Below are 57671 nucleotides of genomic sequence, written 5' to 3' on the forward strand. Positions count from 1 at the left end.
TTAAAATTTTACCTGACAGTTTGAAACAAGAGTATTATTTTCTTACTGCACGTACTTATTACGATCTGGCAGATTATGATAAGGATAATTATTATGCGCCAATTTATAATAAAAGGGCTGGCATTTACATCGATTCTGCTATAGCGCTCTCCAGTCCACAGTCTTACAGCTATACTTATAATTTAGGATTAAAATACCTAAAACTTGGCAAACGGGATCAGGCAGCTGTGTTATTAAAAAAGCTAATGAAAGACTATCCGCTTACCGATCATGAGTTGGCGGTTACCGCATCAACATTAAGTGATATATATATTCAGAACGGCGAGAATGACGAGGCCATCAAATTATTGGAGATGGCCGCCATAGCCGATATTAAATCTTCCACAAAGGAAGCTGCCGCAATGCTCAATCTGGCCCAGCTACTGCATAAAAAGGGCGATATAAAAAATGCATATGTCTATATAAACGAGGCTATGAACGACGCTAGTTATTATGGTGCAAGGCAGCGCAAAATGCAGGTTAGTCAGATTTTAATGGTTATTGCCGGAAAAAAGATCAACTCCGTAGAAGAACAGCGACGTATTTTATTTATTTATGCTTCACTACTGACCTTACTTGCCGCGATTGTGATTTTATTTGCCTTTATCATCTCCAGGCAATTGAAGAAACTGCGAAAAGCGGACAAAATTATTGTAAATACCAACATTTCTCTGCAACAAACCATCGATAAACTGAATGAAGCAGATAAGATTAAAGAAGAATATATCGGCTACTATTTTAACCTCATTTCAGAATACATTACCAAGCTTGATCGGTTTAAGCGATCTGTAAACAATAAACTAGTCACCAAAAAGTTTGAAGATATACAGCAATTGGTTAACAACATCAATTTGAAAAAGGAAAAGGAGGAGTTGTTTGTGAATTTCGATAAAGCCTTTCTTACCCTGTTTCCCAACTTTGTAGAAGCCTTTAATTCACTCTTTGCAGCGGAACATCAGGTGAAGCTAAATGCCGGACAATTGTTAAATACAGACCTCAGGATATTTGCACTCATTAGGCTGGGTATAAGTGATACCGAGAAGATTGCGAGTATTTTAGAATACTCTATGAATACCATTTACAATTATAAAGCAAGGATCAAGAGTAAATCTCTAATACCTAATGATGATTTTGAAGATACCATCCTGTCTATTAATACAATATAAGTGATTTGTAGCTTATATTTCGTTTATATTTTTTAATGTCGTCCTATTTGTAACTTACTGTTGTTTAGATTGTTGTGTGTTTTCGTGGTCTGTATCGTTTATATTCGATTTTTGAAAATTGATACTGTCCATTTTTTAGATTCACTTTGATATGTATTTGTGACGACCCATTGGCAGCACGGATAAAAACTAACCAAAATATAAATCTAATGAAAAGACAATTACTAAAATCGCTGGGATTTTGTTGTGTACTTTCACTCGCCTCATTGTTCTCCTTTGCACAAAGGGTAACTGTAAGTGGTAGAGTAACAGATACACACGGAACTCCTTTTCCGGGAGTTAACATCCAATTAAAAGGTTCTACTATTGGTCAGGCTACAAAAGCAGACGGTACTTATAGTATTGTGGTCAACAATGCGGCCGGAGATTGGCTCGTGTTTTCCATGATTGGCTATGCCACCCAGGAGGTTGCTGTAGTCGGAAAAACCGCAATCAGTGTGCAACTACAGGAAGACAACAGACAGTTAAATGAAATTGTTGTCGTAGGTTATGGCACCCAGAGAAGGAAAGATCTTACGGGGTCCATATCATCCGTAAAGGGCGATGATTTTAAAAATCAACCCATAACCAATGCGGTAGAAGCATTGCAGGGCAGAGTTGCAGGTGTTAACATTGTAAAAAACTCTGGTGCACCTGATGCTTCCCCAACCATAATCATCAGGGGGGTATCTTCACTGAATCAGCCTAACCCACTGTACATCGTAGATGGAGTGAGGGTTGATAATGTCAGTAGTATAAACGTGCAGGACATCGAAAGCATGGACGTCCTTAAAGATGCAGCTGCAGCTTCTATATATGGCGCCGCAGCTGCAGGCGGAGTAGTGCTGATTACTACCAAAAAAGGGACATCGCCAATCCCGAAATTTAATTACAATTATCGCTATGGTGTATCTACACCCAAAGTTGGCGAACTGCTGGATAAAGACAATTACATTAAGTTACAGAATATCATTAACCCGGGCAGGTTTACCAATGCCCCACGTTTGGATACTTTAGCCAATACCGACTGGATTGATGAGACCTTCAACAATGGCAGCGAGCAGAATCACAACTTTTCATTTAGTGGTGCGGCTCCAGTGGTAGATTACCTGGTGTCTGGCTTTTATAATAAGCAGGAGGGCGTAGCTAGAAAAAACTTTTCTAACATTGGCGGCGGCAGGATCAATACTAACTTTAAGATAGGTAACTGGCTAAAATTCGGAGAACAGTTATCTGTATCGCGCCGCAGTACTTCTAATCCGCAAAACGTAGGTATAGAGGCTCAATTGCACAATGCACCTTTCCGTACCTTGCCCATCATTCCGGTGTATAATAAGGACGGTTCTTATGGTACATTACCTACAGGGTATCCCTTACTGGCATTCTCAGGGACACATCCGGTAGGCGCTATTGATAATGCAAGCGTAGAGAATTATAAGAATAATTTTCAGGGAAATGTTTATGCAGAAATTAAGTTGCCGTTTGATCTTACTTTCAGGACCAATGTTGGCTACACTTTTTATAATGAAACACAAAACTACTACCAGAATACCTTTTCTATAGGCGGCGTTGGGGCGGGGAAAAACTCCTTAAATAAGGTGGCTATAGAAAGCCAGTCGCTACTAACCAATTATATTCTTACCTATAACAAAACACTGGATAAACACAATATTAACGCCATAGCTGGTTTCGAACAGATCACCGGAAGGTATAACGACGCTAATGTCACCTCAACCGATATATCTGCGGAGGCTGGCAGGGACTATTCACTGGTACCTACAGCAGGCACCACTTACTTTGTTACCGGCAGGAGAGATAACAACGCGCTTGTAAAATCTTTATTTGCCCGCTTAAATTACAATTATAATAGTAAGTATTATTTATCAGCCTCTATCAGGGAAGATGCAAACTTTACCGTTTTTGGTCCCAATAAACAAAGAGGTGTATTTCCATCGGTTTCTGCCGCATGGAACATTTCTGAGGAACCCTTCTTTAAAGCAGCATTGCCTGTAGTGGATAACCTGAAACTACGTGCAAGTTATGGGGAGCTGGGAAACAGTAATATTGGTACCTATGCATTCCTTTCCCTTTACCAGCCATTTAATAGTTTAGGCAACGGAAGTGCCGGAGGGGCCAACTTTGCACCTAATGGAACCATTATACCGGGCGTAACCTATAGCGGTATACCGAATCCAAATCTGCATTGGGAAACCGTAAAAGAAACCAATATAGGTTTGGATGCGGCACTGTTAAGCAACAAACTATACTTCACACTTGAATATTATAACAAAGAGACGAGTGATATGCTGTATGCGCTGCCACTAGCACCAAGTGCCGGTATTGCAGGAAATTACCTTACCAATATTGGTAATGTGAGTAACAAGGGCTTAGAAATTATGCTAGGTTACAGATCCAAAATCAGTGATTTAGGGTTCGATATTAGTGTGACTGGGGGATGGAACAAAAATGAGGTGACCAAACTTACCTCCGAAACCACCTCAGAATTTCTAGACGGATATAATTTTTATAACAATGGGGATATAGCCTTTCAGATCATGCCCAATCAAACCATTACCACCACCAGAAAAGGTCTCCCTTTCGGATCTTTTTATGGATACAAAGTACTGGGCATATTTCAAAATGATGTAGAGGCAGCCAAACAAAAAGTACTGGGAATACCTGCAAGGGCTGGGGATCTGCAATTTCAGGACCTTACCGGCGATGGAGATATTAACGATAGGGATCGCCAGGTGATCGGAAATCCTAACCCTAAGCTGGTATATGGTGCCAATATTCGTTTAAATTTTAAAGGCTTTGATGCGGCATTTTTGTTTACTGGCGTAGCAGGGGTTGATTTATTTAATGGTGTAAAGGCTTATGAAATGCGTCCTTTTTCGGATGGCAATACCTCACCTAGAGTATGGGGAGCATCGTTCTTGAATGGGAATGGGGTAACTAATCAACCACGATTAGGTGTCGTTCAACCAAATGGCAATTTTACCATGGATCCAAATGGGAATTACTCATCCGTAAACAGCTATTTTGTAGAAAGTGGAAATTATCTGAAGCTGAAAAATTTACAGATAGGTTATACCTTCTCTGGGGATATGTTAAAGAAGATTAAAGTGAAAAGCGCAAGAATATTTGCTATGGGAACCAATCTTTTTACCATCACTAATTACAGCGGTCTTGATCCGGAACTAGGCGCTTCATTTTCTCCTTCGGGATATGCCGGTGTAACCTCAAGAGGTATAGATGTGGTTAGCCAGTATCCGCAAACCAAAATCTACTCCTTCGGAATTGATGTCAATTTTTAACCCTATAATCTAAAAAGAGATGAACAAAATATATATCATCATTCTGGCCGTCATAGTTATGTCCGGGTGTAAAAAGGACCCTGTTGTAGTTGGGCCCTCTGATAAAGTTTCAACAGGGTCGTTTCCTAAAAGCTTAAATGACCTCAATACCATTTTGAACCCTGCCTACGGTAATTTAAAAAGCATAGGGCTGTATGGTTTCGAACTGATGCCTAAAGCACTCGAAAACTCTGTGCACGCAGGTGATGCCCAATATAATGGCGATGCAGCCTGGAATGAAATGACTGCAAATAACCTGAGTGTAAACAACGGTAAATCGCAAAATGCATGGGCGGCATTATACGCCGGTGCTGGAGCCTGTAATATCACCCTGGAAGCAGCAGATTTTTATGAGAAAAATTACGCTCCGGCTGGTCAGAAGGCAGATATCGATGCAGTAAGGGGACAGGCAAAATTTATGCGTGCCTTTTATTACTTTCAACTCGAAACTTTGTTTGGCGAAGCTTACATTAAAGCAGGAGGAGTTAATGAAGGTAAAATGGGTGTACCCATTTATACCGAAGTACCTAAAAATGTAGAGTCGACCCAACAAGGTAGGGCCAGCACAAAACAGGTATGGGATTTTATAAAACAGGACCTGAAAGATGCCGCGGTTTTACTGGATAATAAAGTATGGGGCGCTTCCGAAATTGGCAGAGCCACCGAATGGTCTGCAAAAGCATTATTGGGTAAAGCTTATGTGTTTACGGAAGACTGGGCCAATGCTAAAACGACCTTGCTGGATGTGATCAACAACAGCGGAAAGACATTAATGCCTTATGCAAAATATAAAGATGCCTTTAACGGCAATACTGTTAACGAATTTAATGAAGAATCTTTGTTTGAAATGAACATAGATGGCGACAATAAGGGAAATTACGGGCCATGGGGGAACAATCCCAATGCGACTACACTGAATGGGGTAATCTGGTCGCCCTATATCTTAAGTCTTACAGGCACAGAAACAGGTTCCAGACCTTTGGGCTATGGTGGTAATCTAGGTGTCCACGACAAAAATGTAACCCGTTTTGGCTATCCTTTAGGCTATTACACGCTGGTAAATAATCCTGCATTTGATAGCAGCAAACCGCCAACTCCGGCTAATCCTGCAATGATTATGGATCCCACTTATAGGACGGCGGCAACAGCTGTAAGAACCAATAAAACTGCCGATCCGCGTTTATATGTTAACCTGGTGCAACCTTGGCTGGATGTGCTGAACATCAACTGGGAGAATGGTGCTTTTCAGAATATTCCGGTTTCCAAGCCCGATTACCTTGCTGGTGCACCAAACACTTATGGTTGGGGTTTTAGAAAATATGCCGCTATAGATTACCATCTTAACATGGTTAACTATGATAAATGGAATTGGTATTTTCTGCGTATGGCTGATGTTTACCTTCTTTATGCCGAAGCTAGTATTGGCTCTGGCGATGGAGGAACTGGTTTGGAGTACATCAACAAGGTAAGACGCAGGGCATATAGTCTGCCTATCAATTCGGCTTCGGCCAGAGATTATACTTCTCTAACCGCAGCTACTCCTGCTATAAATGATCCTGTATTGGGTACAAATCCACTTCGTTACGAGCGTTGGGCAGAGTTATTCCATGAAGGTCACTGGTGGTTTGATGTTTGCCGCTGGCGCTTAGGTCCGCAGGAAGCAGCATTTTATGGAACCGCAAGAAATTTATCAACTCCGTTAACTTTTAACGAAGCAAAAAGTTACTCCTGGCCAATACCATTAACAGAGTTTAATGCCAATGCTAAAATAGCAGGTCAGCAAAATCCTAATTACTAAATCATCACTCTTTATTATGGTGCTGGATATGTTCCCTGGCACCATAATAATTTACTCTTCTTATGATGAAATTGTGCCTTACATTCTTGTTTTGTTTGCTGGTCAACTGCAGCCTGCTGTTTGGGCAAGGTTCGTTAAAGAATCTGCCAGAGTACAGCCTGCCGCTTACGAATAAAAAGCTAGTCATTGCCCATTGTATGACTAATATTATTCGTTTTAAAGGGCATCCGTTTGAGGATAGTTGCAATCCTGATTATTACTCCGCAAAAGGAAATGTTTCGGCCCCTTTAGGTGGGTTGACACAGGTGAAAGTGATGGCCGATAGCCTAATGGCGAATGCTTCGCTGGATGAGGCTGTGGAGTTTGAGATGCGTGCAGCAATCCGGTCTGGTATTGATGGTTTTCAATTTTATTATACTCTTGGTAGTCCCGATTGGGACAAGATTATTCTTGCTTATTTCAGGGTGGCAGAAAAGGAGCATATCAATTTCAAATTTACCTTCTGTATATCCCATCCTGGTGGCAGTACAGAATCATTAAAGATCGAACAGTTCGCAAAGCGGATCAACTACATTCTGAAAGTCACCGGTAAAGATAATCCACATTGGCTCCGTACACCCGATGGTAGACTGGTCATTTACCTTTGGGATGGGGAGCCTCTGGCGGATATTCCTGCAGATAAGAAGGGCTTGCCCGACCAATTTTACATTGCCCGTGCTTATAAACGACTTGCAGAGGCAGTTAACGAAAGGTTTGCTTGCATATTTACGATCAATAAAGAGATCAGCAAAACGGAATTGAATCACTTTTTGGATTATTTTCCGGCAGCCTGGATGTGGACACTTCCTTATGACAGTAAAAACTATACAGGGCAAATGGTTGCTGCCGAATGTAAACGCAGACAACGTAATTTTACAGCTTCGGTGTTTAATGATTTCTACACTTCAAAATTGCTTAAAAAAGGTACATGGGATATGTACCATAGGGTAGAAGATGCGGTTAAGGCCGGAATTGGAAAGGTAGAGCGGAAATACATTACCACAGGCCTTTCTTATAACTTTAGAAAGTTGCTCGAGTTTGGTATACAGCAGGACGCTTCCTTAATCAATGTCATAACCTGGAATGACTATCCTGAGGGGCATCACCTTGCTCCAGAAATAAACCATAACGAAGGTTTTTCTATTCTACTGAACTATTACAAAAGCATTTGGAAGGGCCAAAGTTCGCCTTATGCCGGTAGAGATGTAGCCATTGTTTTTTTTAAAAAATATTCGCGACAGCTGCAACCATTTCCTTTTAATATTCCTGTGGTTCCGTTTCAAAAAGAAACATTGCCAATAGCTTCAGAAGAGGCAATTGAAGTGGTAACCCTACTCGGTTCGCCCGCCAGCTTAAGGGTAAACGGTAGCATAAAGTCTGTTAAACAAGGCCTCTCTGTTTTAAAATTTCCAATGAAAGCGGGTTCTGTAAATGTTAGTATAGTCAGAAATAATAAAACTACAATTGAATTTACCACACCAGAGGGCATCACCACAAAACCCTACCGGGCGGATAGGATCACTTATAGCTTTAGCAGTGAATTCGAAAATTTTTACAAAAATCTGTATCCAGGATTTAAGCCTGGTTACTCGATTGAATATAATCCTCAATTTAAAAAATTATAAACACAGCATTGATGAAGAAATTAATAATTTGCTTTTTGAGTTTTGCCATTTGCGGACAAATACTGGCCCAGGAAACTAAAACATTTGAAGCAGGACAAGATAAGGTTAAGCTTAAATTTATGCTTAATGCAGATGGAAGACCAATCTATTCGCTGTACTTCGCTGGTAAAACCATAATTGAACCGTCGTCGCTGGGTATGGAGTTGGTAAATGACAGCTCTTTTAACCGACAATTTGAAATTATAGGTACAGAGAAAAAACTGGTTGATGAGCAATGGAACCCTATTTGGGGCGAAGTACGTTCCATAAAGAATAAATACGAACAGTTAACCGTTCAGCTGAAACAAAAAAATGCACCAAACAGATTGATGAATCTCGTTTTTAGGGTGTTCGAAGAGGGCTTAGGCTTTAGGTATGAGTTTCCGAAACAACCGGGATTAAAGTATTTTATTGTGGGAAATGAACTGACCCAATTTAACCTTACAGGTGATCATAAAGCCTTTTGGATTCCAGGGGATTACGATACCAATGAATACTCCTATACCACTTCGGCCCTAAGTAGAGTTGATGCCTGGGAAGTGCAGAAAAAAGCGACTGATATTGCAGTAAGGGTAGTGCCGGATCAGTACGCCGTACAGACTCCATTAATGCTGAAAACAGCCAATGGATTGTACATTAATCTACATGAGGCGGCGCAGATCAATTATCCAGCAATGCAATTGCATGTCAACAGACAGAATTTTAGCCTTTCTGCTCATCTCGTTCCTGATGCATTGGGTAATAAAGCATATTTACATGCACCTTTTAATACGCCATGGCGTACCATATTAGTCGCAGATAATGCAAAAAGTATCCTTGAATCCAAGATGATTCTAAATTTGAATGAACCTTCAGTAATTACAAATACGGATTGGATTAAGCCCATGAAATACGTGGGAGTATGGTGGGAAATGCAAACTGGAAAGGCCAGCTGGAGTTATGCAGATGATCCGGATCAGCTGAGTGCCGATGGGAACCTAATTCCAAGCGGGAAACATGGGGCCAATACGCAAAACGTAAAAAGATACATAGATTTTGCAGCTAAGAATGGAATAGATGGCGTATTGGTTGAAGGCTGGAATACAGGTTGGGAGGACTGGTTTGGGAACTGGAAAGAGGAGGTGTTTGATTTTGTGACGCCTTATCCCGATTTTGATTTACAGGGGATTAGCGATTATGCAAAATCAAAAGGGGTCAAAATGATTATGCATAATGAGACTTCCGGCTCTGCGACAAATTACGAACGACAGCTGGATACGGCATTTAAGTTGATGAACACCTATGGTTATCCGGCAGTGAAAACGGGGTATGTAGGCAAGATCATTCCCCGCGGCGAGCATCATGACGGACAGTGGATGGTTAATCACTATGAAAGAGTGGCACAAAAAGCTGCTGCACATAAAATCATGGTGGATGTCCATGAGCCCAACAGGCCAACCGGTTTACATCGTACTTATCCCAATTGGATGGCTTCGGAAGCTGCAAGGGGAAATGAGTATAATGCATTTAGCGATGGTAATCATCCTGACCATGAAACTATATTGCCCTTTACACGATTAATGGGTGGCCCGATGGATTATACACCAGGTATATTTAAGTTAAAAGGATATGCAAGCTATGCGCCAAACCGACAAGTACACACTACATTAGCGAAGCAATTGGCTCTGTATGTTACCCTTTACAGTCCGCTACAAATGGCTGCAGACCTGCCCGAAAATTATGAAGCGAAAATGGATGCCTTTCAGTTTATAAAGGACGTTGCCGTAGATTGGGACGATACAAAAATTATTGAAGCAGAACCCGGAGATTACCTGACGATTGCCCGTAAGGCAAAAGGAACTGAAAACTGGTTTATCGGTGCAATTACAGATGAGCAGGCGAGGGTAAGCACCATTGCGCTCAATTTTCTGAAAAAAGGGACAAAATATATGGCCAAGGTATACAGGGATGCCAATGATGCGAGTTGGAAAAACAATCCTGAGGCTTATAAAATTGAGCAATATCCAGTTACATCAGCTTCTGTATTAAAACTAAAACTTGCAGAAGGGGGAGGAGCGGCGATAAGCATCATAGCAGTACAATAAGTGTTTTTATTTATTTTTTTTAAATTCTTAACATAGATCAATGGCCTGGGTTATACTTTGATCATATCTTTGTGTCAAATTAATAACCAAGAAAATGAAATTAAAAATCAACACTATTTTATTGTTAGTAGCTGTAGTTGGACTATCAGCTTTTACAAACCCTACTAAACCAGTTGCTTATACTGTAGATGCAGCAAAATCAACGATTACCTGGTTAGGTAAAAAAGTAACAGGATCTCATAACGGAACCATTACTTTAAAATCAGGCTCGTTAAACGTGAACGGTAAAAATGTAACAGGTGGTACATTTGTGATTGATATGACTTCAATTAAAGATGCTGATGGTAGCGATAAGTTAGAAGGTCACTTGAAAGCTGATGATTTCTTTGGTTCAGCTAAATTCCCAACTTCAACTTTCGTAATCACTAAAGTTACTGGTTCAGGAGCTAATCTAACTGTTACAGGCAATTTAACAATCAAAGGTATCACTAAGCCTTTAAGCTTCCCTGCAACTGTAACACCTAATGCTGATGGTACTGTTTCTGCGCTAGCTGGTAAAATCACTGTAGATAGAACTAAATATGATATCAGATATGGTTCAAAATCATTCTTCGATAGCATTGGCGACAAAGCAATTGATGATAACTTTGAAATCGGAGTAAAATTAGTAGCTAAAAAATAATTTCCCAATTAAGGAAAAGGAAGGCTTGCTCAATTTTTGAGCAAGCCTTTTTATTTAATCGGCTAATTATCGTCAAATGATGCGCCGTAGATCACTTCTTTTTTCAAATTCATGATCCTGAAATTGTCGATGGCCCCAACGCCTTTGAATTTAATTTTAATCCCTTTAACATTACCTATAGGTTCATGGTAGCTGTTTTTGTAGATAGATATCCCATTGATAAAGACGTTAACCTGTTTTTTAATCACTTCAATACGTACTTTTTGCCACTGGGATAGATTTATACCAAAAGGTTTAAGATCATGAAAATTTCCGTTGTAATGAACTTCGCCAAAATCGAAGGAGGCAAACTGTGCACAGCCTGGTTTAACAAATTTAACTCGTCCGGTTTTAGATTCGGCTAGATATTCTATGCTGCTATCAAAACAGTCAATGCCACCACTTTTAAGATCGTTCTTTATATCCACTTCGATAATCAGATTGTCCCCATCTATATTGAAATCTTTAATGTTTCTATAGTCCGTCCAGTAGTCTTCCGACGGATCCAAACCAATACTTCGTATTTTATCCGGACGAAGAGAAAGCACCTGATTACTATTGAAAAGGCTAGTATCACCAACCAAAACCTCTTTTAGGCCTTGTTGTACCACACATTTCCATCCGTTTGATACCACCTGGATATTCTGAGCCGCTAAAACTACGCCGTCTGCCAGCAGTTTTAAACGATAATTATCTGGTAGCTTAAATACATAGGTGAATTCTCCTTTGGGCGTCAAGAGGGGACGGAAAAGTCCATAATCAAGGTCAACGGTCGCATTATTGTATTTTATTGCTTTTAAATCGTATCTGAAAGCAAAATTGTTACCAGCTACTTTTTTTATGGTCAGCTCTGCCGATGTTCGCTGTGTTTTCCACACCAGGTAGACAGCGACACACAAAAGGATGATGATTATAGGCAAGATCCAGTTCCGATAATTTACTTTCTTTTTGAAATTTACTGCAGGAGCAGGCGCAATTGTTTCTGATTTTTGATCTGGTTCTATAACATTACTTTGTTTGAAATCAGCCCAGCTGCGGAAGCCAAGATAAATAGCGAGTGCATTTTTTGTTGCCATTTGCGGCTCATAATAACCTTCAGCATCCGGAACTTGTCGTACAATTCTCTTTAATGTTCTTACGCTGATGGATACTTTTGTACTTTCGAAGATCTGGTCACTAAGGTTTTTGAAGTCATAATCTACCCAGTCATGGGTTTTTCCCCAGTCTACTTTTTGCTCGATCAGTGCAATGCACCTTAAAATGTAAGATCTGTTATCCAATTTATTGATAGTTAATTAGCTCGTACAGAGGTGGTTTTTATTGTGCATGTCTATGCCTCATTTTGTCCGCCATAAACAATACCCCTGCCACGTAAATTTAAAAATTCAAAATGAAAAACAGCATCAAACTATTTCGTTAAAATTAGTTTGATGCTGTTAATCGAAAACCAAATTATAAATCTTAATGTATAAACAAGAATTTTTTAAGTTTAGGTATGGCATAAAAGCTGCTTTTTTATGTTTGTCCGTGTTCGCTTTCCATGTACAATTTTTGAAAGCACAGGAATTTACAAAGTATGTAAATCCATTTATAGGTACGGGTGGCCATGGACATACCTTTCCCGGCGCTACCCGTCCATTTGGTATGGTACAGTTAAGTCCGGATACCTTTAATGAGGGTTGGGACTGGGTTTCGGGATACCACGCATCCGATCGCTCCATTATGGGCTTTAGCCATACACACCTAAGCGGTACCGGAAGGGGTGATTTACTCGATATTATGGTGATGCCCGGAACAGGGCCAATCCAGTTATTTCCCGGTGATAAACAAAAAACAAAGGGCGGATACCGTTCCGGTTTTGATAAAAAAACGGAGAAGGCAAGTCCTGGCTATTATGCTGTTTTTTTAGAAGATTATAAGATTCTTGCAGAACTGACTACTTCAAAACGGGTCGGTTTCCATCGATATACTTTCCCTAAATCTGATCAGTCTCATGTATTATTCGATTTATTTCATGGATTTAAAAATGATTCTGTATTACTTACGGGAATTCAACTCAAAAATAATTCACTGATTACCGGTTTCAGAAAGTCCAAAGGCTGGGCCGAAGGAAAAGAAAAGGATTTTGCAAATGAGCATATCTTCTTCGCAGCACGTTTCTCCAAGCCTTTTAATAGTTCTGTAATTGCAAAAAATGGGCTTCGTATGGCAGGTAATGACGCCGTTACTGGCAAAGACCTTAAGGTGGTATTGAATTTTAATACTAAAGCGCAAGAAGCCATTTTGATTAAAGTGGGCATTTCTTATGTCAGCGAGCAGGCGGCATTGGCTAACCTTGATGCTGAAATCCATGATTGGGATTTTGATCGCGTAAAACGCGAAGCAGAAAAGGAATGGGATGATGCTTTAAAGGTAATTGAGGTGAAGGACCAGGGTGAAAGCAATAAAACAGTTTTTTATACCGCCTTGTACCATACCATGATTGCACCTTATTTGTATAGTGATGCAGATGGAAAGTACAGGGGCTTTGATGATAAAATTCATACGGCTAAAGACTTTGATCAGTACACCGTTTTTTCCCTTTGGGATACCTTCAGGGCGGCTCATCCGCTTTTTACCATCACACGACCGGAAAAAGTCAATCATTTTATTAAATCGATGCTGAGCCAGTATCAGGAGAGTGGACTGCTTCCTGTATGGCCTTTAGTAGGTAGTGAAACCAATTGTATGATTGGTTATCACGCCATTCCGGTGATTACCGATGCGTATTTTAAGGGCTTTCGTAGTTACGATGTAAACCTGGCTTATAAAGCGATCAAGGCCAGTGCTATGCAAGACCAGTTTGGGATACAATATTTGAAAAAGTTTAATTACGTACCAACAGATCTGGAAAATAAATCAGTTTCGAAAACGCTGGAATACGCTTATGATGATTGGTGTATTGCACAGCTGGCAAAAGCCTTAGGGAAAACCAGCGATTATGCCTACTTCAGTAAGCGTGCGAAGGCTTACGCTAATGTTTTTGATCCAAAAACAGGATTTATGAGGGGAAAGAAAGCTGACGGAACTTTTAATCCAGGATTTGATCCATCTTTTGCCTCATACGGCTATTCAGATTTTATTGAAGGGAACAGTTGGCAGTACTCCTGGTTTGTTCCGCATGATGTTCAAGGCTTGATCCACTTAATGGGAGGGAAGGATAAGTTTACGCAAAAGCTAGACGAACTCTTTGTTCAGAAGAGCAATTCAAATCATGATAAACCTATAGACATTACCGGTCTGATTGGGGAGTATGCCCATGGTAATGAGCCCAGTCATCATGTCGCTTACCTTTATAATGAGGTAGGGCAGCCATGGAAAACGCAGGAAAAAGTACAGGAGATCTGTAACCGGTTTTATACCAATCAGCCTGACGGATTAAGCGGTAATGAAGATTGCGGGCAAATGTCTGCATGGTATGTTTTTAGTGCCATGGGTTTTTACCCGGTTAATCCTGCTGACGGGAAGTACAGTCTGGGTGTTCCATTGTTTAAAGCACTGAATGTGAAGCTGGGGAATAAAACTTTTAAAATCAAAGCTCCAGCCCTTTCCCCTGTCAATAGATATGTGCAGGCTGTGCGCTTGAATGGAAAACTAATCGACAGGTCATGGATTAATCACCAGGAAATCAAAGATGGAGCTGAGCTGGAATTTGTGATGGGACCAGGTATAAACGCTAAATCTTCAAGATAATGACAAGAAACATATTCAGCCTTTTACTGCTCTTGTCCCTTGGTCAGCGCAGTATGGCACAAAAAAAGGAAACCGCATGGTCAGACTATGTAAATCCATTAATAGGTACGGCCATTAGTACCACAGAAAGCGCGCTGCGGCATAGTCAGGATGGATCTGAATTGAGAGGACAGACTTTTCCGGCGGTGGGTGTTCCTAATGGAATGACGAGCTGGACACCTCAAACCCGTGCTACAGAACGGAAGTGTGTGGCGCCTTACTATTATGAAGATCAAAAAATACAAGGTTTTAGGGGTAGTCATTGGCTTAGCGGTTCCTGTACCCAGGATTATGGTAGTTTTACGATTATGCCTATGGCAGGGAAGCTGGAAATAGATCCCGACAAAAGAGCTTCGAGCTATACGCATTCTACAGAACAGGCCAAGCCTTATAGTTATCGTGTAAAGTTAGCGGATTACAACATCCAGACTGCAATGACCGGACTTAGCCATTCAGCTATGTTCAATTTTAGTTTTAATGAAGAAAAAGACGCCTGGATTTGTATCGAACCTAATAGTGACCAAGGTAAAGGCTTTGTGCAGATTGACGTGTCAAAAAACGAAATAACGGGTTATAACCCTGTTCATCGGATTTACCAGGGACAAGGTAAACCTGCTGGTTTCAATGGATATTTTGTGATCGTCTTTGATCGTAGTTTTGAATCCTATGGTACCTGGAATGGTACCCAAATAAAGCATCAATCTGTAAACGAAAAAAGTACCGGCAGTGCCGTTGGGGCATTTGTGAAGTTGCCTTTAAGCAAAGGGAAGCTGATCAAGGTAAAAGTAGGCTGTTCTTTCACCAGCATAGCGCAAGCCAGAAAAAATCTGGCTGCCGAAATACAGGATTGGGATTTTAAAGCGCTGGAACAAAAAGTTGCAGCACAATGGAATGTTGAACTGGCAAAAGTACAGGTAGAGGGTACTGAAAATGAAAAGGTAAATTTTTATACCGCCCTATATCATACCAAATTGCTGCCGAGGGAGGTTAGTGATGTAGACGGGAGCTACAATGCTTTTGCGGCTAGCGGAAAGGTAGAGCAGGCAAAAGGCTTTAAATATTATGATGATTATTCATTATGGGACACCTATCGGTCCTTGCACCCGCTTCAACTGTTACTCGAGCCCTCCAAAACGGAGGACATGGTAACGTCCTTACTAAAAAAAGCGGAACAAGGGGGCTGGCTCCCTATCTTTCCATGCTGGAACAACTATACTTCGGCAATGATAGGTGACCATGCGATTGCGATGATCGGTGATGCCCTGGTCAAAGGAATAGCCAGAAAGGATGCGGAAAAGTTATATCAGGTGATGCGCAAAAATGCTTTCCAGGTAAATAACGATGCACTGAGTTATAAAGATGGAAGGGGACGTCGTGCTTTAGGCTCATACCTCAAATACGGTTATATTCCACTGGAAGATGGAGTTCCTGATGCTTTTCATACCAAAGAACAAGTGTCGAGAACATTGGAATATGCTTATGATGATTATGTACTGGCCCAAGTGGCAAAGCTATTGGGTAAAAAAGAGGATTATCAGTTGTTAATGAAGCGCGCCGGGAATTATAAAAATGTTTTTGACACCAGCACAGGGTATGTAAGAGGGCGTTATGCTGATGGCAAATGGGTCGTTCCTTTTGACCCTTTTGCCATTCGTTCCAGCTTTATTACTGAGGGATCGGCTTTCCAGTACAGCTGGTACGTGCCTCATGATGTTCCGGGCTTAATGGCGCTGATGGGGGGTAAAAAGCAGTTTGTCAAACAGCTCGATCTCTTGTTTGATAAAAGACATTACTGGCATGGCAATGAACCCGGACATCAGAGTGCTTACTTGTATGCCTATGCCGGAATGCCCTGGAAAACCCAGCGCCAGGTTAAAAATATCATTAAAGAGGAATACAGTATGGCACCTGGAGGTTTGAGTGGAAATGAGGATGCAGGTCAGATGTCGGCCTGGCTGGTTTTTGGAATGATGGGCTTTTATCCGGTTTGTCCCGGTACCCCAGATTACATCATCGGTACCCCTTCATTTTCTAAAGTAAGCCTTTCCCTGGCCAATGGTAAAACATTTACGATTACTGCCCCCGGACTGTCCGCCTCTAATTTTTACATTCAAAAAGCAGTGCTAAACGGCCGGGCTATGAACCGGGCTAATTTATCTCATCATGAATTACAGCGTGGTGGGTCGCTTGTCCTATTTATGGGGAATACTCCTAATTCACAATGGGGAAATAAGCCATTGCCATCAGAAAAAATATCAATCAAATAAAACCAAACAATGAAAATTAAAAGTTTATTATGGAAAGCATGCTGTTTGCTGCTTTTTGCGCTTCCCTTTTCCCTATCGGGGAAATTGGAGACGACAGCCAAAGTCCCAAAGGCTTACAACATCTTAGCCTATGGCGCCATTCCCGATGGAAAAAAAGTAAATACTAAAAATATCCAGGAAGCTATAGACGAATGTGCAAAAAATAATGGGGGTAGGGTAGTTGTGCCGGCGGGAAAGTTTATTACCGGAACAATATATCTAAAAAGTAAGGTCAATCTTTACCTGGAAAAAGGGGCGGTTTTATCAGGAAGTACCGATTTAAATGATTATCCCGAAAATAGCTCTCCGGTTTTCGAAGGTTTAAACCTCAGTCTTGTTTTCGCCGAAAATGTAAAGGACATTTCAATTTCTGGAACAGGACTGATAGATGGCAATGGAGATGATCCGGTATTTGAGCGCGTGGACAATAATCCAAGACGCCCAAAAATCCTTTTCTTTATTGGTTGTAATAATATTGTAGTGAGTAACATTGCCCTAAAAAATTCTGCGTTCTGGGTGCAACATTACCTGGCTTGCGATAAGGTAGAGATCAAGGGGATAAACGTATACAGCCATAGTAATTTTAATAATGATGGGATAGATATTGACAGTAAAAACGTAACTGTATCAGACTGTGTAATCAATACCGATGATGATGCGCTTTGCTTTAAAAGTGATACACGGTTTCCCTGTGAAAATGTCAAGGTTAGCAATTGTGTACTTTCGAGTAATTGCAATGCGATAAAAATGGGTACGGCCTCATTTGGAGGATTTAAAAATATTAGCATAACGAATTGCGAAATCAAGCTACCTTCAGAAGATAAGTTCAGAAATTGGAGCACTAAGATTAGTGGCGTTACTTCCAGTATTTCTACGCTTGCAGGCATTGCCCTTGAAATTGTTGATGGGGGCTTTATGGATGGGATCCATATCTCATCTATCAAAATGACAGGTGTACAAACCCCTGTATTTATAAAACTTGGCAATAGGAGACCAGGAAAGGATAAAGATGGAAATCCTAGTCCGGGGAGTTTAAAGAATGTATTTATTGGGAATGTTCAAGCGAAAAGCAATAGTCTGATGAGCAATTCGATAAGCGGTTTGCCCGGTTATGATGTAGAGCATATCAAATTGGAAAACTTCAGTTTTGATATTCCCGGTGGGGGGACAAAAAAAGATGCGGATAGGGAAATTCCCGAAAATGAAAAGGATTATCCTGAAAACAGAATGTTTGGATTTAGCCTGCCAGGAAGTGGATTCTATATACGTCACGCTAAAAATGTGGTCCTAAAGAACATCAAATTTTTGTCGGCAAAAAAGGATGAACGTCCGTTGCTGTTTTTTGAAGATGTGAAAAATGTAAGCATCGATAGGCTTGAAGCAGCAGAACAACTCAATGAATGGTTTGGGAAGTTTGTAAAGAGCGATAATATTAGACTAACGGGGCTTGCTGCAGGGCGTAAAACGATTACGATATCGACCAGGCCTGACGGTTTTACTACGCTTGACAGGGGATTGAATAGCAAAGAAGGGAAAAACTGATTCGCGTGTATTTGCCCGTCTTTGTCCGGCGTGTTTTTTTAAATATGTACCTAATTTAGTTTTCGGTTCTGTGATAAGTATCGTTTCCTGGATAAGGTATTTTAGCAAACCATAATTAATTTTAAACCAAATAACTGTATGATAAATAAAATTTACTTTATGTTCTTTTTTCTCATTTTGCTGGGCTTTAATGTCAAGGCCCAGCAGCAACCAGCGCGATTAAAAATCACGGGGAATGTGAAAGATAAAACCGGCATAGCCATGCCAAGTGTGAGCGTCTTAGTCCAGGGAACTAAACTGGGCGTATCTACCGATTCAAAAGGAAACTATACCATCCAGGTAGCCGACGAAAAATCTGTACTGGTGTTTTCTTATACTGGATTTGTTAGCCAGAATAGAACCGTAGGGAAAAACTGGATTATTGATATCGTACTCGCAGAAGATCAGAGGGGGCTGAATGAAGTTGTTGTGATCGGTTATGGCACCCAAAAGCGGGGAGATGTGATCTCTGCGATTACTTCTGTGAAAGGGAATGAATTACAGAATATTCCTGTTACTAACCTGGACGCTATGATGCAGGGTAAGGCTGCGGGTGTCCAGGTAGTGCAGAATTCGGGTGCACCCGGTGATGAGGCCTATCTGCGAATTCGTGGAAGTGGGTCTTTGTTTGGTGAGAACAGACCCTTGTATGTAATTGATGGGGTGCCTATGAACAATCTTTCTGCTGGTCCCGGACCTCAGAGTACCGATGGACAAAGGGTATCTGCACAAAATGACATCAATCCAAATGATATAGAATCTGTCGAGATCTTAAAGGATGCGGCAGCAGCAGCTATATACGGCTCCCGAGGTGGTAATGGCGTAATCTTGATTACCACTAAAAAAGGAGCTTTGGGCAAAGCGAAATTTAATTTTAGCATGTACACTGGCGCTGCTGAAGTGACCAAAAGATTGGATTTGCTGAATGGTGAGGAGTATGTGAAACTCATTAAAGAAGGTCAGGCAAACGGTGCTCAGCCAGTAGATAATGCCATTGTCAACACAGGGGTAAATACCAATTGGCAGAACGAAGTTTTTCGCTCGGCACCAGTTTCAAATTATGCTTTATCTGTCTCAGGTGGAACGGATAAAGCTACTTATTATGTGTCAGGTAGTTATTTTGATCAGAAAGGAACTATCATTGGACAGAAATTTAAAAGACTGAATGGGCGCGTAAACTTTGATGCAAAGGCAACCGATAACCTGAAAATCGGTGCCAATATAAATGGTAGTCACTCGGTAAATAACCGCAGGGATGGTGGTTTCTCTAACCAGTCTATACTAACACTGGCGCTGGTACAGAACCCAAATAATCCGGTGTATAATCCCGATGGTACGTATTACAAGGATTCCAAAGGAAGACTGAATCCGGTATTGGTTGGGAATGAACTTCGGTTTATTGCCGAAACTGACCGTTATGTTGGAAATGCTTATGGTAACTATACCCTTGCCAAAGGTCTGCAGTTCAAATCAAGTATAGGCTTTGATCATTTAGGGATTACCGATGACCGTTACCTGTCTAGACTCGTAAATAGTGGCGGTAATGCAAGTGGCTCTTTAAGTGTTTATTCAGTTATATTATGGGTAAATGAGAATACACTTTCCTATAATAAAACCTTTAATAAAAATCATAAACTGACCGCTCTGCTTGGCCAAAGTTATCAGGAATCTGCTACCCGCAGAATTGGCGCTGCAGGCAATACCAATTCAACAGATATCATCGAAGCGATAACTGGTTTTACGAACAGAACTGAAGCTTCAGATTATCGTTCCAGATGGGCCATAGTTTCTTATTTTGGTCGCGCTGGATATGCTTATAAAGATCGCTTTTTGTTTGAAGGCGCGTTGAGGATTGATGGTTCTTCCAGGTTTGGTCTGAATAAGCAATTCGGCTATTTCCCTTCTGTGTCTGGGGGGTGGAAAGTGAGTAATGAGGCTTTCATGAAAAAACAACATACCATCAGTAACCTTAAATTACGTGCAAGTATTGGGGTAACAGGTAATAACGAAGGTTTGGGCAATGACTTCCCATCCCTTGCTACTTATAACGTAGGTGCTAATTATGGCACATTGGCGGGGATCGCACCAAGTAGTTTATCAAATATTGATCTGAGCTGGGAGTCTACTACTCAGACCAATTTGGGTTTGGATTTTGGGCTCTTCAAAGACCGTATCAATGTAGTAGTAGATGCTTATAGAAAAGTAACTAACGATCTGATTTTTAAACTGGAACTACCTTTTACCTCTGGTTTTAGCCGCACATTTGGCGCCAATATAGGCCAGATGAAGAATGAGGGATTAGAATTCCAGTTAAACAGCCGAAATTTGGTAGGCAAATTCACATGGACTACTGATTTTAACATCTCCTTTAACCGTAATAAAATTACCGATCTTCCTTTAACAGTAGAAGGAGATCCCAGGAGTGCCGATTTTTCCGAAGGGCTTCCAAATAGTTTCAATACCACTAGTCCAACCAGTATTTTTAGAGTGGGTGAATCAGTAGGATCTTTCTTTGGTTACCGTAATTTGGGGGTAGACCCAGCAACGGGTGATTTTATCTATGAGGACATTACAGGTGATGGCGTAGTTACCACAGCCGACAGACAAATTGTAGGTAATGCCTTACCGATTCATACAGGCGGTATTACGAATACATTTGGTTATAAAGGGTTTGACCTAAGTGTATTCTTTTATTGGTCTTACGGCAATGATGTTTATAACCAGACCAGGAATGTACTGGAAAGAATGAGCAGTTTAAACAATGGAAATAAGAACGTATTGCGCAGATGGACACCACAAAATACAATTACAGATGTACCCAAAGCAATTTGGGGAGATCCTGCTGGTGCAGATGGTTTAACCAATGCTGAGGTATCCCAGCGTTTTATTGAAGATGGATCATTCTTGAGGTTAAAAAATGTAACGCTGGGGTATGTGCTACCTGCTGCTTTTCAAAAACGGATGAGAATCAGCAATGCCCGGTTTTATGTAAGCGGCCAAAACCTGTTTACCGTAACTAATTATTCCGGCTATGATCCGGAAGTTCAAAATCAACAGTTTAAGAATTCGCAATTGGGAATTGACTGGGCCTCACAGCCTCAGCCTCGAACACTGATGTTTGGTTTTAGTCTTGGATTTTAATAATAAAAACATGAAAATAGTAAGATATATATTCCTTTTTGCTGCAATAAACTTCATCCAGGGATGTAGTGTAAATGGTCTGAATCCAGAGGACCGTATTGTGGATGTTAACTTCTGGAAGACTGGCGCGGATGCGGAAGCCGCTGTAATTGGTATTTATGATAAAGTGCAGTCACAGGCAAAGCAGGATCCTGTTGCTTTCGATGTTGGTGCAGATGCATTAGGCGTTTTACAGGTAACAGATGATTACCTGCCAATAGATCAGCACAACATTACGGTTGATAATCCTCGAGTAAGAGACTATTGGGAAAATAATTATGCAGGCATTCACCGTACCAATGATGTGATCAAGCGTATTCCGGGAATTAATGATGCGTCTTTTACGCCTTTGCAACGGGATAATCTTTTAGGAGAGGCTTATTTTTTAAGGGCATACTTTTATTTCAATCTCTTAAGGGCTTATGGTGGTGTGCCGATTATCACTGTGCCCTATGAATCCTTTAATGCTGACTTTACAATTCCACGTGCTACTGTGGATGAAGTTTATGCCTTGATCATTAGTGATCTGCAGATCGCTGAAACCAAATTGCTATTGAAGTTTGGTGACGAGATGCAAACCAGGGGAAGAGCAACCAAGGGCGCTGCAAATGCCTTGCTCGCCAAAGTATTTTTAACTAAAAAAGATTATCCAAATGCGGTAATTCAGGCAACTAAGGTTATCGAAAACCCGAATTATGCGCTAACAATAGGCAGAACCAATTACATTAACATGTTTACGCCAAATGGCCGTAATACCCGGGAGTCAATTTTTGAAATTCAGTTCATCAGCTCTGCTATTGAAGGTCATGGACTTCACCGTTATTATATGCCGCTTGCCAATGCAAACCAGATAGGTGGCGAGTATATTATGGCGCCAACTGCAAAAATTATCAGTGCTTATGAGACTGGAGATTTCAGAAAAGATGCATCACTGGCTTTAACTACCAATCCACCTTTTAGGACTGTAGGACAACCTTATGTAACCAAATATGTAAGAACACTCGCCAATCTGGACGCTAACATCATCGCGATTCGCCTGGCTGATGTGATGCTGATGAAGGCTGAGGCTTTGATGAGGGATGGGAAACCAGCGGATGCGACAGGTATGTTGAACACGATCAGGAGAAGGGCTTTTGGATTGGATCTGAATACCGTTTCTGTACGTGATTTTCCGAGCGCATCGGATATAACTAAAGGCTATACACTTGAATTGGCCATAGAAAATGAACGCTTTCTGGAATTGGCATTTGAGGGACATCGCTGGCATGATTTGGTGAGAACGGGTAGAGCCACTACCGTGCTTGGCATCGTTGCTGAAAAATGTCTATGGCCAATACCTCAGCGTGAACGGGATAGAAATCCTAGGTTGGATCAGAACCTTGGTTATAATTAAGTATACAGTCGAATTTAATTTAACAACATATCAGATATGATGAGATTTAATCGCGTGATCATGGTGTTCAGCTTAGTGCTGATCACCATGATTTTAAAGGCCCAGGACAGAAATATTGGAGTCAATGAAGTTTATCCGCCAGCAATGTTTAAAGAAAATGGTGGCCGTTTTATCAATGTTAAAAAGCTAGTAGAAAGCGGTGTTTATACCGTTAATGCAGCCGGTGATGGTGTTACAGATGACAGCGATGCCATTATTGCCGCAATGGATTGGGTAATGAACCGCTTAAGAGCTTCGGGGCAGCCATGCGGTTGGCGTGAAAGCTGGTACATCTATTTTCCAAACGGCACCTATAGGGTATCTAAACCATTAGTTTATTCGGGTGATCAGGTTCCGGATTGTGTACCTGCACAGGCTTCAGCTACCCGAGAAGGGACAGCAGGGTTAAAATTGGTAGGGCAAAATCGGGATTCTGTAATTATTAAGCTGAACGACAATGCTACCGGCTTTGGAATCGGAATGAAGAAACCGGTTGTTTCTTTTTCTAAATTCGATAAGGGCACTATTTTTAACAATGCACCTGCAGGTTTTCATTTCAGGAACATTACCATTCATACAGGTAGCGGAAATCCAGGTGCTATCGGTCTTGATTTTTACGGGGCTAATACAGCGCGGCTGGATAACGTGAAAATAGTAGGTGCTGGAGAAATCGGGCTGCATGTCAGAATTGGTTCGGCACATGGTTATTACAGCAACCTGGTGATCGACGGCTTTAAATATGGGATATATCTGGATGGAGATGCAGAATCACATCCCGCCATTGAATATGTAAGTTTGAGCAACCATAGCGGAAGTGGAATCCTGCTTTCGGGCATTTCCACTTCCTTACGTAAAGTCTACAGCACAAATGCGATTACTGGGCTTATTTTACAGAAGAAAGGTACCCGTTTCCCACATGCCGTTATTGTAGACAGTAAGTTTGAAAACGGCACTTCCTTGAATACTGGAATTCGCATTAATGATGGATTTCTGTTTGCCAGGAATGTGGAATTGTTGGGCTATGGTACCGGGATTAAAAAATTAGACACTACTGTTGCTGCAAGTGGTACTACTGCTGAATATTCGAGTGGATCTTTTAAAGCTTTTAGCGAAACGAGAGTAAGGAGCGGAGTTGTGAAATCGATGAACCTGGCCGTGCTGGATTATCCTTTGATCGCCTGGGAAGGCAATTTCAATGACTGGGCGAATGTGGATGATTACGGAGCAGTTGGCGATGGGGTAACTGATGATATGACAGCCATTCAGCTGGCCATGAATGCAGGTAAAAAAGTGGTTTACTTTCCTAAAAATAAGTATAAGATTAGTGGTACGGTGAGCATTCCTGCAGCTGTAAAACAGGTACAGGGAGCTGGGGTCTGGATTGAGGCGGGAGGGGTCAAATTTGATGTGAATGCATTATCTGCCGACACGCTATTGTTAAGAGACATTGAACTGGCATCAGGTTCCATAAAGCATACTGCCAAACGTCAGTTGTTTTTAGAAAGTACTTCCTCTGCAGGGAATGTATACACCAGCTTTCTGACGGATTCTGGAACAAAAGTATTTGCCAATAATACCCATGGTTTTGCCCGCTTAGATGGAACGATTAAGTATGTGAAAGCTTATGTCCGATTTGTAAATAATGAGAAAGTAGACCATTTTCAGATCAATGCTGGTATAAGCAGTACGCTTTGGATATTTGGATTTAAGACAGAAAAAACCTATTCGGTGATGAAGGCCAGGGACGGTGCAAAAATGGAAGTACTGGGTGGATTGTTAAACCGCTACGGTACGGATGTTGATCCGGATCCGGTTGGTATACTGAATGACAATTCAGATATTTCTGTAATTGCAGCTACCAATGGGCCTGACCGATATTGGAATCCCATGATTAAAGATATTCAAGGGATTGTAACTAAAAACTGGTTGATGAATGAGTTCCCTTTTCGTGGTTTTGGGACAAATATTGTGATCCCACTGTACGTCAGTTATGGGTTTTAAATTTACTATTCCCATAGTAGATTTTACCTGGGGGTAATTCTTCGGTTGTGAGGGAGGATTTATTTTATAGCTTTGCTGTGTGGTAATTTTTTTGCCCAAAAAATCCCTATTCTCGAGTAAATAATGACCGATTAATTCATTAATTTGAAGCGTAAACGGCTGTTTTTTCTTTATTCGAAAATGTGTGTGCTTTTTGTGGTAATTAGAGTTTATACCTAAATTTTTGTGCAGCACCTCTTTTTTCAAACATGACCCGAATTACCCCTAATTATATAGTAACATTTTTGTTATTTTTTGCTCTTTTTTTTGCGCTCGACTCTCAAGCTCAAAGGTATTATGTCAAAGCTAATGCAACCGGTACCGGTACCGGTACTAGCTGGCAGGATGCTTTTACAACCCTAACTGCAGCCATCACCAAAGCGGTTAGTGGAAATGAAATTTGGGTAGCTAAGGGAACATACGTTTCAGCTGCTACAACAGGGGGGACCTTTACTCTTAAAACAGGTGTTCCGATTTATGGTGGTTTTGCTGGGACTGAAACCTTACTAAGTCAACGTGTAGCTGCGGCAAATGGTCTTTTTACGGTTAATGAAAGTATATTACACGGACAAGATATCAACTATCATGTGGTTAGTTCTGCAAATAACAATACCACTTTGCTGGATGGTTTTACCATTACCCGTGGTTTAACTTCCCGAGGTTCAACTTCTCCTTCTGGGATTTATGCTGGGGCGGGGATTTATGTAGGCAGTGGGGCTGCAATATTTCAAAATTTATGGATTAAGGAAAATAATGCTGCCGGAGCGGGTGGTGGAATTTTTAATGCCGGGACATCCGCGTCTTTTAAAAATCTGGTCGTAGAGAATAACAATCTTCAGCTAGTAACTACCGGAGCAGGGATTTATAATACAGGAGCATCCGCAACTTTTGAGAAAATTATTTTTAAAAATAATACAGGTGCTAGCACTGGTGGTGGATTTAACAACGTTGCAGCCGGTGTTACTATGACAGATGTTAGTTTTGAAAATCATAGTGTGACCACCAATGGAGGCGGACTATTCAACACCGGGAATAATCTAACTGTTAATAGAGCCTCTTTTATTGGGAACTCTGCAGGCCAGCGAGGTGCTGGATTGTATACTGCAGCTACCGGAACAGGTTTTGTGTTGAGCAATGCTGTATTTAGTACAAATGTAGTGACTGGAGCAAATGTGGCCTATCTGGGAGCCGGCTTGCATTACGCGGCAGGATCAGGAGCCGGAAACATCTACAACTGTAGTTTTAGTAATAACACAATTGGCTATGCTGTTGATAATGTAAATACCTATGGAGCAGCATTGTATTCAGGAGTTGTCGCGTTAAATATTTACAATAGTGTTTTTTGGAACAATAAACGTGGGGGAGATGTACTTGATCAGCTCAATACTACTTTTAAGTTCGGTCTTAACTATAACCTCATTCAGGGTGGATTAATTAATTCGGTAAATACGATTATCGGAAATCCAGAGTTTGAAAATGCAACGACTCATGACCTAAGATTGAAGAATGGATCAATAGCCATCAATGCGGGAGTAAATTCCCAGGTCGTAGGTGGTACGGATCTAGCAGGAAATACAAGGATTGTCAATGCTGCGGTTGATCTTGGCGCTTATGAACATCCAATAGGTGCTCCGTCATCCATTGTACTTCAGCCTTCGGCTATTGGTAATGTTACCCGTGGGATTCCCTATCAGTTACAGCTGACAACAACAGGAGCCTCGGCTGCAAGTTTTCAGGTAACCTATGGAAGCCTGCCACCGGGCATTAAACTGAATGCGCAGGGGCTGTTGAGTGGAGTCGCAATGGTGAATGACGATTACACTTTTGTTGTGAGAGCCAGTATGGGGGGACAAACAACCAGTAGGCAGTATACCATCAATGTGAATGCTGCTCCTGCCAGGTTGCATGTTCGGGCAGCATCAACTTCGGGAGCAAACTCAGGATCGAATTGGGCTGATGCTTATGTTAGACTGCAGACCGCGATCGAGATGGCAAAAAGTGGTGATGAGATTTGGGTAGCTAAAGGAACTTATTCGCCGGTGCAGCATATGGATTCTACTTTCAATATGGTTTCTGGTGTCAAAATTTACGGTGGTTTTGCCGGAACGGAGACAGTGCTGAGCGAGCGAGTGGCGGATGCAAAAGGAAAATACACGACTAACGAGTCTATACTGAGTGGGAACTATGTGAACGTCCATGTGCTGAGCAGCATCCTCGCCTTAACACCGGAGTCTACACTGGATGGTTTCACGATTACCGCCGGTAACGCTGTGCAAGCGGGCGTGAAAAGTTACGGTGGAGGTATCTATATTAATAATATTCCAGTAAATGGAACCTATAGCAATCTGATCATCAAAAATAACAATGCCAATATCTATGGAGCGGGAATGTACAACGGTTCAACAGCGATCCGTCTGAAGAACGTTTCATTTGAAAACAATGTGTTGGCGACAGGTTCTACCAGGAACGGAGGGGGACTCTACAATACTGGGGCTAATCTGCAACTGAATGAGGTAACCTTTAAAGGAAACCAGGCGATAAACGGTGGAGGGATGTGGAGCAACATTGCAGGGGTTACCCTAACCAAAGTAACATTCGAGGAAAACGTTGCAACAAATGGAGCTGGACTTTACGCGACTATTGGTCCAATGAACATTAATCAAGCAGCTTTCTTAAAAAATACGAGCACGGGCAATGGTGCTGGACTATGGGGTTCGGGTACTATTGTGGTAAACAACTCGATATTTAGTGCAAACAGCATAACAGGAGCAACAGCAGCTACCGTTACAAACGGGGCAGGGATGTATTTCAGTGGTACTGCGACGGTTACCAATTGTACTTTCAGTAATAACATAACGAATTATACGGTTGCAGGGGCTACCACCATTGGAGCCGGTTTGTATGCTTCTCCTGCAGCATTTGGTATATATAACAGTATTTTCTGGGGCAATAAACGAGGTAATGATGTGGCCGATCAGATCGGTGGACCAGCCACTAGTCTGGCCAATAACCTCATTCAGGATGATTATATTTATGGGGCCAACAACCTCATTGGTAATCCAGAATTTGAAAATGCGCTAACGCATGATCTGCGGTTAAAAAACGGCTCAGTAGCCATCAATGCAGGTAACAATGCCTATGTGGGAACGCCAAATGATTTAGGGGGAAATACGAGGATCATCTATAATACCGTCGATCTAGGGGCGTATGAAAATACAAATGCAAGTGCCGGATCTCTTGTGCTCCTTCCAGCGACTTTACCGGTAGCTCGTAGAGGAACAGCTTATAGCCAGCAATTTAGTACTTCTGCTACTGGCGCTATCACCTGGGACCATACTAGTGGTACACTTCCATTGGGTATGCTCTTTAACAAACAAACTGGACTCCTTAGTGGTGTACCGATGTATTCAGGTGCTTTCACGTTTGTCATCAAGGCTACGCAGAATGGAACAATGGCAACAAGGCAGTATAATTTACAAGTCAACGACGGAGCTACCCGCTGGCATGTTAAAGGCAATGCCACAGGTGCCAATAATGGTGCAGACTGGACAAACGGATTAACCAGGTTACAGTCGGCCTTGGGTATGGCAAAGAGTGGAGACGAAATCTGGGTGGCAAAAGGAGTATATACGCCTGCTGGTCACGTGGATTCAACTTTCAACCTGGTATCGGGCGTGAAGCTGTATGGTGGTTTTGCCGGAACAGAAACACTCCTCTCGCAGCGTATAGCAGATGCCAATGGAAAGTTTACGCTTAACAATGCCGAACTCCATGGTTCTGGGGTAAACAAACATGTGGTTTCCAGCATTACGCTAATGTCGGTAGAGACACTCTTAGATGGTTTTACCATTTCAGGAGGAAACGCCACAATTGCAGCTGTTTATGGTACCGGGATTTTTACTCTTGCTGCCGCTATAAATGGAACCTACAAAAACCTGATCATTAAAAATAATACAGGTGCTACACTTGGCGGAGGGATGTACAATCTTGCTACAGCCATCAAATTGGAAAACGTTCATTTTGAAGGCAACACGGCCACGCTTTCTTCCAGGTACGGCGGGGGACTTTATAACGGTGGAGCAAATGCGATACTAAATAATGTAACCTTCCGTGGCAACCAGGCTATACAGGGTGGAGGTATGCATAATGCCGCTGCCAATGTAACCATCAACAATGCGGTTTTTGAAAATAACAGTGCAACTGCAATCGGTGGTGGTTTGGTTAATACAGTTGCCGGGCTTATCCTGAACAATGTGGTGTTTGAAAATAACGATGCTACGCAAGCTGGTGGTGGATTCTCTAATGGTGGGTTAGCTACACTAACAGATGTAACCTTCAAGTCAAACAGGGCAGGTACAACTGGTGGAGGTATCTCCAGTACGGCTGTATTGACCATCGACCGCGGCTTGTTCATTAACAATTCTTCGGTGCAGCATGGAGGTGGTATTTTTACAAACACTGGTGGTACATTGAATTTCACTAATGTGGCCTTTAGCCGTAATGCCGTAACTTCAACTGCTGGCTTTTTTGGTGGCGGTATGTACATTGGAACAGGAACTAACAATATTGTGAACGCTACTTTTAGTAAGAATACTGTAGCGCGGACGGCTCTGAATAGTGGCGCTGGCTTGTACCGTGCGGCAGGAACAGTAAATGTCTATAACAGTATTTTCTGGGGCAATACACAGGGAACTGGCCTGTCTGATCAGCTCAATACAGGAGTCAGTTCTGTGTCCAATAGTACCATTGAAGATGGTTATGCAACGGGATCAGCTATTCTTGTTGGCGATCCACTGTTTACAGATGCAGCCAATGATGATCTGACCTTAAAAACAGGGGCACTGGCCATAGATAAAGGAAACAACGCTGCTGTAGGAACAACAAAAGATATCGAGGGCAACCCAAGGATTTATAATTCTATTGTGGATCATGGTGCTTATGAAAATCAAGGTGGGGCTTCCCTCAAAATTACACCGCTAACCCTCGGGACAATTACCAGAGGCGCATTGGTCGATATTCAGATGGTTGCGACTGGTGGAACGGGTCCTTTTACCTGGAGTATCTTGACCGGAGAATTGCCATCTGGACTATCCATCACTCCAGCTGGACGGATTTATGGCCGCGTGATGAGACCAACTCCCGGTGGCGATACTTTCGTGATCGCGGTAAACAATGCTACGCTTATTGGTAGTAAACAGTACACCATTGATGCTATTCCCGGACCTGCACGTTTCTATGTGAAAAAGGATGCCTTAGGAAAAGCAACAGGTGCTAACTGGACCGATGCCTTTACCGATCTACAACCAACATTAGCTTATGCAGTTGCCGGAGATGAGATCTGGGTGGCCAAAGGCACTTACTTACCGGGAACTGCTGTTACCCATACTTTTACGATGAAGTCGGGCGTAAAATGGTACGGTGGTTTTGCCGGTACAGAAAATGAATTGACGGAAAGGTTAGCAGATGCCAATAAATTATATGCGGTTAATGAAACCATTCTCTCTGGAAATGGCGTAAGCTACCACGTAGTGACTAACCTCGAGCAATCTACAAAGGAAACTGTTGTTGATGGTTTCAGTATTGCTAATGGTAAAACAGCAGCAGGATCGACGTCTATCGCTTATAGCGCTGCAGGTATCTACAACAATGCCGGTGAAGCGGTATTCAGAAACCTCTGGGTAAAGAACAATATTGCGGATAGATTTGGTGCAGGTATTTACAATAACGGACCAGCTACCTTTGAAAACATTCGCCTCGAGAAAAATATTGTTAGTCGCGGAGCAGGATATGGCGGTGGTTTATACAACTTGAATGCGTTCGTGATCCTGCGCAACCTGACTTTCGTAGAAAATGAAGCCATCATGGGTGGGGGTATGTATAATACCGTTGCCAATCTGACTGCGGAAAATTTGACTTTCCTAAGAAACAAAGCAAGCTCCTCTGGTGGCGGTTTGTACCATAATGTTGGTGTACTGAACCTTAAAAAAACTGTGTTCGAAGGGAATACCGTAATAGGAACTGGTGCCGGGATAACGAGCACTACGGGCTTTAATGGGGAAGATCTGGTTTTTAAAAATAATACGGCCACCACAACGGCAGGTGGAATGGGTAGTACAGGACCACTAACTTTAAACAGAGTTTCTTTTATTGGCAATACATCTGCAGGTGTTGGTGCCGGGCTTCATAATAGTGGAGTTTCAAGACTCGACAATGTGGTATTTAGCCAGAATAAGACGACTACAAATTCTGCGGCAGGTTATGGTGCGGGGATGTACAATAGCTCCGGTGCTTCAGTCCTCAGTAATACCACCTTTAGTAACAATATCAGCGCTTATACACATGCTACCCTTGGCGCTGGTGCTGGGTTTTATTTCAATAGCGGTTCTGCATCCATTTACAATAGTATTTTCTGGGGCAACAAGAGAGGTGCTGGGGTGTCAGATCAAATTAGAGGCGTAGTAACAGTTGCTAATAGTATTGTCGAAAACGGCTATGCGGGGGGAACAAAGATCTCTATAGGAAATCCATTGTTTACCGATGCTGCTACAGATAACGTTAAAATTAAAGGCGGCTCAGCTGCAATCGATGTGGGTGATAACGCAGCCAGTGGGACAGCACTCGATATAGCCAATCTACCAAGGCTAGTGAATGGAATTGTCGACCTTGGTGCTTACGAAAATCAAGGTGGCGAGAGCCTGCTGATCCTACCTGCAACTTTACCTGTTTCAGTTCGTGGTACCAATATAAATACACAGTTTACCGCTACAGGAGGGGGTGCATCATTAACCTGGAGTATTTCTTCGGGGACATTACCTGCCGGACTTAGCTTTAGTGCAACTGGGCTTCTTTCAGGAAGAACGATGTTTGTAGGAACTTATACTTTCGTCGTATCTGTTACTGATGGGGAGTTCGCCGGAACAAAACAATTTAATGTTGTGGTGAGCCCAGGTGCTACCAATATTTATGTAAGTGAAGGAGCAACTGCCGGCCGTAAGGACGGTAGTAACTGGCCAAATGCATTTACGGATTTGCAATTGGCATTAGGACAGGCAACAGCCGGAGATCAGATCTGGGTAGCCAAAGGAAATTATAGCCCTGGGTTATTGGTTACCTCTACCTTTGCCATGAAGGAAAATGTAAAAATCTATGGTGGCTTTGCAGGTACGGAAGAAAACCTTGCCGCAAGAGACACCAGCCTAATACATACCAGTAATAAAAGTATCCTCGACGGAAGTCAGGGCGTAGCCAGTTACCACGTCGTATCCAGCACTACAGCTGTTACTTCGGAGACCATCCTTGATGGATTTACCATTTCAGGTGGACGTACCTTAACCACTACGAGTACCAGTTATCCTAATGTACCTGATCAAGGTGTAAATTATTATGGTGCCGGTATTTATACCAGTTTGGGTCGACCAATATTTAACAACCTTATCCTAACCAATAATACCGCCCTTTTTGGTGGCGGAGCATTTGTCCTTTCGGGAGTAGCTACATTCACCAACACCAAATTTATCGCCAACAGCACCATTGGTAATCTTGGTCGTGGTGCAGCTCTCTATAACCATACTGGCGGGATTACTGTTGATAAGGTGCTTTTTGAAGGAAACACTATTACTGCAGGATCCAGCACTTATGGTGGGGCTATTTTCAATAGCGGAACCGCATTGATCAGCAATAGTACTTTTAAAGATAACATTACCAATGGCACAGGTTATGCCTATGGCGGGGCTTTATATAGCAATAGCAGCTTAGCAGTTAAAATCTCCAATACTACTTTTACAGGGAATCAGGCCCTTAACGGTGGCGCGGTATATAACAATGTAGGTTCACCTGAATTTACTAATGTTACCTTTAAATCAAACCGCTCAAGAGGCATGGGCGGTGCCGTTACCTCAGCTGGTACGCCGCTCTTTGAACGTGTATATTTTATTGACAACGAATCTACGCAGCATGGTGGTGCATTATATACTTCAGGGGCAGCCAGGTTAAACAACGTAATGTTTAGCCGCAACCGTATCGTTGCTGCATCTAATGTAGCCGCATATGGTGGAGCCATGTTTGCCGCTACCACAGCTACGCTAACCAATGTAACTTTCAGTAACAACAGTATTTCCCGTATTGCTGTGGGTGGTGGCGCTTTGTATCGTTCATCTGGTACAGTTAGCGTCAGCAATAGTATCTTTTGGGGTAATACGCGTGCAGAGGGGGTGGCCGATCAGATCATGGGGGTAGTGACCATTGACAAGAGTATCGTACAGAATGGCATTGCCGGAGGAACAAATATTGCCATTGGTAATCCACTCTTTACGGATGCAGCGACAGACAACCTTCGTTTAAGAGGCGGATCGCCCGCTATCGATATGGGTGATAACGCTAAGGTTAGCGGAGCAACAGATGTGGAAGGAAATCTGAGGATCTATAATGATATAGTGGATATGGGTGCCTTCGAAAATCAGGGTACCGCCAGTCTGATCATCAGTCCGGCAACATTACAGGCTTATAGTCGTGGTGACTTGATGAATGTGCCACTAACTGTTTCTGCAGGCGGCGCTAATCTGGTATGGAGCATCACTTCGGGTGTACTACCGCTTGGACTCGGTCTGGATGCCAATGGCGTATTAAAAGGCAGGCCACAGGAAGCAGGAACATTTACTTTTGTAGTAGGTGTTACCGATGGTTCACTTGTCGGTAGAAGGCAATATACCTTACTGGTAAATCCGGCATCTACACAACTATTTGTAAATGTTGCCGCGGTATCCGGCAGGAATGATGGCAGCAGCTGGGAACATGGATATACGGATCTGAAAATGGCCGTTACTAAAGCCCTTGCCGGAGACCAGATTTGGGTAGCCAAAGGAACTTATAGCCCAGGATTATTGGCCACTAGCTGGTTCACTATGAAAGAGGGCGTAAAAATATACGGAGGTTTCGCTGGAACAGAAACAACATTTAACGACAGAGCCCTACCATTGATACACACGAGCAACCAAACCATATTGGACGGTAGTCAAGGCGTAGCAAGCAGGCACGTGGTGTTTAACAATATTGCATTGAGCAATGCCACTTTATTGGACGGCTTTACCATCAGTGGTGGACAAGGCCTGGCGGGTTCCGACTCAGATAACAACCGGGGAGCAGGTATTTATAATTATGCAGCTGTAAAAGCTATTTTCCGCAATCTGAGGGTCATCAATAATAAAGCAGAACGAGGTGCAGGTATCTATAATATGGGTACGGCAGTTTATGATAAAATCTTATTCGAAGGGAATGAGGCGAACTCCGTAGGGGGTGGTTTCTTTAACCTCAATGCGAATGTCACGCTGACCGATGTGACTTTCCGTGGAAACACTGCGAGGCTGAATTCCGGAGGTCTTTCTCAAAGTGGTGGTGTGTTGAATATCGATCGGGGATCTTTCATTGCCAACACTGCCGGTCAGCAGGCTGGGGGTATGTATAACACTTCTGGCACAGCAAACCTGAGCAACGTGATCTTCAGCAGAAATGCTGTGACAACAGTAGGAGCTTACTATGGTGGAGGTATGTTCTCAGCAGCTGCAACCAACCTAAACAATGTTACTTTCAGTGACAATAAGATTGCCTTTACACATGCGACTACTATTGGTGGTGCGGGACTTTACCGTTCGGCAGGTGTGGTGACGGTGAACAACAGCATTTTCTGGGGCAATACCCGTGGAAATAATGTTCCTGATCAGTTGACTGCCGCACAGACTGTGCGTAATTCGATCGTTCAGGGTGGTTATGCAACAGGAACAAATATCCTGATCGGTAATCCTTTGTTTACTAACCCGGCACAGGATGATTTGCAATTGAAAGGCGGATCACCCGCAATTGATGCTGGCGATAATATAAGCAATACAACAAGTATCGATCTCGCAGGAAATCCAAGGATCACCAATGATATCATAGACTTTGGAGCTTATGAAAGTTTGGGTGGTAACGGACTGAAAATTCAGCCTACGGTATTCCCTTCATCAGCACGTGGACTTGATCCTAACTTCCAGATGACGGTTACCGGCGGTACCGGAAATTATACCTGGACATTGCAGTCTGGTACATTGCCTACTGGTTTGGTGCTAACAGAAGATGGATTAATTACTGGCCGACCAACCGTAGCTGGAACGTTTACCTTTGTGATCTCGGTTACCGATGGTACGCTGGTAGGTAGTAAGCAATTCAGTGCAGTGATTACCGATGGGCCATCGCGATTGTATGTAAGACAAGCAGCTACAGGAAATAACAATGGTAGCAACTGGACAAATGCATTTATAGATCTTCAGACAGCATTAGCACAAAGCAAGGCGGGAGATGAGATCTGGGTGGCCAAAGGAACCTATTATACTGGGCCTTTAGCCAGCGCTTACTTTACCTTAAAAGAAGGCGTAAAAATGTATGGTGGTTTCGCCGGAACAGAAGCGCTTCTTACAGAAAGAAACATAGACAACATACGTACCACAAATGAAACCATGCTGGATGGTAGTCAGGGGACGCCGAGTTATCACATTATATATAATACAGCGGCATTAACCAGCGCAACGGTACTGGATGGTTTTAGTATCCAGAACGGGAAAGCAGCCATCAATAGTACCGGAGCCAGTTATTATGGTGGTGGTATTTACAATACCAATGGTGCGGCGGTCTTCAGTCATTTATGGATTAAAAACAACATTGCTGCCTACGGTGGTGGTTTATATCATACTGGAAATGCCGTGTACACAGACATCATTTTTAGTAATAACCAGTCAAAAGGATCAAATGCCAGAGGTGCAGCGGTTTACAATCAGAGTGGTTTTAAACTCACAAAAGGTGTTTTCCAGAATAACCAATTGCTAGAAGGCACGGCTTATGGAGCAGCGATATTCAATTCTGGCCCACTAACGCTTACTGAGGTGAAGTTCGAAAATAACATCATCAGCAATGGATATGGGGGAGCGATTTACTCCAACTCCGGTGCGATAATTGATATTAGTAAAACTGAATTTATAGGAAACAGAGCAAGCACAGGTGGGGCGATATTCCTGGCCAATGGTACAACCACTTTTACGGATGTACAGTTCAAGAACAACACAACCGCAGGCACTGGCGGAGCACTATATGCTGCCGGAGTAGTCAACATTAACAGGGGCGCTTTCATCAATAACACTTCAGTGCAATATGGTGCGGCAATATTTTCGGCCAGTACCCTGAAAATCGACAATACGATCTTCAGTAGAAACAGTGTAACTTCTGCTGCCGCATATTATGGTGGCGCTATTTTCCTGAATTCGGGAAATGCACTGATCAACAACACTAGTTTCAGCAACAATAGTATTGGTTACAATAAAGGAACAGCAACCTTAAGTTATGGTGGGGCTGTGTATCGTTCAGGTGGTACCGCGACCATCAACAATAGTATCTTCTGGGGCAATAAAAGAGGAAATGATGTGCTCGACCAGATGAACGGTGGGCTTATCGTTGGTACTTCTATTGTTCAGAGCGGTTATGCTGCGGGGACAGATATTAAAATCGGAGACCCGATGTTTGTAAATGCGGCTACCGATGACTTGCAGCTAAAAGGAGGTTCATTGGCTATTGATGCCGGTAATAACAACTGGCAGGCTTTTGATAAGGATCTTTCCGGTAATCCAAGGGTAGTAAATGGAACGATCGATTTGGGTGCTTATGAGCAGGATGGCAATGGCCGACTGATGATCAGCCCTGCAGTGATCAATTCTATTCCGAGAGGAACTGCGCTGAATCTGCAAATGGTTGCTACGGGAACTGCGTTGCCAGTTAGCTGGACCTTGCAGACAGGTAAACTACCTACAGGTGTTACCTTCTCTACTGATGGGAAACTCAAAGGCGTGCCTACGGTTATGGGTACTTATACTTTTGTGATTGGAGCTACCGACGGACAGATTTTGGGCAGCAAACAATATACCATCACGGTTCAAAATGGTATCAGTCGTTTGTTTGTTAGCCGTTCAGCTGCAGGTGACAACAATGGTAGCAATTGGGAAAATGCCTTTATAGATGTACAACCTGCCTTGGATCTTGCAGGAGCAGGCGACGAAATCTGGGTAGCAAAAGGTACTTACTTTACGGGGCCGCTGGCTGCTTCAACCTTTAAATTAAAAGAAGGCGTGAAAATGTATGGTGGTTTTGCCGGGACAGAAGCTGCACTGGCAGACCGGAATATGGCTGAGCTCCGTAGTACCAATGAAACGATCCTGGATGGTAGTCAGGGTATAGCCAGTTACCATGTGGTATCTAATACATTGGCGTTAACCTCGGCTACAGTACTCGATGGATTTAGTATCCAGGGTGGTAATGCAACCTATATGAGTGGTAACAACTATCAAGGGGGCGGTATCTATAACGTTCTGGGTGCTGTTCAGTTCAGCAATCTTTGGTTAAAGAACAATAACGGAACTTATGGTGGAGGTATCTACCACAATGGAGATGCAAGCTATACCGATATCCTATTTAGCAACAACCAGGCTAAAGGGACAAGTGCCAGGGGGGCGGGAGTTTACAATTTGAAAGGTTTTAAACTGAGCAAAGGGGTATTTGAAAGCAATAGAATTCTGGAGACTAGTAGTTATCCTGGTTATGGCGCGGGTATCTTTACGAACGGAATATTGGAGCTTTCGGACGTAGAATTTAAAAATAACACGATTCTTAACGGACAGGGAGGAGCGATTTACAGCAACTCCAGTGCGGTGATCAAAATCAAGAAAGGAATATTTACAGAAAACAAAGCCACAACTGGGGGAGCTCTGTTTATCGCCAGCGGAAGTCCGGTACTAGATGAGGTGATCTTCACTGATAATACAGCGACTACAGGTGGAGCCATTTATGCCAGTGGTGTAATGATGCTTAACCGCGCTTCCTTTATTCATAATACGGCAGTGCAGCATGGTGGAGCGATCTGGTCCAACAGTAATCTGAAAATCGACAACAGTATCTTCAGCCGCAATGAGGTGACTTCTACTGCAGCCTATTACGGTGGTGCCATTTACATCAGTTCTAATGATGTATTGATCAACAATAGTAGTTTTAGCAAAAATAATATTGGCTATGCCAAAGGCACAGCAACCCTAAGTTATGGTGCTGCACTGTACCGCAATTCGGGAACAGTAACTATACACAATAGTATCCTTTGGGGTAACACCCGTATGGGTACTGTTGCTGATCAGCTTAATGCAGGCGTTATCGTAGGGAATACTATTGTACAGCAAGATTATGCTACTGGTACGGATGTTAAAATTGGCAATCCTTTATTCCTCGATGCAGCGGCCGATAACCTACAGTTGCAGGGGGGCTCTTTAGCCATTGATGGTGGTGAGAACAGCTGGCAGGCATATGATAAAGATCTGGCAGGTAAAGCCAGGGTGATCAACAGTAGGATCGACCTGGGTGCTTATGAGAATGAAAGTACAGATAGGTTGATCATCAACCCGGAAAGGATTGACCCGATCACGAGAGGAGCTTTTCTAAATCTTCCATTGAGCTATACCGGAACGAGTCTACCAGTTACCTGGAGCCTTCAGGCAGGGAAACTTCCCCCAGGTGTATTATTGACGGCTGATGGAAAGCTAACTGGTGTACCTAATATTATTGGCATCTATACTTTTGTGGTTGGTGCTACGGATGGAAACCTAAGTGGTAACCGACAATATAAAGTAACCGTACAAAATGGTACTGGTAGAATGTATGTGCATCAGGCTGCTGTTGGTGCTAACAATGGTAGTGATTGGACAAATGCCTTCAACGACTTACAAACGGCATTGGAACTGGCAGGCGCAGGAGATGAGATTTGGGTAGCTAAAGGTACTTATTACACTGGCCCGCTGGCGGCATCCACCTTTAAACTAAAAGAGGGTGTGAAAATGTTTGGTGGATTTGCCGGAACAGAAACCACCATCGCAGAAAGGGATACCTTGAAAATCAGAACTGATAACGAAGCCATCCTGGACGGTAGTCAGGGTATTGCAAGTTACCATGTGGTGTATAACGCAGTTGCCCTTACCAATGCAACGGTATTGGATGGTTTCAGTATCCAAGGTGGCGGATCGGCGGTTAATACCTCCAACAATAGCATTAACTTTTATGGTGGGGGTATTTACAATTCGCTGGGCACAGCGGTGTTCCGGAACCTGTGGATCAAGAATAACCTTGGCGTATATGGAGCCGGATTGTATCACAATGGTGATGCCAGCTATACAGATGTGATCTTTAGTAACAATAGGTCTACCGGTTATTATGCCCGTGGATCTGCAGTATATAACGTAAAAGGATTCAAGCTGAACAAAGGGGTATTCGAAAACAACAGAATTATTGAAAGTTCCAGTTATCCGGGATATGGAGCAGCAATGTTTAGTACTGGGGTTGCGGATCTGAATAACGTAAAGTTTGAAAATAATACCGTAACCAATGGGCAAGGTGGTGTCATCTATGTCAATTCGAGCGCAGTTACCAACATCAGCAATGCCAGTTTCAGCGGAAGTAAGGCGACTACCGGTGGGGTTTTATACCTGGCAAGTGGTACAGCAAATCTGAGTAATATTAGCTTTAAAGATAACGTAGCTACTGCTGCGGGTGGAGCAATCTATGCCTCAGGCGTATTGAACATTGACCGTGCTTCATTCCAGAATAATAGTTCAGGACAACATGGTGGTGCCATCTGGAGCAATGCTACATTGAAGATCAGCAATACAACTTTTAGTCGGAATAAAATAAGCAACACGGCTGCTTATTATGGTGGCGCGGTCTTTATCTACAGTGGAATAGCTACGTTGACCAACACCAGTTTCAGTAAAAACAGCATCGGCTATTACAAAACCGGAACGGTAAATTATGGAGGTGGATTGTATAGGAATTCTGGAACGGTGACTTTAAATAACAGTATTCTTTGGGGAAATACCCGTGGAGAAGGAATGCCGGATCAACTGAACCTGAACATTAAGGCCAGCAATACATTGATCAGCGGAGGTTACACCGCCGGGCTGAACATCATAGATGCAAATCCAGCCTTTGTGAATGCAGATGGCGATGACCTGGCGCTTACAAGCTGTTCGCCGGCAATCAATACTGGTGACAATAACCTGTCTTCAGCAGGGACTTTAGATATACTGGGGAACCCAAGAACTAAGGCCGGAGTGATTGATTTGGGGGCGATAGAATACCAGCTGGATGTGATCACTTTAAATCCTACAACTTTGCCTCAAATCCCGCGTGGAGCAGCATTCAATCAGCAACTACAAGGAATTGGTGGAACGGGTACTTATACTTATAAACTGGTCTCGGGCAAGCTTCCTGATGGATTGTCTATGGATGCCTCAGGACTCCTTACGGGCAACCCTATTGTAATCGGCAAGTACACTTTTGTAATCAATGTAACCGACGGAACTTTATGCGGTAACCGCGTTTACAATATGGATGTGGTAGCAGGTACAGGTGTAGTACGTATCCTGGTAAACCAGGCAGCAACTGCCGGTCAAAATAACGGTAGTACCTGGGACAATGCCTATCTTGACTTGCAAAGTGCGCTTAAGGTGGCCCTAGCGGGCGACCAGATTTGGGTGGCCAAAGGAACTTACAGTCCGGGAGCATTAGTGACTTCTTACTTTACTTTAAAAGAAGGCGTTAAAATGTATGGTGGTTTTGCTGCCACAGAGTCCACCCTCGCTGAAAGAGATTCTCTGAATGTCAGAGCGGCTAACGAAACGATCCTGACGGGTAGCAATAACAGCAGGCACGTAGTGTACAACAACATTGCCCTTACTGCGGCGACACTGTTTGATGGATTCAGCATCAGTGGCGGTCGGTCGGTGCCTACAGGTACAAGCACCGGGGAGCCTTATATCGGTGCCGGTATTTACAACAGGATCGGAGCGGCAACATTTAATCACCTTTGGATTAAAAATAACAATTCCAATACTTATGGTGGTGGAATGTACAATGGCGGAACAAGTATCATCAGCAACATCATTTTCGAGAACAATGGAACGCTTAACACTTCCGGATCCTATCGTTACGGTGGTGGTTTATACAATATAGGAGCGGCAACATTCAGACAACTCGAGTTTATCAACAATACAGCTGCTTATGGTGGTGGTATGTACCAGGGCTCAGCAACATTAACGATTAATGACGTATCATTTAAAGACAACAAAGCAACCTTAGGTGGCGGTTTTTACAGTTACTCAGGTAAGGTGACTTTAAATAATGCAACTTTTACAGGGAATACGTCTACTCAACACGGTGCTGGTTTATACCAATGGGCATCCACGTTGACCATTAATAATGCTAAGTTTAGTCGCAATAGGGTAACTGGTACAGGTGCTTATTTTGGTGGTGCAATGTATCAGTATACATCAACCTCGACCTTGGTTAACGTAAGCATGAGCAACAACAGCATTGCTTACGTGAATGCTACGGTAAACAAATATGGCGGGGCCATTTATAAGTATGCAGGAACATTAAATCTGCATAACAGTATCGTTTGGGGTAATGAACGTGGTAATGGCGTACCCGATGAACTTAACCTGAATATCAAACCAGTGAACGCTTTGATTCGTGGTGGATATGCGGCAGGAAAAGTGATCGTAGACAAAGACCCATTATTTAACCTAAGTAATGAAGATGATCTTTCCCTATCGGATTGTTCACCTGCGATCAATATGGGCGATAATTCCCTTTCTGCGGTTATCTTGAAAGATCTTGCGGGACAAGCGCGGGTTAAAACAGAAGTGGTGGATCTGGGTGCTTTTGAAAATCAACAAGACCGGATCAATGTTGGTCCTGCGATATTGCCAGGAGGTTTTAGAGGGGTAATCTACGAACACCAGATGGTTTCTTCCGGTGGATCTGGAAGTTATACTTATGCGGTGAGTTATGGCTCATTGCCAGACGGACTTCTTTTGAGTCCTTCAGGAAGATTGAGGGGAAGGCCGATCAATGCAGGTCTGTATACTTTTAACATCACAGCAAGCGATGGTACTTTATGTGGAAACAGGTTGTACACCTTTGAGGTGAAAGTGGGCACAGGAAAAGTAAGGATCTATGTAAACCAGGCGGCAACCGCAGGTATGAACAACAGTGCAAGCTGGGATCATGCATTCCTGGATTTGCAAAAAGGACTCAGCTCTGCATTGGCAGGAGATACGATCTTCGTGGCCAAAGGTACTTATACACCTGGTCTGAAGGTGAACAATTATTTTACACTGAAAGAAGGCGTTAAGATATATGGCGGTTTTGCAGCGACAGAAAATGAACTTGCGGATCGGGATTCGACGGCCATTATGACGACCAATGAAACCATCCTTGATGGTGCAAACCGCAGTTACCATGTTATATTTAACAAGATGGCTTTAACCAATGCTACGGTGTTGGATGGATTTACAATCCGTGGCGGTAAATCAGCTAACGGAAGTAGTACAGCTGATCCATATAATGGCGGTGGTATTTACAATGCGCTTGGAAAGGCCATATTTAAAAACCTATGGATTAAAAATAACTTCGCTTATTATAGCGGTGGGGGAATTTTCAATAGTGGAGCAGCTATCTTCAGTAACATCATCCTTGAAAATAATACCGTAGTGCAGCTGGGTGGTGGACTTTACAACAATGCTGCCGCTAGCTTTAACAATATCAAATTCATCGGTAATAAAGGTGGTCAGGGTGGGGGAATGTACCACATCACTGCTGCCGTGGGGATGAAAGATGTGGTATTTAAGAACAATATTGCAACAGCAACCGGAGGTGCATTTTACAATGCAACCAATGGAAAACCTAGCATCACAGGTGGATTGTTTGTCGGCAATACTTCTGCACAGCATGGGGGTGCCATTTATCATTTAACAGGTACTTTTAACCTGATTAATGCGGCCTTCAGCAGAAACAGAACTACGGTGAATGGTTATTATGGTGGTGCTTTCTACCATTATACAGGAACGTCGAATATCGTAAACGCGACCTTTAGCAACAACACTTCTGCTTATATCAATGCATCAACAACCACCAAATACGGCGGTGCTTTGTACCGTAATACAGGAACGGTTAATGTTGCCAATAGTATCTTCTGGGGCAATACGCGTGGAAATGCAATCCCGGATCAGATGAATGCAGGAATCGTTGTTTCCACAAGTACAGTACAAAACGGATATGTAACCGGAACAACCATATTGACAAAGGATCCTCAGCTGGCAAACCCTGCTGCGGACGATCTTTCGCTCGCACCTTGCTCGCCGGTGATTAATATGGGAGATAATACAAAGGTTACTGGAACGGCGAAAGACCTTGCGGGCGGAGACCGAATCAAACATACAAAGGTTGATCTTGGAGCTTATGAGTTCCAGGGGGTATATCTTGAAAATGCAGAACAGCAACTTCCGGCGGCCGATCAATGGACCCCCTATAGTCATCAAATTCAACTGGCAGAAGGCGGACCTTATACTTATTCCTTAAGTCAGGGTTTATTGCCTGATGGTTTAGGTTTGAGCAGCTCCGGTGTGATTTCAGGAGAACCATCAAGGGCCGGAGATTACGAATTTACACTGGCAGTTCAGGGGGGTGATGTTTGTGGTTCACTGAAAGTAAAGATCAAAGTGAATCCACGTCTTTCTTATATCATTCAAGTATTGAAACCTTATCCTGTACCGGTTAAGAAAGATACAGGAACACCATTTGGCCAGTTGAACCTGGTGACACAGGTTGAGGTGGTGATGAGTGATAACAGTCATGCCCGATTCCCTGTGACCTGGCAGCCGGGTAACTATGACGGTAATGTGGAAGGTATTTACGAACTCGTAGGTACGTTGACCGTTCCGAATCCTGATGTGAATAGAAATAACCTAACCGCGATAGCGAGGGTTGCGGTCATCACACCGATCTATCCGTATATCATTGATGTAGCAGCACTGCCGCCGGTAAAGGTATTATCAGGCACACCATACAGCGATGTATTGCCGTTATTGCCTAAACAGGCACAGGTGACTTATGATGATGGCATCACGAAGGAAATGTTGAATCTGACCTGGAAGCAGGGTGATTATAATCCTAAGGTAGGGGTATATCGTTTATATGCTACGCTTGGTATTAAGGAAGAGCATGCTAATCCTGCCGACTTTGAAGCAAACGTAGATGTATATGTTCAGCATAACATCATTGCTGTTGAGGATCTGGCCGACATTACGGTGGATTTGAATACACCAGCTGCAAACCTGCCATTACCTGCTACTGTAAGGGTAACTTACCATGATCAGACTACCGGATTCCTGGACGTGATTTGGGACAGAACACAGTATGTAGCAGATAAAGGTGCGGAGTATGACCTTAAGGGAACGCTCCAGTTGACTGATCTTGTTTCTAATACCAATTTGTTATTTGCCAATAATAAAGTGATCATCCGTAAGAACATTGTTTCTGTGGAAGGCCAGTACACGGCAAGTACGCCTTATGATACGCCATTTGATGAGGTGATCCTACCACAAACTGTAAAGGTTAATTTTGACGATGGTACACAGGATACTGTAGGGGTAGAATGGGCTCCTGGTAGTTACAATCAACTGCAAAGCGGTAATTATACCCTTACAGGGACTTTGCTACACAATGAAAGTATCGACAATAAGAACAACATCAACGCACAGATGATCCTTACGGTACTGCCAAAACCTAAGAATATTGTAAGCATTGCAGTGTTGGATACGGTGAAGGTGAACTATGGTACATTGCTGACGGCGATTCCGGAGTTGACCGCAGCGGTACAGGTAACTTACGATGATGGTAGTACCGGTACGTTGAACATGAACTGGGATACCGAAGGTTATGATCCGCTGGTTCCTGAGGTTTATTCCTTTATTGGAGATCCGATACTAATTCCAGGTGTTGTTAATAAAGATTCCAAAACAGCAGAAATAAACATACAGGTAGGCAATAAAAAGATAATCTCCGTACAGAATCCAGCTGCAATCAGCGTTAAATACGGAACACCGGTGGAAGATATTCCTTTCCCAGAAACTGTAAATGTGACTTATAATGACCAATCGGCAGGAACCGAAGGTGTTGTTTGGACTTCTGCAACCTATAATGCACAGCTTCCAGGTGTGTATGAGTTTAAGGGAACACTGGTTACCGGTGATGACATTGACAATCCAGATAGTTTGTTTGCGAAGGTGAATGTGACTGTTGGACCGAAGCCACTTGAAGTGGTTAGCGTTGCCCCAAGTACGGTGCTTGTACCTTTCGGTACCAGCTTTATCAATGCGCAACCTTTGTTCCCTGCACAAGTAACTGCAACTTACGATAATGGTACAACGGGTCTGCTGAACGTGACCTGGGAAGAGGGCGATTACATTGATGATATGTCTGGTGTTTATGAATTGAAAGGTACATTACAGCTTCCTGAGGACATTCTAAATCCAAATGATGTGGAAGCCTTACTAACGGTAACTGTAGGTAAACACCTTATTGATACTTATACCAGTCCGGATTCTATAACGGTAGTTTTCGGTACGGCTCCGGAAGCAGTTACCTTGCCAGGACAGCTGAATGCACAATTTGCAGACGGCGGTAATGAAGACCTGGGTGTGGATTGGGACCTTAGTCCTTATAACGGAAACCTTGCCGGATCTTATGTGTTGAATGGAAGCTTTACGCTGACTGATCAAATAGAGAATCCTAAGCCGATAAATCCGAAAATCGTAGTGACCGTATTGCCGAGAGAGAAGGTGATTGTTTCTTTAAAAACAGATACAATCAAGGTCGCATTTGGTACTCCATTGGAAAATTTACAGTTTCCGTCGATCAGCAAAGCGACATTGGATGATGCCACATTGCTAGATGTTGCCGTACAGGATAATTCATTCAAGTCGGCACTTTACAACGGCGATGCTGCAGGGGAATATCTTTTTGAAGGAGCTATCATTCTGCCTCAGGGAATTTTAAATACGAATAACCTGATGCCAAAAGTCGTGGTGGTAGTCGACAGAAAACAAATTGAAAGTATAGAGAGTCTGCCGGGAATCAACGTAGATTATGATACTGAATTTGACGCGCTGACCTTACCGGAAGCCGTAAAAGTAATTTACAATGATGCCTCAGAAGAACTACTTTCTGTAACCTGGGCTAAGGGTACTTATGACGGTAAGACACCGGGCGTGTATACCTTGCAAGGGACAATGGTTATTCCTGATGATGCTGACAATCCGAAAGGATTGCAACCTGTAATTACGGTAACAGTAGCAGAACGCATTAAAAAGCTACTTTCTATTCGCAGGGATACGGTTGAGGTGAGCTATGGAACGTTGAAGGCGGACATTTCGACCCCAGCTACCGTAATGGGCTTATTTGATGATGGTAGTACAATGAGCCTTGCGGTAACCACATGGGCGAATGCAGACTACGATCCTACAACCCCAGGATCATACGAGTTTTCAGCTGATGTGGTGATGCCAGCCTTGACCGAGAATGCGGATTCAGTTAAGGCTTTACTTACGGTGAACGTGGCCCAACGCTATATTGTTAGTGTTACAGATCCGCTGGCTTTAACTGTTCCTTTCGGTACCACCTTCGGAACGTTGATGCTACCGGAGAAAGTGACGGTGACTTACAACAATAATGAACAGGAAGATTTGCCTGTTAACTGGGATGGACTTACTTATAACGGTATGCTTGCCGGTGAATATATTCTTCCGGGTACAATAATTCCTGGCTCACCTGAAGAAAACAAAGACAATAAAGCAACGGCGATTAAAATAAAGGTATTACCTAAACTGTTGGTGTTGGATTCTGTATTGGTAAATACGCCAGTTCATTTCCCATTTGGCACCACACAGGAGCAGGTTCTTGCAGCTTTGGGAACTCAGCTTGATGCTATATTTACGGATGGATCAACAGGTAAAGTTGCCGTTAGCTGGGAATCCCCGCTGTTCAATGGCAATGTTGCGGGGACTTATAATTTTACTGGTCTGCTCGATATGGAAGGGAAAGCGGAAAATCCTGATGACCTGACACCGAAGGTAGAGGTGATCATCGACAATAAAAACGTGATTGCAGTGGAGAGCCTGGCTGATCTGATTGATGTGTATGGCAAGCCTTTCTCTGCCCTTAATTTGCCATCAACAGTAATGGTCACTTATGACGACCAGACTACAGCCAATCTACCGGTGCTGTGGACTGAAGGCGATTTTGATGCTAACTTGCTGACACCGCAAACCATTCATGGAGAGATTCAGCTGACGGATGATGTGCGGAATGGTGCAAACTTGCAGCCGCAGATTAAGGTAACGCTTTGGAAAGATCTGCTTTCGGTAGCGGAGATTACTCCAATGATCGTGAAATACGGAACGCCATTTGCAAATCTTGCTCTGCCGACATCCATTGAAGTTACTTATAACGACGGGTCGAAAGAGTTGTTGAGCATCACCTGGGATCAGGCGGCTTATACCGCTGCTGCAATAGGAGAGTTGAACCTTACAGGCGAACTTACTTTATCTGCAAATACCTTTAATACCACAGATCAGGTTGCCAGTGTAAAAATTATTATTGAGAAGGCTGCACAAACCATCACTTTTGCACCTGTAGGTGATAAGAATTATGGCGATGTGCCATTCAAACTGATCGCTATGGCTTCTTCAGGATTACCAGTAACTTTTGAACTGCTGGAAGGTAAGCTTGATCTTAACGGTGACATGGCGACAATCGAAGGTGCCGGAGATGTTGTCCTGAAAGTTTCACAAGCTGGAAATGTCTTTTTTGCCCCTGCGGAAGCACAGCAAACCTTTAAAATCAACAAAGCCATGCTGACGGTTTCTGGAGATACCTTAACGAAATACTTCGGCAAAGAGAATCCTCCGTTCACATACCATATGAAAGGATTTAAATACGAGGAAACGGATACGACAGTTCGTGCGGATGCTACGCTGCAAGGTGAACCTGCTTTCAGTACAACGGCAACGCTGAGCAGTCCGGCAGGTGATTATCCGGTAACACTGAGTTTGGGTACACTGCAAGCCGATAACTATGAGTTTACTTTCGAACCGGGCTTGTTGACCGTTAAAAATCTATACCATACGATTACTTTTGAAACGATGGGCGGAACGGCTATAGATCCAATACAAGTGGAAGATGGTACTAAACTTCCTGCGGTAACGACCACAAAACAGGGAATGATTTTTTATACCTGGTTTAGTGACCAACTTATGGAAACAGTTTTTAATTTTGACGCCGCAATCACAGAATCGATGACGCTTTATGCAGATTGGACGATGACAACCTTACCAGATTCGGGAGCACTAAGTATGCGTACTGTGGCAGACTATATGCTTGGCCTAAATGAACTGACTACAGCGGAGCGTACGGCGCCATTCTCGCTATCGCTCTTGAATGGCAAAAGTCACCTCGCGAAGAAGACTGCACCATTCAAACTGAGTGATTGGTATAGTTACGGACCGATGAAAAAGGCATTGTTGAATACCAGTACAGTAACTGCGAAAAGTGAAACTGAGGTTACGATAGCGATGACATTGCTTAACAATGGTGGAACAGCTTTAACAGCCAGTGGTATTTGCTGGAGTACGAATGAGCACCCAAGCCTTGCAGATACAAGAGTGAATGCTGCAAATATTGGCGACACTCAGATCGCAGTGGATGGTTTGATGGTAGGTGTAAATTACTACCTGAAGGCTTTTGTGATCAATCAGGCTGGTGTGAGTTATGGCAACGAGCTGGTGTTCAAAATTAAAGAAGATGGTTCAGTAGAAATGATTAAGAAATAAAAGATATGCAAATCAAACAAAAATGGAGCAGCCATTTAATCCGATTTATGGTGCTCGCTTTAAGTACCTGGTGCTTTCATCCTACGGATGCTAAAGCCCAGTTTGTCGGGAATCCGCTGATTCCTAAAGAAGGGAAAGTGATTATCTATACCAATGACGCCAAAGGTGGGCATCACCAGGTGGCGACGGTTGCTGAACGGAATAACATCAGTGCCGACAGGCGGCAGCCGGGAATGCTGTGTACAGTAATGGACGATGGTACCGGGAAGGCTAAAACTTTCCAGTTGATCTGTAAAGATTTACCTGCAGAGCTGAGTGATAATGCCAACTGGACTGACTTTGCTACCTCTGGTACTGGCGGCGGTGGTACTATTGGGAGCTTTAACGGTAGCCGCCCGATCACAGGAGAATTTTATACGAATGTAAATCCAGGCACTAATGACCTGGCGAAATGGATTGAGGCGGTGTTTTATCCCTCTGTGGGACCATCGGCATCACTTACCGCAACACCATCGGGTGTGGCAGAAATGGGGGCAGCTGGTAGTACTTCTGTTTCCCTGTCATGGAGCGCTGCAAGGGCTGCTGCAACAGAAGAAATTACAGAGATTATGGTAAATGGAACCAATGTTTTTAGTAGTACACCTGCTGCGGGTGCTTCAGTAAGCGGAACACAAAGCGCTACAGCTACAAACAACACCAAAACTTCCTTTACAATGACTGTAAAGACAAAAGATAATAAAACGGCATCGGCGACTGCCTCTATCGACTTTCAGTGGAAGCGTTATTGGGGATTTACCTCTGGTGGTGAGGATGGAGTGTCTTTTGCACCAACAGACGCACAGATTCTGGCCTTGTCTGGCAAGGAGTTCGGTACCACAGCTGCGGTATCCAACAAATCAGCTACGCCAAGTGGTCCACAGAAATTGGTTATTGCTTTTCCAGCTTCATGGGGCGGTGGGACTAAGGTTATTGTTGGGGTAAATGATTCTACAGGTGCTTTTGAGAAGACGACGAGATCGTTTACCAATGCAATTGGAGGTACAACATCCTATGTGATTTATGTGCAGCGTGACAACACCGCTGCGGGACTAACTTTTAATATTCAGTAAGCATGAAGAATATCTATTCATTTTTAATAGTAATGGCATTGACTGGCCTGAGTGCATCGGCACAGGTAAAGGTGATCGGTGCGGTAGAACCCAATGACCTTAGCGATAAATATCCTACACACAATGAGATTTATGGTAAAGGAGGTTTTCGTTCGGTAGCAGATATCGCAGGACGAAATGGCATTACCCCTGCAAGAAGAAGTGTCGGGATGTTGGTGTACGTGATTTCAGAAGAAAAACTTTACCAACTTAAAGGTGGTTTGGTAGATGCAAACTGGACAGAACTTGCTTTTGGCGCAGGAAGCGGCGGTGGTACTGGTACCGTTGTGGCTATTGAAAAGGGTGGAACTGGTGCTATTACTGCGGAAGAAGCAAGAGTAAACCTTGGATTGGGTACCATGGCTATTCAGAACAAAGATGCCGTAGAGATTACCAATGGGGCGATTGATGGCACATTAATTGGTAAACTGACACCTGCGGAAGGTATGTTCACCATTCTGGATGTAAATTCGGAACTGCGTGTGACTGGAAAGGTCATGGTTTCTGGAGATATCACTGCAACAGGGGATGTGACAGCGAATTCCGATGTGCGCCTCAAGAAGAATATTGTGACCATTCCTCCAGTCTCAGAAAGTTTAAGGCGACTACACGCGGTGTCTTATGATCGTAAGGATATGAACCTGCACCAGATCGGATTTATCGCACAGAATGTTCAAGAGTATTTTCCATCGCTGATCCGTATTGATAATGATGCGAACAAAACATTGTCGCTGAATTATCAGACCATGACAGTTCCTTTGCTGAAGGGCTGGCAGGAACATGATGAAGAAATTAGTCAGCTTAAAACTGAGGTTGATCTGTTAAAGAAGGAATTGAAGGAGCTGAAAGAAATACTGCTGCTCAATGCAAAGGGCAAAAAGTAGGCTGCTATTTAGTCGATGTTGAATTAAATTTGATTTAGATCAATACTGAATTGACTAAAGATAGACAAGAGCATTTTGATTCATCGTATCTTTAAAGAAAACATCACCAAGTACTTGATTAAATTATGTTTGAACTACCTTATCTAGAAATTTGTGCGGAGATCTTTGAGAAAAGATTTAAAAATAGAGTTCTGCAAAGAGTAGACATTGAGAAAGAACAATGCGCAAATTTTTCTCAAATAGAGTTAAGCGAGCTGCTGGTTGGGCATGAATTGAAAAGGGTATGGCGCGAAGGTTTGTCTTTGTGGTTCCAATTCAGGAATTATGCGGTCTTGGAGATGAGCTTAATGCCTTCAGCAGAACTGCGCGTAATAGAACAAAGTCTGGAAGCTGATTATGGTTTATTGAATCTTTATTTTAACGGTGGACAAATCCTCTCTGTTGAGGATGTTTACGAATTGAGCATATTCCGTCTGAACCCTATTCAAACAAGTGCTCCTGACGTATTGAGTAAGGAAATGACTTACGAGTACTTAATAGATCAATTTTCTAATAGAAATGAAGAGATTAAATATGTACTAATGGATCAGCGGGTGATTCGAGGAATCGAGGAGGCCTACGCGGATGAAATTCTCTGGTTTGCAGAAATTTCTCCTTTTTCAATAGCAAGTAAAATCCCGCTGGATAAAGTAAAAGTACTGTATAAAACAATTAAATATGTTTTATTGGACAGTATTAAAGAAACAAGAAAACTAAACTTTTTGAAAGTTAATGAAATCGATCCTGATCTATTGCTGATTCATAATTCGAATAAGGAGTGTAGTCCAACAGGGAAACCGATAAAAGTAGAAATACGAGATGATACCACCACTTATTATACTGATGAACAAATTCTTTATGTTTAAGGCTCAGCTTTCTGAGTTAGGATATTTTAAGTAGGCAACCAGCCCAGGAATAACCAACTCCGAAACCTGCAAGAAGAACATTTCCTTTTAGTTTGTCCTCTTTTTTAGCTTCCGTCAAAGCGATAGGAATAGTCGATGAAACTGTATTTCCGCAGTCCTCTAAAAAATAATAGAACTTTTCTTCTTCAATGTTTATTTTCTTCCGAAGATGATTTAGCATATACTTATTGGCCTGGTGAAAAATGTATAAATTAACCTCATCAGCCAGAATGTTATTTTTAGACAATACATTTTTTATTAATTCAGGAACTGCAGTTGAAGTAAAACTAAAAATCTCTGCTCCATTCATGCACAATTTACCTGGGTTAGTCACATTGCCGAATTCATCCAAAACATCCTCATTTTGTAAACTAAGACCTGGAAATCTTAGTCCGCCCTTTTTTACAATAAGGTTTTCAGCACCCTTACCATCAGTTCCAAGTTCAAAACTTCCTATTTCAGCAAATCCATCATTCATGGTTATTAAAGTAGCTGAAGCCGCATCTCCAAATATTGTTCTATTGCTTTTATCCTGTGGATGGATAAATTTACTGTAGGTTTCAGCAGTGATCAATAAAACATTAGTCGCAACACTACTATAAATCAGACCTTTTGAAAGTCCTAGGCCATAAACAAAGCCCGAGCAACCTAAATTAAAATCTAAAGCCCCACAAGAGGTTGGAATTCCTAATTTATTTTGGACAATACAGGCGGTGGTTGGTAAAAAGTAATCCGGACTTTGCGTACATAAAAGGATAAAGTCAATGTGATTCCGATCTATCTGATGTTCTTCAAATAATTTCTCGGCCACCTTAACGGCCATATCTGACGAAAATTCATCCTCATTCGAAATATGGCGATTATAAATTCCAGTTTTACTGGAGATTTTATCTATCGACCATTCCGGGAAGAGTTCATTTATTTCCTGATTATCGAAAACCTTTTCCGGTAAATAATAGGATATGGCCTTAATTTTTGCTTCCATTGTATTGTTAATAGCCTATAATTTTCCTTTTATTATTCTATATATATCGGCCAATGTGCTAGACTTTCCCAAGTCTTCTGCTGTTAAATTAACACCATACTCTGTATCAGACATGGCCATAACTGATAGTGCAGTTAACGAGCTCCATTCATCCAGCTCTCTAAAATTAGTGTCGATCTTGATCAGTTCGGGATCAGTTTCATCAAATTGCTTTGAAAAATTGATGAGAAATTTATGTTCTTCCATAAGAGTTAATATTAGTATTTGTAATAGATTAAGGATTATTTATGAAATTTTACGGGCCTTGCGGGGCTGCCAATTGCGGTACAGTTTGCCGGTAACGATTTGTGGACAACGGCGCCAGCACCTATAATTGTTCCTTCACCGATTTGTAAATGATCTATAATCTGGGCTCCAGTCCCGACAAAAACGTCTTTGTAAATCGTTACTTCTCCTGAAATATTAACTGAGGGCATAAAAGAACAATAATCGCCAATCGTCGTATTGTGTCCCAAAGTACATCCTAAATTAAATATTATATGTTTGCCTATTTCAATGTTTACAGTTATAATATTTCCTGCGCATATGATACAGCCTTCTCCTATAGAAACCTGATCTTTTCCAATGATCACATTAGGATGAATTAATGTTGGATGAACAATTAAGGGATTATTTATTTTACTTAATACCTTTCTTTTTAAAGCAGGTAGAGCTATGGCTACAACTGTACTTAACTCAGTTGAAATGTTATTTAGCGTTTCAATTCTTCCTAAAATAGGATAACCATTAACGATAGTTGATGGCGCTATAACATCGTCGTAATATCCCAAAAGATTATATTTTTTTTCTACTTCATTGATTTGATCAATCAACATTTTAACTTCTCTTCCAAAGCCTCCGGCACAAATTATTGCAATGTCTTTCATCTTTTTTTATTTCCATAATAGCCTGATTGCTGTTAATAAAAATGATTTATCTCTCCATGGAGATCGAGATCGGATTCGAACCGCGTAAGAGATTTTGCTGATCCCTGCCTAACCACTCAGCCACTCGACCTTTATCCAAGGGTTTCATCCATAGATGTTTGTCTTTTATTTAGTGGCTAGCTTGTCTAGCGTTTTTTTTGAACAGTCTACCATAAGCCATATGTTTAGGTACTTACTTTTTGGGATTAATTTTCAGAAGTGTAATATTAACACGAGCACTTGCAAAATGGTTTGTTGAAATAAAATTTATGACAAATCATTTTTCAACTCATGAGATGATTAGTTTATGTAAGTTTGCCAAAACTTAGGACAAGGTTAAATTTATGGAGCATAATTTTACGGCAATTGATTTTGAAACTGCCCATGGTAAACGCTGGAGTATTTGTCAAGTTGGTTTGGTGCGTGTTGAAAATGGGATAATTAAAGAGACTATTAACCGATTAGTTTGTCCACCTGATAATTTTTATTTTTACAGGAACATTGAAGTTCATGGCATTACCCCTGAGCGAACCCGTAGATCTCCTGATTTTTCAACTGTTTGGACTGAAATTTCTCATTTTATCCAAGGACAAGTTGTCGTGGCTCACAATGGTGCTTTTGATTTCAGTTGTCTTTCTCAAACTTTGGATTATTATCAGATTGAACAACCTGTGTATAATAAACAGTGTACCTATAAAATCTACGGACAAAAGTTGGCCTCTCTATGTCAAGAATACCGGATCCCATTAAATCACCATGATGCTTTAAGTGATGCGTTGGCTTGCGCCGAATTATATAAAAGGTATTTGAATAAGTAAAAAAATTACGGTTTTTTATAAAGTACAGCCGTCCCTGGTCCGGTTCCAAAGGGACTAGTAGAGCTAATTGTTACTGACTTTTCATCACTACTTAAGGTGAGTGTTGAATTTGCAGCGGGTTTAACTTCTTCTGTAAGGGTAGCTCCAGGATTAGATTTGGTCCACAAGACCGTGCAGCCCCATGTATTTGTCGTTTTTTTAACTAAATTATAGATATAGCTCGATCCAATAGAGATCAAATTTCTATCCAATGCATTTCTCCAGCCATATTCGGGTTTCGCAGTAGGCGTGATAGAGTAGAATTCGAAATGTTCAAAATTCCCTTTGAACACTATAGTTGCTGCTGAGTTCTGCCAAAATCCGTTGAATGGATGGCAATCATTTAATATGCCAGTGGCTTTGAAATCGAGTTGATTACCGTAATAGGTTTGACCGGTAGTAGTAATGGCATAGGCACGCACGTAGTATTTAACACAGGGTTCAATAGGTGTAGCGAGCACGCTGGTAGACATATTGGTGGTGCCAGGGAGTATGGTACCCGTATTTTTTCCATTTGAAGTAGTTGGATTTTGGTTTATACTCCAACAGATTCCCCATTCTCTCATTTTGGCAGTTCCAGCTACCTGTATTTTAACGGATACATTAGTGCCAAAATACTCAGTATCGACCGTGGTTAATGTCAGTGCTCCACCTTCTTCGACGACTGGGGACTCAGTTTTATTCTTTTTACAAGAATTAATGATAAAGATCAAGGCAAGAAAGAAAAGCAATAGCTTTATTTTTAATAGATTTTTCATAGGGTCGGCTTTAGCTTCCCAAAAGTAAGCCGGCTTTTTTTAGCGGAAAATACCTAGATATGGGTATTTTTTATGAGTACGGTCTTCTGATAATTTGCTGATTTAAAAATATTTTCATTTTTATCTACTCCCTACCACAAAGTTATTCGTCAATGTGCTAAATAAAGACAAAAATGTCTTTTGCAGATATGCATAAACCAGATATAAAAGAATTGTTAAACAGGTATAAAAGCGGAAACCGTACTGAAGGAAGGAGTATTATCGTAATGGCTTAAACTTTACACACAATAGCGCAAAAAAGACCCGGAAGCGTTTGCACCGCTCCGGATCAGTTAAGGTATAACCTTGGCAAGAGAACCAAACCGTTTCAAAAGTTTTAATTTCACTTACTAACCAAATGTACAAAATTTTTAAGGACCTACTATGGTGGACATCACACCATATAGGGCCAATATTTCTACTCCGAGTAGTTTTATTACTGTTGGGCCTGCTTGTTTGGACTAAAAGTAATGCCGAAAATGGTTATGATTTATGGCTTAGATATAAACCACTTCATGAGACAAGCTTAAAAAATAATTACCACTCTGTTATCAAACAGATTTCTGCAAGTGGAAATTCAGCAAGCCTTATCGCAGCAATTACCGAACTGGAAATCGGAATGAAAGGTTTACTCAATGTATCTTTACCACATGTAAAGACCGTTAATGCAAACGGGACATTGCTGCTCGGAACGCCGAGCACTAACGCTGCTATAGCTAGACTTAATTTGGTAGAATTAAAAGATCTTGGAAAGGAGGGCTACCTGATCAAATCGGTGCAAATCAACGGAAGATCTTGTACAGTAATTGCATCCAATACTGATATTGGTCTACTTTATGGATCGTATCATCTTTTACGTTTGATTCAAACCAGACATTCGATTCAAAAGCTCTTAATCGTCGAGAAGCCAAAGATACAGCATCGTGTACTTAATCATTGGGATAATTTAAACGGGACCATTGAAAGGGGCTATGCCGGCTCTTCTTTATGGGACTGGCAGCGTTTACCAGGGTATCTTGACCCAAGGTATACCGACTATGCAAGGGCAAATGCATCAATAGGTATTAACGGCACCGTAATAAATAATGTAAACGCCAGCGCTAAAAGTTTAACAAAAATCTACCTCGTCAAAGCTGCCGCACTCGCAGATGTATTCAGACCTTATGGAATAAAAGTCTATCTGACCGCACGTTTTAGTGCACCAATAGAAATTGGGGGCTTAAAAACTGCTGATCCTTTAGATCCAGAAGTGATCAAATGGTGGAAACTAAAGGTCGATGAAATTTATAGGTACATCCCGGATTTCGGAGGTTTTTTAGTTAAAGCAAATTCGGAAGGGCAACCAGGACCGCAAGACTATAAGCGTAGTCATGCAGAAGGGGCCAATATGATGGCTGATGCTTTGGCCCCTCATAATGGGGTGGTGATGTGGCGTGCATTTGTGTATGAAAATATTAAGGGAGAAGACCGAGCTAAACAGGCCTACCAGGAATTTAAAAAATTTGACGGAGATTTTAAAAGCAATGTCTTACTACAACCAAAGAATGGTCCAATTGATTTTCAGCCAAGAGAGCCCTTTCATCCATTGTTTGGAGCAATGCCAAAAACACAGCTAATGCTTGAGTTTCAGATTACTCAAGAATATCTTGGCTTTGCAACTCACCTTGTGTATCTGGCTCCTATGTTTAAAGAAACGCTATCAACAGATACCTATGCAAAAGGAAAGGGCTCAACCATTGCAAAAATAGTCGAGGGTAAGCTAGAATCCCATCAGATTTCAGGAATTGCAGGAGTTGCCAATATTGGTAGCGATATCAATTGGACAGGACATCCTTTTGCACAATCCAATTGGTATGCATTTGGGCGAATGGCCTGGAATCCGGAAGCGAGTCCTGAAACCATTGCAGATGACTGGCTGAAGATGACCTTCAGCACTGATCCTTCTTTTGTGGTGCCGGTAAAAGAATACATGTTAGCTTCAAGAGAACATGCTGTACATTATATGATGCCTCTCGGACTCAACCACATTATGAACCTGGGAACACATTATGGCCCTGGACCATGGGATAAAATTCCAGGATGGAATGCGCACGAT

General features: G+C 42.3%; 23 protein-coding genes and 1 tRNA gene (2 of these 24 only partly in view). 18 read left to right on the forward strand and 6 right to left on the reverse strand.

Annotation, left to right across the window (positions count from 1 at the left end; genetic code table 11):
• The 6 genes from FBD94_RS04595 to FBD94_RS04620 form a co-directional block, all read left to right on the forward strand.
• A protein-coding gene (locus tag FBD94_RS04595; protein ID WP_225874605.1) for a DUF6377 domain-containing protein crosses the window boundary here: on the forward strand, nucleotides 1-1205 show its 3' portion. Its footprint begins 394 nt before the window's first position; only the last 1205 of its 1599 coding nucleotides appear in the window; its start codon lies off the left edge, out of view; it ends in the stop codon at nucleotides 1203-1205.
• A gap of 209 nt (nucleotides 1206-1414) precedes the next feature.
• A complete protein-coding gene (locus FBD94_RS04600) occupies nucleotides 1415-4561 on the forward strand; it encodes a SusC/RagA family TonB-linked outer membrane protein (protein ID WP_136879292.1) in 3147 nt (1048 codons plus the stop codon).
• A gap of 19 nt (nucleotides 4562-4580) precedes the next feature.
• Nucleotides 4581-6398, forward strand: coding sequence for a RagB/SusD family nutrient uptake outer membrane protein (locus FBD94_RS04605; protein ID WP_136879293.1), 1818 nt, complete (start codon nucleotides 4581-4583; stop codon nucleotides 6396-6398).
• A 197-nt stretch (nucleotides 6399-6595) separates the two neighbouring features.
• Nucleotides 6596-8062 carry an endo-1,3-alpha-glucanase family glycosylhydrolase gene (locus FBD94_RS04610; RefSeq protein WP_169472215.1) on the forward strand — a complete coding sequence of 489 codons (1467 nt, stop codon included), beginning with the start codon at nucleotides 6596-6598 and terminating at the stop codon, nucleotides 8060-8062.
• Between the two features lie 11 nt (nucleotides 8063-8073).
• A complete protein-coding gene (locus FBD94_RS04615) occupies nucleotides 8074-10185 on the forward strand; it encodes a glycoside hydrolase family 97 protein (protein WP_136879295.1) in 2112 nt (703 codons plus the stop codon).
• A 94-nt stretch (nucleotides 10186-10279) separates the two neighbouring features.
• Nucleotides 10280-10867 (forward strand): YceI family protein, encoded by a 588-nt coding sequence (locus FBD94_RS04620; RefSeq protein WP_131606823.1) that lies wholly within the window; start codon nucleotides 10280-10282, stop codon nucleotides 10865-10867.
• A 62-nt stretch (nucleotides 10868-10929) separates the two neighbouring features.
• Here the strand turns inward: FBD94_RS04620 and FBD94_RS04625 are convergent, their stop codons facing one another.
• The gene (locus tag FBD94_RS04625; RefSeq protein WP_136879296.1) at nucleotides 10930-12186 is read right to left on the reverse strand and encodes a hypothetical protein; all 1257 of its coding nucleotides are present in this window, start codon (nucleotides 12184-12186) and stop codon (nucleotides 10930-10932) included.
• Nucleotides 12187-12370: 184 nt separating this feature from the next.
• Here FBD94_RS04625 and FBD94_RS04630 point away from each other — a divergent pair, with 184 nt between their 5' ends.
• From FBD94_RS04630 to FBD94_RS04675, 10 genes are all read left to right on the forward strand, one after another.
• Nucleotides 12371-14638: a GH92 family glycosyl hydrolase gene (locus FBD94_RS04630; RefSeq protein WP_136879297.1), complete on the forward strand. Its 2268-nt coding sequence runs from the start codon at nucleotides 12371-12373 to the stop codon at nucleotides 14636-14638.
• Nucleotides 14638-16944 (forward strand): GH92 family glycosyl hydrolase, encoded by a 2307-nt coding sequence (locus tag FBD94_RS04635; protein ID WP_136879298.1) that lies wholly within the window; start codon nucleotides 14638-14640, stop codon nucleotides 16942-16944. The genes FBD94_RS04630 and FBD94_RS04635 overlap by 1 nt, the downstream gene beginning before the upstream one ends.
• 9 nt (nucleotides 16945-16953) lie before the next feature.
• The gene (locus FBD94_RS04640; RefSeq protein ID WP_136879299.1) at nucleotides 16954-18525 is read left to right on the forward strand and encodes a glycoside hydrolase family 28 protein; all 1572 of its coding nucleotides are present in this window, start codon (nucleotides 16954-16956) and stop codon (nucleotides 18523-18525) included.
• Nucleotides 18526-18663: 138 nt separating this feature from the next.
• The gene (locus FBD94_RS04645; RefSeq protein ID WP_136879300.1) at nucleotides 18664-21705 is read left to right on the forward strand and encodes a SusC/RagA family TonB-linked outer membrane protein; all 3042 of its coding nucleotides are present in this window, start codon (nucleotides 18664-18666) and stop codon (nucleotides 21703-21705) included.
• A gap of 10 nt (nucleotides 21706-21715) precedes the next feature.
• A complete protein-coding gene (locus FBD94_RS04650) occupies nucleotides 21716-23137 on the forward strand; it encodes a RagB/SusD family nutrient uptake outer membrane protein (RefSeq protein ID WP_136879301.1) in 1422 nt (473 codons plus the stop codon).
• A 36-nt stretch (nucleotides 23138-23173) separates the two neighbouring features.
• A complete protein-coding gene (locus tag FBD94_RS04655; protein ID WP_136879302.1) occupies nucleotides 23174-25177 on the forward strand; it encodes a glycosyl hydrolase family 28-related protein in 2004 nt (667 codons plus the stop codon).
• Between the two features lie 248 nt (nucleotides 25178-25425).
• The gene (locus FBD94_RS04660) at nucleotides 25426-48996 is read left to right on the forward strand and encodes a choice-of-anchor Q domain-containing protein (RefSeq protein ID WP_136879303.1); all 23571 of its coding nucleotides are present in this window, start codon (nucleotides 25426-25428) and stop codon (nucleotides 48994-48996) included.
• Nucleotides 48997-49001: 5 nt separating this feature from the next.
• Nucleotides 49002-50105 (forward strand): hypothetical protein, encoded by a 1104-nt coding sequence (locus FBD94_RS04665; RefSeq protein WP_136879304.1) that lies wholly within the window; start codon nucleotides 49002-49004, stop codon nucleotides 50103-50105.
• A gap of 2 nt (nucleotides 50106-50107) precedes the next feature.
• Nucleotides 50108-51028 (forward strand): tail fiber domain-containing protein, encoded by a 921-nt coding sequence (locus FBD94_RS04670; RefSeq protein WP_136879305.1) that lies wholly within the window; start codon nucleotides 50108-50110, stop codon nucleotides 51026-51028.
• 125 nt (nucleotides 51029-51153) lie between these two features.
• Nucleotides 51154-51933 (forward strand): DNA-formamidopyrimidine glycosylase family protein, encoded by a 780-nt coding sequence (locus FBD94_RS04675; protein WP_131606803.1) that lies wholly within the window; start codon nucleotides 51154-51156, stop codon nucleotides 51931-51933.
• A 16-nt stretch (nucleotides 51934-51949) separates the two neighbouring features.
• Here the strand turns inward: FBD94_RS04675 and FBD94_RS04680 are convergent, their stop codons facing one another.
• The 4 genes from FBD94_RS04680 to FBD94_RS04695 all read right to left on the reverse strand — a co-directional run bounded on the left by FBD94_RS04680 (nucleotide 51950) and on the right by FBD94_RS04695 (nucleotide 54013).
• Nucleotides 51950-52957 carry a ketoacyl-ACP synthase III gene (locus tag FBD94_RS04680; RefSeq protein ID WP_136879306.1) on the reverse strand — a complete coding sequence of 336 codons (1008 nt, stop codon included), beginning with the start codon at nucleotides 52955-52957 and terminating at the stop codon, nucleotides 51950-51952.
• A 15-nt stretch (nucleotides 52958-52972) separates the two neighbouring features.
• Nucleotides 52973-53203: an acyl carrier protein gene (locus tag FBD94_RS04685; protein WP_131606799.1), complete on the reverse strand. Its 231-nt coding sequence runs from the start codon at nucleotides 53201-53203 to the stop codon at nucleotides 52973-52975.
• A gap of 35 nt (nucleotides 53204-53238) precedes the next feature.
• A complete protein-coding gene (locus tag FBD94_RS04690; RefSeq protein ID WP_136879307.1) occupies nucleotides 53239-53883 on the reverse strand; it encodes an acetyltransferase in 645 nt (214 codons plus the stop codon).
• A gap of 57 nt (nucleotides 53884-53940) precedes the next feature.
• Nucleotides 53941-54013, reverse strand: a tRNA-Cys gene (locus FBD94_RS04695).
• 253 nt (nucleotides 54014-54266) lie between these two features.
• Here FBD94_RS04695 and FBD94_RS04700 point away from each other — a divergent pair.
• On the forward strand, nucleotides 54267-54740 hold the full coding sequence (locus FBD94_RS04700) for a 3'-5' exonuclease (protein WP_131606795.1): 474 nt from the start codon (nucleotides 54267-54269) through the stop codon (nucleotides 54738-54740).
• A gap of 5 nt (nucleotides 54741-54745) precedes the next feature.
• On the opposite strand, the gene FBD94_RS04705 is transcribed toward FBD94_RS04700, so the two are convergent.
• On the reverse strand, nucleotides 54746-55537 hold the full coding sequence (locus tag FBD94_RS04705) for a hypothetical protein (RefSeq protein ID WP_136879308.1): 792 nt from the start codon (nucleotides 55535-55537) through the stop codon (nucleotides 54746-54748).
• A gap of 397 nt (nucleotides 55538-55934) precedes the next feature.
• On the opposite strand from FBD94_RS04705, the gene FBD94_RS04710 reads away from it, so the two are divergent.
• Nucleotides 55935-57671, forward strand: the 5' portion of a protein-coding gene (locus FBD94_RS04710; protein ID WP_136879309.1) for an alpha-glucuronidase family glycosyl hydrolase. It continues 462 nt past the right edge of the window; the window shows 1737 of its 2199 coding nt (coding positions 1-1737); its start codon is at nucleotides 55935-55937; its stop codon lies off the right edge, out of view.

The sequence above is a fragment of the Pedobacter hiemivivus genome (assembly GCF_005144565.1).
GTDB classification, from domain to species: Bacteria; Bacteroidota; Bacteroidia; order Sphingobacteriales; family Sphingobacteriaceae; genus Pedobacter; species Pedobacter hiemivivus.

Bases quoted from the DNA above. Each gene is read 5' to 3' on its own strand.
- FBD94_RS04615 (WP_136879295.1), top strand. From the start codon at position 8,074: ATGAAGAAATTAATAATTTGCTTTTTGAGTTTTGCCATTTGCGGACAA.
- FBD94_RS04610 (WP_169472215.1), top strand. From the start codon at position 6,596: ATGACTAATATTATTCGTTTTAAAGGGCATCCGTTTGAGGATAGTTGC.
- FBD94_RS04675 (WP_131606803.1), top strand. From the start codon at position 51,154: ATGTTTGAACTACCTTATCTAGAAATTTGTGCGGAGATCTTTGAGAAA.
- FBD94_RS04680 (WP_136879306.1), bottom strand. From the start codon at position 52,957: ATGGAAGCAAAAATTAAGGCCATATCCTATTATTTACCGGAAAAGGTT.
- FBD94_RS04690 (WP_136879307.1), bottom strand. From the start codon at position 53,883: ATGAAAGACATTGCAATAATTTGTGCCGGAGGCTTTGGAAGAGAAGTT.
- FBD94_RS04660 (WP_136879303.1), top strand. From the start codon at position 25,426: ATGACCCGAATTACCCCTAATTATATAGTAACATTTTTGTTATTTTTT.
- FBD94_RS04700 (WP_131606795.1), top strand. From the start codon at position 54,267: ATGGAGCATAATTTTACGGCAATTGATTTTGAAACTGCCCATGGTAAA.
- FBD94_RS04655 (WP_136879302.1), top strand. From the start codon at position 23,174: ATGATGAGATTTAATCGCGTGATCATGGTGTTCAGCTTAGTGCTGATC.
- FBD94_RS04600 (WP_136879292.1), top strand. From the start codon at position 1,415: ATGAAAAGACAATTACTAAAATCGCTGGGATTTTGTTGTGTACTTTCA.
- FBD94_RS04650 (WP_136879301.1), top strand. From the start codon at position 21,716: ATGAAAATAGTAAGATATATATTCCTTTTTGCTGCAATAAACTTCATC.
- FBD94_RS04620 (WP_131606823.1), top strand. From the start codon at position 10,280: ATGAAATTAAAAATCAACACTATTTTATTGTTAGTAGCTGTAGTTGGA.
- FBD94_RS04630 (WP_136879297.1), top strand. From the start codon at position 12,371: ATGTATAAACAAGAATTTTTTAAGTTTAGGTATGGCATAAAAGCTGCT.
- FBD94_RS04705 (WP_136879308.1), bottom strand. From the start codon at position 55,537: ATGAAAAATCTATTAAAAATAAAGCTATTGCTTTTCTTTCTTGCCTTG.
- FBD94_RS04635 (WP_136879298.1), top strand. From the start codon at position 14,638: ATGACAAGAAACATATTCAGCCTTTTACTGCTCTTGTCCCTTGGTCAG.
- FBD94_RS04685 (WP_131606799.1), bottom strand. From the start codon at position 53,203: ATGGAAGAACATAAATTTCTCATCAATTTTTCAAAGCAATTTGATGAA.
- FBD94_RS04605 (WP_136879293.1), top strand. From the start codon at position 4,581: ATGAACAAAATATATATCATCATTCTGGCCGTCATAGTTATGTCCGGG.
- FBD94_RS04665 (WP_136879304.1), top strand. From the start codon at position 49,002: ATGCAAATCAAACAAAAATGGAGCAGCCATTTAATCCGATTTATGGTG.
- FBD94_RS04670 (WP_136879305.1), top strand. From the start codon at position 50,108: ATGAAGAATATCTATTCATTTTTAATAGTAATGGCATTGACTGGCCTG.
- FBD94_RS04640 (WP_136879299.1), top strand. From the start codon at position 16,954: ATGAAAATTAAAAGTTTATTATGGAAAGCATGCTGTTTGCTGCTTTTT.
- FBD94_RS04645 (WP_136879300.1), top strand. From the start codon at position 18,664: ATGATAAATAAAATTTACTTTATGTTCTTTTTTCTCATTTTGCTGGGC.